The sequence below is a fragment of the Salidesulfovibrio brasiliensis JCM 12178 genome, assembly GCF_001311825.1.
Classification (GTDB): domain Bacteria; phylum Desulfobacterota; class Desulfovibrionia; order Desulfovibrionales; family Desulfovibrionaceae; genus Pseudodesulfovibrio; species Pseudodesulfovibrio brasiliensis.
Map to the genome: position 1 here is coordinate 1 of NZ_BBCB01000017.1, position 43,878 is coordinate 43,878.

40 protein-coding genes and 3 pseudogenes are annotated in these 43,878 nt (G+C 51.6%); 32 read left to right on the forward strand and 11 right to left on the reverse strand.

Features of this window, described 5'->3' with window-relative positions:
• From JCM12178_RS06625 to JCM12178_RS06635, 3 genes are all read left to right on the forward strand, one after another.
• A partial coding sequence (locus JCM12178_RS06625) for a permease (protein WP_054649862.1) occupies nucleotides 1–728 on the forward strand: 728 nt, incomplete at its 5' end.
• A 97-nt stretch (nucleotides 729–825) separates the two neighbouring features.
• Complete coding sequence (locus JCM12178_RS18640) at nucleotides 826–1,767, forward strand: hypothetical protein (RefSeq protein WP_054649864.1); 942 nt, start codon at nucleotides 826–828, stop codon at nucleotides 1,765–1,767.
• Nucleotides 1,698–2,195 (forward strand): sensor histidine kinase, encoded by a 498-nt coding sequence (locus tag JCM12178_RS06635; RefSeq protein ID WP_054649866.1) that lies wholly within the window; start codon nucleotides 1,698–1,700, stop codon nucleotides 2,193–2,195. Before JCM12178_RS18640 ends, JCM12178_RS06635 begins: the two co-directional genes overlap by 70 nt.
• A 12-nt stretch (nucleotides 2,196–2,207) precedes the next feature.
• Here the strand turns inward: JCM12178_RS06635 and JCM12178_RS06640 are convergent, their stop codons facing one another.
• The gene (locus JCM12178_RS06640; protein ID WP_054649868.1) at nucleotides 2,208–3,302 is read right to left on the reverse strand and encodes an AI-2E family transporter; all 1,095 of its coding nucleotides are present in this window, start codon (nucleotides 3,300–3,302) and stop codon (nucleotides 2,208–2,210) included.
• Between the two features lie 110 nt (nucleotides 3,303–3,412).
• Here JCM12178_RS06640 and chrA point away from each other — a divergent pair, with 110 nt between their 5' ends.
• Together chrA and JCM12178_RS06650 are read left to right on the forward strand one after the other, a co-directional pair.
• Nucleotides 3,413–4,564, forward strand: a complete 1,152-nt coding sequence (chrA, locus tag JCM12178_RS06645) for a chromate efflux transporter (RefSeq protein WP_054649870.1) — start codon at nucleotides 3,413–3,415, stop codon at nucleotides 4,562–4,564.
• A 279-nt stretch (nucleotides 4,565–4,843) separates the two neighbouring features.
• Nucleotides 4,844–6,898: pseudogene (locus JCM12178_RS06650) on the forward strand (methyl-accepting chemotaxis protein); the annotation flags it as partial.
• 734 nt (nucleotides 6,899–7,632) lie between these two features.
• Here the strand turns inward: JCM12178_RS06650 and JCM12178_RS06660 are convergent.
• The gene (locus JCM12178_RS06660) at nucleotides 7,633–8,604 is read right to left on the reverse strand and encodes a D-2-hydroxyacid dehydrogenase (protein ID WP_054649874.1); all 972 of its coding nucleotides are present in this window, start codon (nucleotides 8,602–8,604) and stop codon (nucleotides 7,633–7,635) included.
• 92 nt (nucleotides 8,605–8,696) lie between these two features.
• On the opposite strand from JCM12178_RS06660, the gene JCM12178_RS06665 reads away from it, so the two are divergent.
• The 18 genes from JCM12178_RS06665 to JCM12178_RS17680 all read left to right on the forward strand — a co-directional run bounded on the left by JCM12178_RS06665 (nucleotide 8,697) and on the right by JCM12178_RS17680 (nucleotide 24,436).
• Nucleotides 8,697–9,341, forward strand: coding sequence for a cysteine hydrolase family protein (locus JCM12178_RS06665; protein WP_083465778.1), 645 nt, complete (start codon nucleotides 8,697–8,699; stop codon nucleotides 9,339–9,341).
• Between the two features lie 81 nt (nucleotides 9,342–9,422).
• Nucleotides 9,423–9,947, forward strand: coding sequence for a winged helix-turn-helix domain-containing protein (locus JCM12178_RS06670; protein ID WP_054649878.1), 525 nt, complete (start codon nucleotides 9,423–9,425; stop codon nucleotides 9,945–9,947).
• A 3-nt stretch (nucleotides 9,948–9,950) separates the two neighbouring features.
• Nucleotides 9,951–11,021 (forward strand): acyltransferase, encoded by a 1,071-nt coding sequence (locus JCM12178_RS20470; protein ID WP_083465779.1) that lies wholly within the window; start codon nucleotides 9,951–9,953, stop codon nucleotides 11,019–11,021.
• Complete coding sequence (locus tag JCM12178_RS06675; protein ID WP_054649880.1) at nucleotides 11,018–12,001, forward strand: NAD-dependent epimerase/dehydratase family protein; 984 nt, start codon at nucleotides 11,018–11,020, stop codon at nucleotides 11,999–12,001. Before JCM12178_RS20470 ends, JCM12178_RS06675 begins: the two co-directional genes overlap by 4 nt.
• A complete protein-coding gene (locus JCM12178_RS06680; protein ID WP_054649882.1) occupies nucleotides 12,001–13,116 on the forward strand; it encodes a DegT/DnrJ/EryC1/StrS family aminotransferase in 1,116 nt (371 codons plus the stop codon). Before JCM12178_RS06675 ends, JCM12178_RS06680 begins: the two co-directional genes overlap by 1 nt.
• A 324-nt stretch (nucleotides 13,117–13,440) precedes the next feature.
• Nucleotides 13,441–13,602: a formyltransferase family protein gene (locus tag JCM12178_RS20740; RefSeq protein ID WP_083465780.1), complete on the forward strand. Its 162-nt coding sequence runs from the start codon at nucleotides 13,441–13,443 to the stop codon at nucleotides 13,600–13,602.
• A gap of 22 nt (nucleotides 13,603–13,624) precedes the next feature.
• A complete protein-coding gene (locus tag JCM12178_RS17650) occupies nucleotides 13,625–14,014 on the forward strand; it encodes a DNA-3-methyladenine glycosylase (RefSeq protein ID WP_157054809.1) in 390 nt (129 codons plus the stop codon).
• Complete coding sequence (locus JCM12178_RS18220) at nucleotides 14,001–14,729, forward strand: polysaccharide deacetylase WbmS family protein (RefSeq protein WP_157054810.1); 729 nt, start codon at nucleotides 14,001–14,003, stop codon at nucleotides 14,727–14,729. The genes JCM12178_RS17650 and JCM12178_RS18220 overlap by 14 nt, the downstream gene beginning before the upstream one ends.
• Before the next feature lie 49 nt (nucleotides 14,730–14,778).
• Nucleotides 14,779–15,537, forward strand: coding sequence for a class I SAM-dependent methyltransferase (locus tag JCM12178_RS06690; RefSeq protein WP_083465782.1), 759 nt, complete (start codon nucleotides 14,779–14,781; stop codon nucleotides 15,535–15,537).
• A gap of 14 nt (nucleotides 15,538–15,551) precedes the next feature.
• The gene (locus tag JCM12178_RS17655) at nucleotides 15,552–16,649 is read left to right on the forward strand and encodes a radical SAM/SPASM domain-containing protein (protein ID WP_083465783.1); all 1,098 of its coding nucleotides are present in this window, start codon (nucleotides 15,552–15,554) and stop codon (nucleotides 16,647–16,649) included.
• Nucleotides 16,642–18,141: a glycosyltransferase family protein gene (locus tag JCM12178_RS18225; protein WP_157054811.1), complete on the forward strand. Its 1,500-nt coding sequence runs from the start codon at nucleotides 16,642–16,644 to the stop codon at nucleotides 18,139–18,141. The genes JCM12178_RS17655 and JCM12178_RS18225 overlap by 8 nt, the downstream gene beginning before the upstream one ends.
• A 12-nt stretch (nucleotides 18,142–18,153) precedes the next feature.
• A complete protein-coding gene (locus JCM12178_RS20270; protein WP_054649890.1) occupies nucleotides 18,154–19,542 on the forward strand; it encodes an ATP-binding cassette domain-containing protein in 1,389 nt (462 codons plus the stop codon).
• The gene (locus tag JCM12178_RS20275) at nucleotides 19,475–19,975 is read left to right on the forward strand and encodes an ATP-binding cassette domain-containing protein (protein ID WP_172677081.1); all 501 of its coding nucleotides are present in this window, start codon (nucleotides 19,475–19,477) and stop codon (nucleotides 19,973–19,975) included. The genes JCM12178_RS20270 and JCM12178_RS20275 overlap by 68 nt, the downstream gene beginning before the upstream one ends.
• 1 nt (nucleotide 19,976) lies before the next feature.
• Complete coding sequence (locus tag JCM12178_RS17665) at nucleotides 19,977–20,861, forward strand: sulfotransferase domain-containing protein (protein WP_218185635.1); 885 nt, start codon at nucleotides 19,977–19,979, stop codon at nucleotides 20,859–20,861.
• Between the two features lie 23 nt (nucleotides 20,862–20,884).
• On the forward strand, nucleotides 20,885–21,862 hold the full coding sequence (locus JCM12178_RS17670; protein WP_083465786.1) for a radical SAM/SPASM domain-containing protein: 978 nt from the start codon (nucleotides 20,885–20,887) through the stop codon (nucleotides 21,860–21,862).
• A gap of 27 nt (nucleotides 21,863–21,889) precedes the next feature.
• Nucleotides 21,890–22,594, forward strand: a complete 705-nt coding sequence (locus tag JCM12178_RS17675) for a CatB-related O-acetyltransferase (RefSeq protein ID WP_083465787.1) — start codon at nucleotides 21,890–21,892, stop codon at nucleotides 22,592–22,594.
• Between the two features lie 25 nt (nucleotides 22,595–22,619).
• Entirely contained in the window at nucleotides 22,620–23,366 is a 747-nt protein-coding gene (locus JCM12178_RS06710; protein WP_172677082.1) for a class I SAM-dependent methyltransferase, read from the forward strand.
• Entirely contained in the window at nucleotides 23,363–24,436 is a 1,074-nt protein-coding gene (locus JCM12178_RS17680) for a glycosyltransferase family 4 protein (protein ID WP_083465788.1), read from the forward strand. Before JCM12178_RS06710 ends, JCM12178_RS17680 begins: the two co-directional genes overlap by 4 nt.
• Nucleotides 24,437–24,514: 78 nt before the next feature.
• Here the strand turns inward: JCM12178_RS17680 and JCM12178_RS17685 are convergent, their stop codons facing one another.
• The 7 genes and pseudogenes from JCM12178_RS17685 to JCM12178_RS06745 form a co-directional block, all read right to left on the reverse strand.
• Entirely contained in the window at nucleotides 24,515–26,164 is a 1,650-nt protein-coding gene (locus JCM12178_RS17685; protein WP_083465789.1) for a glycosyltransferase, read from the reverse strand.
• Nucleotides 26,165–26,531: 367 nt separating this feature from the next.
• Nucleotides 26,532–28,422, reverse strand: a pseudogene (gene asnB, locus JCM12178_RS06725) (asparagine synthase (glutamine-hydrolyzing)).
• Between the two features lie 3 nt (nucleotides 28,423–28,425).
• Nucleotides 28,426–28,917 (reverse strand): glycosyltransferase, encoded by a 492-nt coding sequence (locus JCM12178_RS06730; protein ID WP_172677083.1) that lies wholly within the window; start codon nucleotides 28,915–28,917, stop codon nucleotides 28,426–28,428.
• A 4-nt stretch (nucleotides 28,918–28,921) separates the two neighbouring features.
• Nucleotides 28,922–29,530 carry a glycosyltransferase gene (locus JCM12178_RS17690; RefSeq protein WP_083465791.1) on the reverse strand — a complete coding sequence of 203 codons (609 nt, stop codon included), beginning with the start codon at nucleotides 29,528–29,530 and terminating at the stop codon, nucleotides 28,922–28,924.
• 206 nt (nucleotides 29,531–29,736) lie between these two features.
• Nucleotides 29,737–30,801, reverse strand: a complete 1,065-nt coding sequence (locus tag JCM12178_RS06735) for an SGNH/GDSL hydrolase family protein (RefSeq protein ID WP_054649902.1) — start codon at nucleotides 30,799–30,801, stop codon at nucleotides 29,737–29,739.
• A 6-nt stretch (nucleotides 30,802–30,807) separates the two neighbouring features.
• Nucleotides 30,808–31,068, reverse strand: a complete 261-nt coding sequence (locus tag JCM12178_RS06740; protein WP_054649904.1) for a hypothetical protein — start codon at nucleotides 31,066–31,068, stop codon at nucleotides 30,808–30,810.
• 12 nt (nucleotides 31,069–31,080) lie between these two features.
• Entirely contained in the window at nucleotides 31,081–31,749 is a 669-nt protein-coding gene (locus tag JCM12178_RS06745) for a YkgJ family cysteine cluster protein (RefSeq protein ID WP_054649906.1), read from the reverse strand.
• A 471-nt stretch (nucleotides 31,750–32,220) separates the two neighbouring features.
• Here JCM12178_RS06745 and dsrA point away from each other — a divergent pair, with 471 nt between their 5' ends.
• The 4 genes and pseudogenes from dsrA (at nucleotide 32,221) to JCM12178_RS06765 (ending at nucleotide 36,494) form a co-directional block, all read left to right on the forward strand.
• Complete coding sequence (gene dsrA / locus JCM12178_RS06750) at nucleotides 32,221–33,540, forward strand: dissimilatory-type sulfite reductase subunit alpha (RefSeq protein ID WP_054649908.1); 1,320 nt, start codon at nucleotides 32,221–32,223, stop codon at nucleotides 33,538–33,540.
• Between the two features lie 18 nt (nucleotides 33,541–33,558).
• Nucleotides 33,559–34,704, forward strand: coding sequence for a dissimilatory-type sulfite reductase subunit beta (gene dsrB, locus JCM12178_RS06755; protein WP_054649910.1), 1,146 nt, complete (start codon nucleotides 33,559–33,561; stop codon nucleotides 34,702–34,704).
• A gap of 71 nt (nucleotides 34,705–34,775) precedes the next feature.
• Complete coding sequence (locus JCM12178_RS06760; protein WP_054649912.1) at nucleotides 34,776–35,024, forward strand: dissimilatory sulfite reductase D family protein; 249 nt, start codon at nucleotides 34,776–34,778, stop codon at nucleotides 35,022–35,024.
• Nucleotides 35,025–35,103: 79 nt separating this feature from the next.
• Nucleotides 35,104–36,494: pseudogene (locus JCM12178_RS06765) on the forward strand (cobyrinic acid a,c-diamide synthase CobB).
• Between the two features lie 3 nt (nucleotides 36,495–36,497).
• Here JCM12178_RS06765 and ilvN read toward each other — a convergent pair.
• Together ilvN and ilvB are read right to left on the reverse strand one after the other, a co-directional pair.
• Nucleotides 36,498–36,788, reverse strand: coding sequence for an acetolactate synthase small subunit (gene ilvN / locus JCM12178_RS06770; protein WP_054649914.1), 291 nt, complete (start codon nucleotides 36,786–36,788; stop codon nucleotides 36,498–36,500).
• Nucleotides 36,781–38,460: an acetolactate synthase large subunit gene (ilvB, locus tag JCM12178_RS06775; protein WP_054649924.1), complete on the reverse strand. Its 1,680-nt coding sequence runs from the start codon at nucleotides 38,458–38,460 to the stop codon at nucleotides 36,781–36,783. Before ilvB ends, ilvN begins: the two co-directional genes overlap by 8 nt.
• Nucleotides 38,461–38,831: 371 nt before the next feature.
• Here ilvB and JCM12178_RS06780 point away from each other — a divergent pair, with 371 nt between their 5' ends.
• The 5 genes from JCM12178_RS06780 (at nucleotide 38,832) to JCM12178_RS06800 (ending at nucleotide 43,833) form a co-directional block, all read left to right on the forward strand.
• On the forward strand, nucleotides 38,832–39,329 hold the full coding sequence (locus JCM12178_RS06780; RefSeq protein WP_054649926.1) for a peptidylprolyl isomerase: 498 nt from the start codon (nucleotides 38,832–38,834) through the stop codon (nucleotides 39,327–39,329).
• Between the two features lie 620 nt (nucleotides 39,330–39,949).
• Nucleotides 39,950–41,152 carry a quaternary amine ABC transporter ATP-binding protein gene (locus JCM12178_RS06785; RefSeq protein WP_054649916.1) on the forward strand — a complete coding sequence of 401 codons (1,203 nt, stop codon included), beginning with the start codon at nucleotides 39,950–39,952 and terminating at the stop codon, nucleotides 41,150–41,152.
• Nucleotides 41,139–41,975: an ABC transporter permease gene (locus JCM12178_RS06790; RefSeq protein WP_157054812.1), complete on the forward strand. Its 837-nt coding sequence runs from the start codon at nucleotides 41,139–41,141 to the stop codon at nucleotides 41,973–41,975. Before JCM12178_RS06785 ends, JCM12178_RS06790 begins: the two co-directional genes overlap by 14 nt.
• A gap of 21 nt (nucleotides 41,976–41,996) precedes the next feature.
• Nucleotides 41,997–42,848, forward strand: coding sequence for a glycine betaine ABC transporter substrate-binding protein (locus tag JCM12178_RS06795; protein WP_054649920.1), 852 nt, complete (start codon nucleotides 41,997–41,999; stop codon nucleotides 42,846–42,848).
• Nucleotides 42,849–43,005: 157 nt separating this feature from the next.
• The gene (locus JCM12178_RS06800; RefSeq protein WP_054649922.1) at nucleotides 43,006–43,833 is read left to right on the forward strand and encodes a glycine betaine ABC transporter substrate-binding protein; all 828 of its coding nucleotides are present in this window, start codon (nucleotides 43,006–43,008) and stop codon (nucleotides 43,831–43,833) included.
• The last annotated feature ends 45 nt before the right edge of the window (nucleotides 43,834–43,878 follow it).

The following is a 43,878-nucleotide window of genomic DNA, read 5'->3' on the forward strand; positions in this document are numbered from 1 at the left end:
CCCTGCTCGGCGTGGCCACGCCGTTCTGCTCCTGTTCGGCTGTACCGCTCTTTGTTGGCTTCGTCACTGCGGGCGTGCCGCTTGGCGTGACCTTTTCCTTCATCATCTCAGCACCCATGGTCAACGAGGTCGCGCTGGTGCTGCTGTACGGCCTGTTCGGGTGGAAGGTGGCGGCCATCTATCTCGTAACCGGGCTTGCGGTGGCCATCGTCGCCGGTTGGATCATCGGGCGGCTGAAGATGGAATCGCATCTGCAGGACTGGGTGCGCGGTCAACTCTCCATGGGCGGTGCCCCGTCCTCCGGCACCATGACCCTGACCGGGCGTGTGCGCGCCGGGCTGGAAGCGGTCCGCGAGATCGTGGGCAAGGTCTGGTTGTACGTGGTCATCGGCATCGCCGTTGGCGCGGGCATTCACGGCTACGTGCCCGAGGACTTCCTCGCCGGGATCATGGGCGAGCAGGTCTGGTGGGGTGTGCCCGCCGCGGTGCTTATGGGCATTCCCATGTATACCAACGCCGCCGGCATGGTTCCCATTGTCCATGCGCTCATCGGCAAGGGGGCGGCGCTCGGAACCGCGCTGGCCTTCATGATGTCGGTCATCGCGCTCTCCCTTCCCGAACTGCTCATCCTCCGCCGGGTGCTTAAATTCCGGCTGCTGGCGGTGTTCACCGCCATTGTCGGAGCGGGCATCCTGCTGGTCGGGTACCTCTTCAACGTGATCATGTAGCCAACTATAATATGATTTCTTGCGCGGTGGGTTGTCACGACCCGCCGCGCAAGGTATACGGGTACCATGAGCGTGAACTGACGTCCGGAGGCACGAAATGGGCCCGAAGAAGCGGGAAATCCCGGCCAGATGCGCTGCCAACAGTGCGATGGTTGAAAAACGAATCCGCGACAAGCTGCTCGATTACGAGCGGTATGCGTTCGATGTGCGCAAGAGCCGGGCTCTGACCATTTTCTTCGACCTCAGTCAGGAGTTCCAGAGCCGGGACAACTTCTATGCCGCCCTCATCCAGATTCTGCGCATGATGTTCGATCTCGACGCCGCCCTTTATGTCCTGGAGGACGAGGAGACGTTCGTGCTGGCGTCCTGCTCGCAGGATTACGCCCTTAAGCCGGAAATTACCCGGACGTGGGAGGAAGGCAAGAGTACGCGGCGCACCTTCTCCGAGGGCAGGGTGTACCTGCCCATCCGCTGCAATCCCGAGTTCAACGACATGCTGCCCTTCATGCCGCCGGACAACGTCATCGGCATGCTGGTGGTGCGCCTTGAGGACATGGAGGACGAGGACCTGCTTCTCTTCCTTGAAAAGTACGCCAACCGCATCGGGTTTCAGCTCCATAACCGCATCCTGCGAGACCGCAGCCGCGAACACCTCGACTTCATCCGTAACCTTGTCGAGGACATCGGGCACAACGTCATCGTCCCCAACATTTACTTCAAACTGTACTTCAACCGTCTCCGGCGGCTGATCGAGTCCCTTGGCGACCTCAAAAAGAAGGCCGAACGCAGTGAGACGATAACTGCACCGCACTGGCGGGCAACATGGGCAAGCTGCACGAGGCCATGCATGAGCAGTATGAAGAGATATACCGCCACTACGTGCAGACCAGCATGTTTCTGGAGACGCTTTTGCGGCGCAGGCATTTCGAGGAAGGCCGCTACGTTCTGGAGAAGCGCCCCTGCAACCTCATGCGCCAAATCATCGAGCCGCAGTTGGAGCGGTATCGCAACCGGCTGGAGGAGCGCGGCATTCAGCTAGATTTCTCCCTCGGGGGCGTGCCCGATCAGGCCATCCGCATGATCGTGGATGTGGGTCTTCTCTCACAGGTGTATGCCAATCTCTTCTCCAACGCCGTGAAATACACCGGAAAGACCACCCTGCCCGACGGTAGGGAAGGCCGGTTTCTCAGCTACGGCTGGAAGGTCATCAAGGACCACTTCGGCAAGGGGAAAAGCGGGATTCACATGTGGGTCTTCACGTCCGGCGATCCGCTTGAGCTGGATGACCCCATGACCCTGTTCGATCCCGGCTACCGGGCGGACAATACCAATCACGAGCACGGCACGGGGCACGGCCTGTATTTCGTGCGGCAGGTGGTGGAACTGCACCGCGGCGATGTAGGGGTGAAGACGTGCCCTTACGGTAACGAGATAAACTTTACGCTCCCGTTCCAGGTGCAAGCCTGACCATAGCGGCGGTTATCCGGCGGCGAGCACTTTTCTTCGATAGTATGCCAGCGCCAGACAGGTGAGCGGCAGGGCGAGCACCAGCCCGAGAAATCCCAGAAGTTTTCCCCACACCGAGAGGGACAGCAGAATCATCCACGGCGAGAGGCCGAGGCTGTCGCCCTGCAGCTTGGGCACGAGGAACCCGTCCTGCAGCGACTGGACGATGATGAATATCAGCGCGACCCCGCCGATGGATCCCCAGAAGTGACCGCCCGTGGCGATGGCGTCCAGCCCTGCCAGCAGGAAGGCCGGGATGAGCCCGATGGTCTGCAGGTAGGGCACCATGTTCAGCAGCCCGATGAACAGACCCAGCAGCACGGCCAGCGGGACGTCGATAATCAGGAAGCCGGTGGAGAAGAGGATGCCCACTGTCAGGGCGATGAACGCCTGCGTGCGGAAGTAGCGGTCCACCGCGCCGGTGAACTCTTCGGAGAACTCTTCGGCGGGTTGCCGCCACGACTTGGGCAGCTTGCTGTTCCAGTTTTTGAGCTTCTCGAAATCGGCCAGCAGAAAGATGAGGTAGAGCAGAATAATGGCCAGTCCGGCCAGCGCCAGCATGGTGTCCGCCGTGCCGCTGACCACGTTCCAGAGGCCGGGAAGAATCTTCTTTGCGGCCCCCTGCACGGTATTCAGGAAACCGGCTTCGGTGAGCATGTCGCGGATATCGGGCTGCTTGGCGAGGTCCACGATGGCCTTCCAGAGGTCCGGGGGCAGGTATTCCATGGCCCGCTTGGCAATGGTGGAGTCGTTGACCACGGCGGTGAGCAGCTTGCCGGTTCGCGTCACCTCGCGGATGAGCATGGGCACGGTCAGCCACAGGGCCGTGCTGATGAGGGCGATCAGGGTGGTGATGGTCAGGCCCACGGCCGCGCTGCGGTTTTTGACCAGCCGGGCCACGTATTCCACCAGCGGATTGATGAAATAGGCCAGCGCCAGGGCGGCGGCAAAGGGAAGCAGCACGTCGCTGAGCGCGTCGAGCAGCAGCACGGCTCCCCAGAGCAGACCGGCTGCAATGGCGAGACGGACGACGCTGTCGAGGGTATATGGCTTGTCATTCTGGAACACGGCCGGACCTCCCTTTTCCGCATGGATAGCAGGTGCGGGGGGAATTCTCAACCGCAACGGAGGGTTGCAAGGCCTCTTTCCGCGTGGCATTGCCGGTACAGGAGATGAAGATGCAGCAACCGTCATTGGCAACACTTTTCGGCACGTTTCTGCGCCTCGGCATGACCGCGTTCGGCGGCCCGGCCATGATTCCCTACATCCGAAAGGCCGTGGTGGATCGCCACGGCTGGCTGGACGAGGATACGTTCCGGCTGGGCATGGGGACCTGTCAGGTGGTGCCCGGAGCCACCGCCATGCAGGTGGCGGCATGGGCTGGCCTGCAGGCGCGGGGGACGCTCGGAGCGCTGGCAGCGTACCTCGGGTTCGCAATCCCCGCCTTCGTGCTCATGCTGGCGCTTACAATCCTTTACATGAAGGGCTCTGACGTGCCCGCGCTGCAAGGGCTGTTCGCCGGGTTGCAGGTGGTGGTCGTGGCGCTGGTGCTCAATGCGGCCATCGACTTCGCCCGGCAGTATTGCGACACCATTCGCGCCTCGCTGCTGGCCGTGATCGCCGGAGTCTGGTTCGTCTTCAAGGGCAACCCCATCCTGATCCTCGTCCTCGTCTGCATCGCGTCCATCTTCGTGTTCCGCGATCTCTCATCGGGCAGGGCCGCTTCGGGCGGCGGACGGTTCAAGTCCGGCTGGGGCGTTCCCGCCGCCCTTGTGCTGATCGTTCTTGCCGCATGGGGAGCCCTTTATGCCGTTTCGCCGCAGCAGGCGGACCTCGCCGCGCTCATGGCCCGCATCGATCTGTTCGCCTTTGGCGGCGGCTATGTTTCTCTGCCGCTGATGCTGCACGAGGTGGTGGAGGTTCGAGGCTGGTTTACCGAGGCCCGTTTCATGGACGCCGTGGCGCTCGGCCAGCTCACCCCCGGCCCCATCGTCATGACAGCCACCTTTGTCGGCTACGGCGTGGCCGGGTTCCTCGGTTCGGTGGTTGCCACTGTGGCGGTGTTCACCCCGTCCTTTCTCATCCTTCGCGCACTCGCCCCGATCGCCTCTGCGCTGGTGGCCTCCCCCGTGGCCGCCCGCGTGCTCAAGGGCAGTCTCGTCTCGCTCGTGGGTCTCATGGCCGCCGTGTCATGGCGTTTTATGGTTTCCATCCAGTGGTCCGCGGCGGCCATCACCGTGGTTATCTCAGCGTTCGTGGCCCTGCGCCTCAGGGTCGATATCCTCTATGTCGTCATCGGCGGCGTCATTCTCTCATGGTTGCTCATGTGAACATGCCTAATGAGGATGGTAAAAAGTGCCGATTGACATTTTTAGAGGAGGGAGTGATACGTAAGAATAGGCCGTAAGAAGCATCAATGGCTTCTTTTTTCAGCAGACAGGCTGAGTCACTCGAACATGCGGGGGGTCGAATTGTTCATTCACAAGCTGCCATTCCAGACCAAGCTCCAACTGGGAATCCTGTCGGTCGTGGCCGCGGCCATCGTCGTGATGTCGGTTATCACTTTTGTCAAGGTTCAGGAATCGCTGACAGTTCTTGGTGAAACGTCCATGGAGGCGTTCAGCGAGAGCATCTACAACACCATGCAGATGCAGCACGATTTGCTGGATGACAAGGTCAAGGGCGACCTCGCCATCATGGAGGAAGCCATCGACGAGGCCGGAACGCCCTATCTCGATCGCAACGACAGGGAGACGGTCACCATCGTGAATCAGGTGACCGGCAAGAAGAGCGAAGTCACCATTCCAACAATGAAGTTCGGTTTGCGACGGGTCAACGGGAACTTTGATCTCGTGGACGCCGTCCAGAAGCGTGTCGGGGGTACTGCAACCATTTTTCAGCTCCTTCCCGGCAAGCTGCTCAGGATTTCGACCAACGTGCTTAAGACGGACGGCAAGCGGGCCGTGGGAACCTTTATTCCTGACTCGAGCCCGGTCTACAAGACCATCATGAAGGGCGAGACCTATTACGGAATCGCCTATGTCGTGAACGCCTGGTACCAGACCGCGTACAAGCCGCTCAAGAATATATCCGGTGACACCATCGGGGTGATTTACGTCGGTCGAAAGATTCTGACGCCTTCGTTCCGTGAGGCTGTCGCAGCCGCTACCATCGGTGGCGAAGGGTACGGTTTCATCTTCGACCAGAAAGGTCTTTTGATCCTGCACCCGAGCATTCCCGGGAAGAAGCTGACAGAATACCCCTTCTGGCCGCAGTTCAGAGACGCCACCGGCGGTATAGTTAAGTATAGATACAAGGGTGACGACAAGCAGGTCTTCATCAAGTATTTCGAGCCTTGGGGCTGGAGTTACGGCTTCTCGCTCACCCACGACGAGATGATGCACGGTGTGGACAAGAACGTGCTCTACTGGAACATCGGCATTGCCGTGGCGTCCATCGTTGTGCTCTCGCTGCTCATGACGCTGATCATCCGTATCGTCATCAGGCCCCTCAGGCGGCTCTCGGCGTTTACGGGCGAGGTGTCCAAGGGCAATTACAACGCCACCATCGAGTATCCGGCCAAGGACGCCATCGGCGACACCATCGACGCGGTGCGCGACATGACCGTGGAACTCAAGAACAAGCTCGGCTTCTCCGAAGGGCTTCTCAACGGGCTAACCATTCCCTGCGTCGTTACCGACCTCAACGAAACGATTACCTTCGTGAACCAGCAGGAACTGGACCTCTTCGAGAAGTCCGGCAAGCCTGAGGACTACATCGGCATGCCCTTCGGCGAGTTCGTCTACGGCGATGCCACCAAGGAGACCATCCTGCACAAGTGCATGCACGAAGACACCTGCATTCTCGGTCAGGAGACAACGGGTGAGACTCCCTCGGGCAGGCAGTACGACATCATCGTGGATTCTGCGCCGCTCAGGGACTTCGATGGCAAGATCATCGGCGGGTTCACGCTCATCAAGGACATGACCGCCATCAAGCAGGGTGAGCGCGAAGCCAAGGAACGTCACGAACGCCTTGTGGCCGTGGCCAATGACGCCGACGGAATCGCCGAGCAACTCTCCTCGGCTGCGGAACAGCTTTCCGCGCAGGTGGAACAGTCCACCCGCGGCACCGAAGTCCAGCGGGAGCGCGTGGCAGAGACCTCCACCGCAATGGAGGAGATGAACGCCACGGTTCTGGAAGTGGCGAGAAACGCCTCGGACGCGGCGGAGAACGCGGACAACGCGAGGGAAAAGGCGCAGGAAGGCGCAACCCTCGTCGGTCAGGTCGTGACGTCCATTACCCAGATCGAACAGCGCTCCGAAGAACTCAAGCGCAGCATGACCGAGCTTGGTGAGCAGGCCGACGGCATCGGGGCCATCATGCAGGTTATTGAGGACATCGCCGACCAGACCAACCTGCTTGCGCTCAACGCGGCCATCGAGGCCGCCCGGGCCGGTGAGGCCGGGCGCGGTTTTGCGGTCGTGGCCGACGAGGTTCGGAAGCTGGCGGAAAAGACCATGGATGCCACCAAGCAGGTCGGCAAGGCCGTGACCGACATTCAGGAGGGTGCGCGCCGCAACGTGACCGCCACGGAAGAGGCTGTCGGCGCGGTGGTGGAAAGCACCGAGCTTGCCAACCGTTCCGGCACCGCCATGGAAGAGATTCAGGCACTCGTCGAGCAGTCTGCGGATCAGGTCCGTAACATTGCCACGCAGCGGAAGAACAGTCCGCCACCAGCGAAGAGGTCAACCGGGCCACGGACGAGATCAACGTCATCTCCACGGAGACGTCGAGGGCCATGGAGGAATCCCGCGAGGCCATCGATGCTCTCGCATCCCTCGCCTCGCGCCTCAAGGAGCTTATCGAGCGCATGCAGTAATCAATCAGTGAAAGAAAAGGCCGTCCCGGATCGGGGCGGCCTTTTTTTGTCGCTATGTGGTCTTCTGTTCCGGCAGGTCTTCCTCCAGCCACCGCCACGCCTCTTCCAGTTCGCTCAGGTCAAAATACCTTTCTTCCCAGCTCGTGAGCAGGTTTTCCAGCATGGTGGCCGGTTTCCACCACTCCCGGTCGCTGACGATGGCCACCTTGCGGATGCTTTTCCAGTGGGTCACGGCGAACTTGATGTCTGCGGCAAACTCCTTGAGACCGTAGCCCCGTATGGTCTTGATGAGAAAGAGCATGTTTATCTGGCCGTGAAGGTCGACTGCCCGGTCGATGGCAGGGAGCACTTCCTCGAATTTCTCGACGGTCACCGTGCCGTCGCATTCGATGCCGATGACGTTTTCGCTGCTTCTGCCAAGTATGCGGATCATGTTTCCTCCGAAGTCACTGGTGACGGGCCTACACTCATCCTTTCACATGTCTGCGGCCGGAGGCAAGGCGATGCGGAATGTAATCACGCAAAAGTGACGCCGTTGACCACGTTTACCGGAGCGCGGTTCATGAACGCGTCGATGTTTCTGGCGGTCTGCTCCATGAGGCGTTTGCGAGACTCAAGCGTGGCCCACGCGACGTGGGGAGTTATCAGGCAGTTTTTCGCGGTCATGAGCGGGTTGTTCTCGCTGATGGGTTCCGCCGCCACCACATCAAGCCCGGCCCCGGCAATAACGTCATTGTTGAGCGCGTCGGCGAGGTCTGGTTCGTTGATGAGCGTTCCGCGTGCCGTGTTGATGAGCATGGCCGAGGGTCTCATGCGCGCGATGAGGGAGCGATCGATAAAGCCCTTGTTTTCTTCGGTCTGCGGGCAGTGCAGCGAGACCGCGTCGGCCTGTTCGAAAAGTTCGTCGAGGTCCGTGAAGGTGACCTTGCCCCAAGACGGCTGCGGCTTGGGGCGAGGAGCGTGGGCCAGAATCTCCATGCCGAAGGCGTGTCCGATGCGGGCAACAGCCTGTCCGATGCTGCCAAATCCGACGATGCCGAGGCGCTTGCCCTGCAGTTCCGCCTGAGGGAATTTGATGTGGCAGAAGTCCGGCTGTGCGCCCCATTCTCCCGCCTTCACTGCCCGGTCGTATCCGGCGGTTTTCGAGGACAGCTCAAGGAGCAGGGCGAAAACGTGCTGGGCCACGGCGGGCGTGGAGTAGCCGGGAACGTTGGATACCGGGATGCCGCGTTTTTCTGCCGCGCGGATATCCACCACATCGTATCCAGTGGCGAGCACGGAGATGTATTCCAGTTCCGGGAGTGCGTTGATGACGTCCGCCGGAAGCGGTGTCTTGTTCGTCAAAAGCACCTGTGCGCCTTGTGCGCGCTCAAGGGTGTCCTCTGGCAAGGTACGGTCGAAAACAGTGACTGTGCCGAGTTTCTCCACCGGGGTCCACGGGTTGTCTCCGGGGTTCAGCGTATATCCGTCGAGAATGGTGATGTTCATGTGGCCTCCAATGAGTTTTGCGCACCCTAGCACCGTGTTTGCTGGAGTTCCAGAGCGTTGCGGCGTGGCACGGTTAATGGTATCCACTTCTGATGTACTTGCAGGATGAACATGTGCGGCCCGATTTCAACTCGTGTGCCCTTGTGATTGTTGACATGCAGAACGATTTCGTCCTGCCGGAAGGAACCGCAGCCAGCGCCGAGGCGCTCGCCATTCTCCCGAAAACCCTTGTCCTTGCCGAGGGTTTTCGTTCGCTCGGTTGTCCTATTGCGCATGTGATCCGGCTGTACCGTCAGGACGGCAGCAACGCCGAGGGGTGCCGCAAGACCATGCTTCAGTCTGGCACTGAGCTGGTCGTTCCCAAGACATGGGGCGCGCAGGTGGTTGAAGGGCTCTTGCCGGATGGCACGAAGGTCAACCATTCCGAGCTTCTATACGGTGAACCGCTTACCATTAGCGACAAGGAAAGCATCCTGTACAAGCCAAGCTGGAGCGCCTTTTTCAAGAGCCAACTTGAATGGCGGCTTTTGGAGAATCTCAGCGATACGGTCGTCATCGCCGGGACATGGTTTCCCAACTGCATCCGCCAGACCATCTATGACGCCATAAGCCTCGGCTACCGCCCGGTGGCAGTCCGCGACTGCATCGCCGGAATCACGGACAAGGACTGCGACGACCTCGAGAAGGTCGGCTGCTCGGTGATGACCGCTGCGGAAGTGCTTGCCGAGATCGGGTGAGTCAAAATTTTTCTCATTTTTGATACATAAAGCGTTACGAACAGGGTTGCTGTTTGTTCAGTTTTTTTGTACGAAGTTTTCATGTTGACCGAGTTGTTTACATCGAAAACACGGATTAAATTGCTTCTTAAGCTTTTTCTGAATCCTGATGTCTCATGTTATCTTAGGGGTTTAGCTAAGGAGTTTGACGTTTCGCCAAATGCTATCAAAGGTGAACTCGATAGTCTGAGCGAAGCAGGATATCTTGAGCGTGAGCAGAGCGGACGTTCCATCTTGTTCAGGGCGAATCGCAAGCATCCTTTTTTCCCAGAAATAAGTTCCATCGTGCGAAAGAGTCTTGGCATTGACAGGCTGGTAGAAGAAGTGGTGGCAAGCCTTGGTGAGGTCGAGGCAGTCTATATCTTAGATGATTACGCGGAAGGTGTAGATTCGGGGATCATAGACGTGCTTGTCGTTGGCGATGTTGATAGAACAAAACTCGATAGCCTCAGAAAGGTTACCGAAAGCAAGGTTGGTCGTGTGGTGCGTGTTGTTGATATGATGCCTGAAGAATATAAAAAACGTGTTGATGTCTTTATGAAGAGACCTCATTGGAAAGTGGTTTAGTCGATGCAGCATAACCTGAAAAAAAGAGAAATTAATCCGAGTGCAGTAGTAGAGAAAGGCGCTTTGCTTTCTCCTGACGTTTCCGTAGGGCCATTTTCATGGGTGAAAGACGGAGCAAAGATTGGAAAGAGAGTTGAGTTGGGCCAAAATGTCCAAGTAGAAAAAGAATGCTTCATAGGTGATGGCTGTATCGTTCAGAATAATGTATCAATATGTCGCGGGGCAATTCTTGATAAGGACGTATTTTGTGGCGATTCTGTAGTGTTCGTAGGTGCATTTGCTTTTCGTTATGGGGATAATGAAGGTATTTCGAATGCTACTCATGTAAAACAGGGGGCGAAAATCGGCGCCAACAGCACTATCGCGCATGGGTTGAGTGTCGGCTCATTCTCATTTGTGAGTGCAGGCTCGGTGGTAATAAAAAATGTTGAAGACTATGCAATAGTAGCCGGTAACCCGGCTCGTCAAATTGGTTGGTCTTGCATTTGTGGCAATCAGTTAAATGATATTTATGAATGTGACTCCTGTGGGAAATCTTTAGGACAGCTAAGGAGAGGAAGCGCTGAGCCCGGCGTGTATGTTCATGAAAGTGCACTGGTGGACAGTAGGGCGATAATTGCTTCTGGAACATACATTTGGATGAATGCACAGGTTCGGGAAGAAGCCAAAGTGGGTAAGAACTGCATTATATCAAAAGATGTTTATGTAGACACTATGGTCGTGATCGGAGACAGGTGTAAAATCCAGAACAGTTCGTCGATTTATTACGGCGTTAAAATTGAAAACGATGTATTTATAGGACCCCATGTAGCCTTTACAAATGATCGGATCCCCAGGGCGTTTAATAAAGACTGGATTGCCTCTCCAACATACGTTCTGCAAGGCGCTAGTATCGGTGCAAACTCTACAATACGTTGCGGTATTACAATTGGTGAGTATGCGATGGTTGCTGCTGGTAGTGTTGTGACACGTGACGTGGAGCCGTATTCTTTGGTTATGGGGAATCCGGCTCGTCATGTTTGCTATGTGGATAAAGACGGCAACCGCAAAGATCATGGGGAGCGTGCTGTATGAGTATTCGAGGCGAGTTGGCTGGGTCCGGTGTTTTGGTTACAGGGGGGGCTGGTTTCATTGGAAGTCATATTGTTGATCGTCTACTGGCGGATGGTGCAAGAGAGGTCGTCATTATAGACAATTTTTTTCTTGGAAATGAGCAAAACCTCGAGAATGCGCTAAAAAATGGCGCTGTATTGTATCGTGATGACTGCGAGTTCTCCTCTTCTCTTGATTACGTGTTTGAGAACCACAATATTGATGTGGTTTACAATTGCGCTACCAAAGCTTTGAATTATTCCTTCATGAATCCTTCTAATGCCTTTGACACTAACATAGTGGTTGCACTCAACCTGTTGGAGCTTCAGCGTAAGGGACTCTTTAGCACCTTATGTCACTTCTCGACTTCAGAGGTGTATGGTTCTGCATTGTATGAGCCTATGGATGAAATGCATCCCAAAAATCCAACTACAACGTATGCTGCGGGTAAAGCCGCAGCCGACTTAGCCGTCGAAAGCTATGTTCGTATGTTTGGTATAGACGCTTATATCGTCCGTCCGTTCAACAACTATGGCCCCAGGCAGAATGATGCCGGCCCTCTAGCCGGTGTCATCCCCATTACGGCACGAAGAATTCTGGAAGGTAGGAAGCCAGAGATTCATGGCAACGGTCTGCAGAGTCGAGACTTCATTTATGTTCATGACACGATCGACGCTGTACTAAAATGTCATGATGTGCTTCCAGCTGGTGAAACGGTTAACATATCAGCGGAAAATTGTATTGCAATTGGCCATCTTATTGAGATGGTGGCTGATTTAATAGGGTATGACGGTGAAATAATAAGAAAGCCCGGTCGGGCATCTGATGTAGCGTGTCATAATGCGACCAGTGATAAATTGCGTGACATGATAGAGTTTTATCTAACTCCGTTCTCGGACGGGCTGCAGCAGACTTTGGATTGGTATAAAGCACGCTTTAAAAGGATTCAGAGGCTAGCTTGATGCGTATCCCCTTGATTCGTCCCTATCTTCCGCCTCGCACCAAGGAGTTGGTTTGTGGTGTGCTGGATTCAGGATTTTATGTGGAAGGCCCTATGACTGCGCGATTTGAGCAACTTGTAGCCGATTATTTGGGGGTTGCTCATGTTATCGCTGTAGATTCCTGCACTGACGCTCTTGAGATCAGTTTACGCTGCCTCGGCATTGGTCCGGGGAACGAAGTTATTACAAGTGACTACACATTTCCGGCAACCTTGCAGTCCATCATTCTCACAGGGGCCACAGCTGTTGTGGTGGATGTTGATGCTCGCTCTATGAATATTGATCTAGAGGCGGTGGAGGCGGCGATCACTCCGGCGACAAAGGCAGTCATGCCTGTAGCAACGTTTGGTAATCCTCTGGAGTACAGGCGTTTAGAACGATTGAAGCAAAAGTATGGACTCTACGTTGTCGAAGACGCTGCCTGTGCATTTGGTGCAGAATACAGAGGGGAAAAGGTCGGAATCCAGTCGGATCTAACATCTTTTAGTCTACATCCCCGCAAGTTTATAACTACTGCTCGTGGAGGTATGATAACCACAGAAAAGGCAAAATGGGCTGAATGGATCAGGTCTTACAAGTGTTTTGGCAAAGGGATGCAGGCAACTCGGGCGGATACTGCTTTCGAACAGATGGGAGCAAATGCTATGTTGCCTGATGTCCTGTCGGCTATGGGGGTCGCCCAAATGGAGTTTGTTGACGAGATGCTTGCGAGGCGAATGAAACTGGCTCGCCGGTATTTGAATCTCCTTCAAGACGTGGACGGGGTGTGTCTTCCGGAGACTGTGGAGGGTGGTAATCACTCAATGCAGTCGTTCTGCGTCTTTGTCGATGATCGGGACAGAGTTATGAGTGCCATGCGGAACAATGGAATAGAAGCGCAAATCGGGACATATGCCATGCATATGCACAAGGCATTTTTGGACAATGAGCATGTTCGGTTTGAGTCCTCAATGAGTAATAGTCGTTGGGCGTTCGATCATTGTCTGAGCTTACCATTGTATCATGAGATGACTGATGCAGAACAGGATGATGTCGTTGACTGTTTAGAATCTGCTGTAGCCAGTAAGAACACCTAAGATGAAAATTGGTTTGCTTTCTTCAACCTCATTTGGAATGCACTGACTAAAAGAAGCATTGAGTCACGTCTCTGGAATAGAGGTTGGCGGAATCCTGACAAATCCATCTGAAATATTGTACACCCATACGCAAAAACAACTTAGCTTTTTTCGATATGCGGATTATAAGGCCTAGGCCATGACGCGCAGCATTCCTTTTCCTTATATACAGGAGACGCCTTCTGCGTCGGATAGTATGGATTTTGCTCGCGACTATGGAATTGACTGTTTTCTTGCTTTATGGAGGTATTTCATTATTCTGAAGCAAGTACTGAATAGTGTACTGTGTCTTGGTATTCATGCTGCCTACTTCCTCGATATCGAGGTGGCGCGCATTTGGTGTGGGCAATCATTAATGGCGAACAAGAATCAGGGGTTTCCTTGTTTCAGCTAACAGAGAAAATGGATGCTGGAGTGTTGTACATAGAATATTTTTTTTTGTATTAGTAAATCTGAAAAAAAGCCAAATGTGTATGAAAAATCTGAAGATGCTTCTAATGCTTTAATTAAAGGTGCGCTGCCGGAAATAATAGAAAGGCAGAAGTGTTACACACCGCAAGATAAATCTATGACTAGTCTCTATCTTATGGTTTTTTTTAGAGATGGAATAATAGATTGGATTCTGTCTTCGGAAAGGAGATACGATTTTATTTGTGCCCAAACTCATCCTTACTCTAGCACTTATACAGAATATGAAAAAGTAAAAAAAATCATTTGGAAAGCTGTTCCATGTGATGTTTCAGTTAATGGGAATCCTCCTGGAACGTGGTTTGAAGACAATGCTATTAATGCATGTGTTGCTTGTGGTGATGGTTCGGCCCTTCGTATCCTGAACTGGAGATCGGATGATGGTAGTTGATTCAATTGCTATCACCTTAGACGTTGACTGGGCAGAAGATGCAACAATACTAGATGTTGCCGATTTGCTGATAGAGAACCGAGTGAGGGCCACTTGGTTTGTGACTCACGACACCCCTGTTTTGTCTTATTTGCGCGATAATGCAGATATATTTGAGCTTGGAATTCACCCCAATTTTCTTCCCGGGTCAACTCAAGGAAATAATCCACGGGAAATATTGAAAACATGTATGGATATTGTCCCTGAGGCTGTATCAATGCGTACACATGGCCTTGTTCAGGCAACTTGGTTGTACGACCTTGTCTTGGAAGAAACACCCATTCAGTATGACGTGTCAACGTATCTTTTCCGTCAAATGTGTCGGCCTGTGCTTTATGAGCGCTCCAGTGGTGCTCTGTGGAAGTTGAGCCACTGTTGGGAAGATGATTTAGAGATTGAAAAGAAACAACCAGTATTGTCTCTGGACAGATTGGAAATGCATTCCGGTCATGGAGCTGCTATATTTGCTTTCCATCCGATTCACATCGCCTTGAATTCTCCATCAATGAAATACTATAAGGCTCACATGGAAAAAAAGAACTCGGATCCTCCCCGCATCCAAACACTAGATAAGCTAGATTCTCGTCAAGGAATAACCTCTTTTTTTTATGAGTTGGTCTATAATTCAGCAGCAAGTGGCGGTGGTAGCCACATTTCCACCCTAAAGGGCTGTTAGGTTTTGCACATGTATTACAATGATAATTGAATAGATTGGAGATGTCAGGATGAGATTGAGAGATATTATAGCCGACAATTGCCAAGGCCTAAGTGTTAGTGATGAAGACTTTATGCTTCGTATGTATTCATCTGGATTGGAAGTTTATAAAAAGCGTTTGGAGGCATTGGCGTTCGATTCAGGCTCGATTCTTGATGCCGGGTGCGGATTTGGGCAATGGAGCCTGTCAATGGCCGAAAGGGGTGCAAATGTAACTTCTGTCGATGTCTCACCGATTCGGGCGGAATTTCTACAAAAGGTAGCAGAGCAATGGGTTCCGGGGAAGGTCTCAGCCACCGCACAACAATTGGATAAATTGTGCTTTGCTGACAACGTGTTTGATAAGGTTTTCTGTTACGGCGTTGTCTTTTTGACCCCTTGGAGAGACTCGCTAAAAGAAATGGCACGTGTGTTGAAAACCGGTGGGGTATTGTATGTCAATGCCAACGGATTCGGGTGGTACAAGAATCTTTGGTATAATCAACCGAATAAGGTCAAAGGGTATGATCCTTCTGAGACAGCCGCAAAGGTTCTCATGAACACTTGGAATTACAGGAAGGGATTTCCATTAGAGCCTGGCCTCGATATCCTTATAGAGCCTGACGAGTTGCTTCGAGAACTGGACAACCTTGGTTTTTCGGATGTGTTGCAAGGTGGAGAAGGAGAGTTGCGGGCTCACGGACGCGAAGATGTCAAGGCGAAATCGTTTTTTGAATCAGAATACTATAATGACCTTGGCGTCTACGAAGTGTTGGCTGTCAAGAATTAGCAACGGAGAAAATCATGTCATTTATGAATAATTCATTGTCTATTTCTGCCTTGTTAAGGATTAGATCTATAAAGAGCTTTGCACAGACTTTTCTACTCGATACACGAGCCGGTCAAAAGCTGTTTCTTTATAATGACGAGATTCCAAGGGTTATCAATATTTCATTCAATGAAAAGACATGCATGTTCTCTTGTAGAATGTGCCCTTTTGCTGAAGATGAAGTCAGGAGTCACTACAAAAATAAATCTGAAATGAATTTTGAAACTTTAAAAAAACTAATTGATTCTGTTCCTAATGACCCTTTTTTTAGTTTTGACATGTCTTCGATAGGTGAAACTCTAGAGTTTGAGCCGCTATCAGAGTTTATCAAATACATGAAAAAAACAAAGCCACTTGTTAATACGATTATTTCCACAAATGGTGTATTGATTAATCCCGATAAGTTTAATGCATTAGCAGATAGTGGGCTTGATAACATTCAGTTCAGTCTTTATGCGGAGAATGCTTCTGACCATGCGCACATAACACAAACGAAAAATTTTGATCGTGTAAAAGAAAACGTACTTTCTGTATGCAATGAAAGAAAAAGAAGAAATCTCACAAAGCCATTCCTTCAAGCGTTTATGATTGAGTGCAAAGAGAATTCCCATACTTCACAACGTTTTCTAGATTTTTGGGGAGATCATGTAGATAAGGCATTCCTTCGACCGATATATAATTTGGGCCGTGAAATAGAAGGGATGACGCCGAACTTTCCCAAAGTAGATAAAGGAGAACGATATCCCTGCATAATGCCATGGTATTCAACAGCAGTAAGGTCTAATGGTGATGTGCTTCCGTGCTATATGTTCCATTGGAGTTCAGAGGGGTGGGACCATGCTGTTGGAAACATAAACGATGCGTCGTTGAAAGAGATATGGGCCTCAGATGAATACCAGAAGTTCCGTAGTTGCCATCGTCGATTAGAATTGGATGGTTATCCAATTTGTCAGCGTTGTGACTTGTGGAGCGCCTATACGAATGTGTGGAAGAGACAGGGCGCAGAATATGTCTATGATCCTGTTCAGGTTATTGATTTTCTAACTCCTGCTGGAGAGTACCGAGGTGGGTGATGTTGATCATGTTTGCAATACAGGACGATTGAGTCAGTGGGTTGCCAGATTTTTATGTAAAAACGCAGCGCGGTTAGCCGACTCATCGCTAACAGCGCAGGCTATTGCCACGTCTGCAAAAGCCATGCGTCCTATACTTGGAAACCGTCTGACTCATCGGTTTTGTGATAAGGCCATCAATTGCATTTGTTTGCCCTTTCATAGAGAGGGAATATTTAATTGTTATCACGCAATTGGACTTGAGCAGCGTACTTATATCCGGTTTTCTCCATTACAATCAGTCACAAAAAGAAAGGTGGAGAGAAGTGGTGAAAAAATAAAGATCGGTATTGTTGGAGAGTTGTCTTTTGGAGGCTCTCGGCCTCTCGCATTGGTGGAGTGTGCGCCTGTTGAGCATGAGGTCCATGTCTTTGACGTAGACCGTTTCGGTGTCTGGGGCAATATCGCTGAGAGAGAGAATCTGTCAGTAAACCGTTATATGCTTCATGGTGAGCAGTCAAACAGTTGCCACGAATTTGAGGTTTCTTCTATCAATATAACCAAGCTAGCCCACGATATTAACGACACAAATTTGGATATCTTGATTGTGGCCAATGCCAGTCTTAAAGAACAGACTGATCTAATAACTCTTGTGAATTGCCCCTGCATTGTGAGCTATCTAGTGGGTCCAGCTCCTGTGACATTTCATGAAAAGACTGATTTTACTATTTATCAACAGATTCGGGTGGGATTTCCGATTGTTGATGATGTGGTCTATTCAAAAATTACCGATAATACAATAGGGGGTGAACCCTGCGTGATACGTGAAGGTACTGCTCTTTACGACAATTGGGATGTCGATTTCTCCAATAACCGATCATGGGAAGAGCGTGAACCGAGAATTCTATTCCACGGCCGTCTTTTGCAAATGATGGAAAACTCATACTTGGAGGTGCTGGCTCGAATTCTGGACTCCAGTAGTGAGTTGAGATTTTCCTTCATGGGTATAGGACCCGAACATAGTTCTATTGAGTCTTTTTTTAAAAAGCGAGGCTTGGGTGATCGCGTTCAATATTGTGGGTATGTAGATAAATCTGCTTATGTTGAAAATGATTTTCATTCAAAAATTTTCGACTTTCTTAACACCGGTAGAGTGGAAGCTGACCCTTGGCCTGTTTGTGGAGGGCTCTCACGAACGGAATGCTACAGTTCTGGAACGCCTGTAGTGCACTTAAAATTGAATCAAAACAGTTTACGTTTGAGTGATACTTCACAGACGCTTGTCGATGTTCCTGATTTGCAAGTGTCTTCTGTTACAGCTGATTCCATTTCTCGTTATATGCAGCTATGTTTGAAAAGTGTATTTGATCAATCTTACTTCGATCAAGTCGTTCAAGATCAATATGCCGTATTGCAAAAAGTTGTAGATGGTCGTCGTTGGTGGAGCGCCATTTTGAATTATTACGCACAGTGGCTTTCTGCAAAAGTGGACAACAATGGCTTTCCAGAATAATAGGTGCTCACAATGCTGGATCTCTTCCTTTTTTTTCTGAAGGGAACACCTTCTCGTCGACGGAAGCAATTTTGGGCTCTCATAATCTTGATTGTTTTTTCGGGAGTTGTGGAACTCTTTGCGTTACTCTCTTTGGCTACATTTATCGCCTCTCTGACTTCCCCTGTAGAAGTGTTAGAGTCAAGGTACGTTGTTATGGCTACAAATGTTTTCGGGTATGACCCGAAGCAAAATATCAAAGATTTCTATGTATACTTTGGATTATGGACACTATTGTTGATTGTTCTAAAGAATATTCTTATCGCCACCCATAGTTATGCCACAGCTCGTTTTGACGGAGTGCTTAATGTGGATAGCGGTGTAAGAGTGCTTGGTGGCTTTTTGAGCATGCCTTTTGCGCGAAGCTCAGAAATGAAACCATCTGAAGTTCACCAAATCCTAGGTTGGAAAACTCATGTTGGAGGGCTTGCCAGCAGTCTCATGTTGATCATGAGCGACACGGTTGTTTCTTTGTTGATGTTGCTTTCTCTCTTTGTTTTGGCACCTGTGATTTCAATATGTGTAGCTTTTGGAATTCTTCTATTCGGGAGTATCTTGTTTCGATTCTTTCGTAATAAAATTAATCAACTCGCTGAGATTGCATCAGATTTGTATGTTGCTATCAATGGGATCACCTTAAAAAGCATACATGGTATCCGTGATATCAAACATTTCAATGCTGAGGACGAAAGTCTCTTCGAGTTTCGCAAGGCACAAAGTCAAATGTCGATCTGTCTTGCTAAGCAGCGTCTTTTCGAGCGTGCTCCTGCATGGGTTTTGGAGACCGTCGGAATGGGCGCAATCATCATCAGTTCGGTGTTTGTGTTTGTTTTTTTTAAGGTCAGTACTGCTACACTTATGCAAGCTCTGTCAATGGTTGCAGTTGCTGCTTGGCGCATCCTTCCCGCTGTCAATCGAAGTATAGGCGCTTTGGGTAACATTAGAGGTATCATGCCGCCTTTAAAGAGAGTAAGGCACTTCATAGAAGAATGTGAAAGGTATTCACGTATTCGAAGTAAAACCCAGCTTAAACAGATTTCTCCTTTGTCTCACTCTATTGAAGCTCAAGGCGTTTCCTTTCGCTACAACAAAGAATCGGATTATGTTCTTTCAAAGATTGATCTATCTGTCAGCAAGGGCGAGTTCCTTGGGATCATAGGCCATTCTGGAGGTGGTAAAAGTACTCTTGTCGATATTTTGACTGGCTTGCTGTTTGCTTCCGAAGGAAACGTCTACATCGATGGAGTAAAGCTAGACCTTTCTACAGATCAGAGCTGGAACTTACAGGTCGGTTTTGTTCCGCAAAAGCCTTTTTTTGTTCGATGGTTCTATTGCGGCAAATGTTGCTTTTACAATCGATGAAAAGAGGGTCGACTATGACTTTTTAGCCAGATGCTGCCGAAGTGCTGGAGTAACGGAATTTGCATCATCACTTCCTAATGGTTTGAAAACAGAGATACGTGAACAGGGGGCTCGCCTTTCCGGCGGTCAAGCTCAGCGCATTGCCGTCGCTCGGGCGCTTTATCGTAATCCGGAAGTATTGATTTTTGACGAAGCGACAAGCTCTTTGGATTACAAAAATCAAGAGTTATTGACTAATACCATGATTAAGTTGCGTGGGATAAAAACCATGATAGTGGTTGCACATCGTTTAGATACGGTGAAATATTGTGACAGGGTTGTCGTCATTGAAAATGGGCGACTTGTTGATTCCGGGTCTCCCGAAGTTGTTCTTGCTAGATATGCCAATGATGCTAAACTAATTTCAGATATATCTAATGGAGATATTGCTTGATATGATTACAGATAGTAGTTGTCCAGATTTCTTGATTATAGGCGCTGCGAAGTCTGGTACAACTTCCCTATACGCATACTTAAGACAGCATCCAGAGGTTTTTCTTCCTGATATGAAGGAACTCAATTATTTTGCGCCTTCTCATCCCTTTGGGATTCACGATTTTCACGAATATTGTCTCCTTTTTAAAGATACTGGTCAAGCTGTCGTTGCAGGTGAAGCATCTCCTGCATACCTTTCTTCTCCTGAAAGCCCTCAATTGATACATGATGCTTTCGGTGAGAGCATCAAAATGATAGTGCTGTTGAGAAATCCGGTTGATATGATGTATTCACACTGGGCTCACACCGTACGTGATGCTTTAGAAATACGAGATGCCCAAGAGGCTTTATTGGACTCTTTTGATTCTGAGTGGGAACCTGAGAAATGGTATCTTCATCATGCCTATCGTGCTCGATTCCCCGAGCAGTTGAAACGTTATTATGACCTTTTCCCAAAAAAGAATATTAAAGTATACATTTATGAAGAGTTTTTTGACACAGGTTTGCCTTTCTTTCATGATCTGTGCGATTATCTAGGCGTTACTCACTTTGTTCCGGACAGCACTCAGAAGCATAATGCGGGATTCATGCCAAAAAGCCTTGCTCTACATCGGTTTATTAATATTTATTACGGAAAGTATTTTCTGTCTATCGCAAGACAATTTGTTCCTTCCAATATTCGTAATATTGTGAGGGCAAAACTGGACTTGTGGAATGGTGTAGGTACAGCTCGTGTTCCAAATATGACCCTTGAACTCAGAAAATCTTTGGAAGGCCGGCTTGCTCCTCAGGTCAGAGAATTGGAGGCTTTGCTGGGGCGTGATCTTTCCGAGGTGTGGTTCTGATAAATCTTGTGGAGAATGACTAGATGAGTCTTTCAAGTAAAACTAAGTCGGCGTTTAATGCTCTTGCGTTGACCAGTGCCGTTGTTCTTAATACAGGTCGTATCCCATCGCGTCATAAGGGAGTCGTGCTCATCGAGCCCACTTCGGTCTGCAATTTAAAATGCCCCCTCTGCCCGACGGGGACAGGCACCTTAGAGCGCAAGAATAAATACATTGATTTAGATGTTTTGGAAAGAATAATCGAAATCACCAAACCTTTTGCTATCGCTTATGTTCTCAATCTGTTTGGTGAGCCCATGTTTCATCCAGAGATAGGAAAAATACTGGCTAAGACGGCGCACGCTCCGGGTTGGTTGTCCACAAACCTGAGTTACGATGACAAGTATGCTCATGAATTGGCAAGATGGGAGCATCTGCATGTCATTTGCTCTATCGATACAGTGAAACCAGAGAGCTACTCAGAATACAGGAGGGGAGGCTCCTGGGAAAAGGTTATGCACAACCTTGACATTTTGGCCAAAGGTAAATGCACCGTACATCCACAGTTCCTTGTCGAAAAAGGCCATTATGAATCTCAGGTTTACGAGCAATTTGCCGAGGAGCATGGCATTCCCAAAAAAGATGTCATTATTAAAAGGAAAATGGAAAACTTTCGACTTGACGTAGCCAAGGAGCCGCGGCTTGGTCGATGTCACTCTGCCTATGCAGATTTGTATTTCAACTGTGACGGATATCTTGTGCCATGTTGCAATAACGTTCGTAAGGATGTTTACATGCAGCATATCAATGATTTAAATACTCTTGAAGACATCTTTTCCGCACCCAAGTGTGTCGCTATTCGACGTAGGCTTGCCAATAATAAAAATGTATTTCCCAGCTGCACGGATTGTGATGGCCTCGATTTTTTCAAAGTACAATTTCCGCAGTATGTGCATGCTGCTAAATCCTTGATACCCTGGGTGACTTTAGACAGTGATGAGCCAATGAAAATGAAGCTTTAGTGTGCGTATTGGTTCGAGGTGAATTCAATGTTTGTGACAGAGTATACTAAGATGTGGCGTCTAAATGAACGCAATACTATTTTGAAAGGATTTCTTCCGTCAGGATTCTGGCGTCTTCTTCAATACATAGGGTACAGAAGGAGATATCCAGAAGCCTATGTATCCGGTGATAGCGATATTCACAAGAATGCTGTGATTGGTTCAGGGTGCTATATCTGGAGCGCATTTTTAGGTGAAACTGTTACACTTGGGCGTTGTTGTACGGTTGGAGTCCAGGCTCGGCTGGGAGGTACTGCCACTGTCAATATTGGAAGTTTTTGCTCCATTGCACAGAACAGTTTTATTTTTTCTCGCAATCATAATTATTCAATACGTACGACTTCGGCACTGCATACTTTTAGTAATGCAGAAATAATGAATCCTGATACACCTGATTTTATCCGTCAGCCGATTGAAATTGGAAATGATGTCTGGATAGGACGTGATACTAAGATTCTCGCTGGAGCAACCATACCAGATGGTTGCGTGATAGGCGCAGGAAGTGTTGTAACAAGGAATACTTTTGAGCCGTACTCCATCCTTGCTGGTGTTCCTGCACGCCCAGTGGGTAAGCGTTTTTCCGATAAAGTGGTAGACGAATTGTTGTCGTTACAGTGGTGGAATGAGGATATGAATACCATTTTCTCTGATGAGATGATCAGATTCCTTATGTCAGCCCCTGATGAAGATTGAACCGTATAATGCGAATGTGTGCCTCATGATAGATTTGATCAAAAAAAAGATCCATTACATCAGTACAGTGTATGCTAGGGCCTATTCTTTGTTGGCCGGCTCTCCTCCCAAGCTTTTTCCTTGGCACTACCAGTGGCACGCAACCAGAGAGCTTGACAGAGACCTTAGTTCTATTCTTTCGGAAATGGAGGGGGCGGTTCTCGATTTCGGTTGCGGGCAGCAACCGTATCGATCATTCTTTAAAGCTAATATTAGCTATACTGGGGCAGATATAGTTGCTTCATCTGATGAAATCGTGAGTATTGCTCCAGACGCTCCGCTTCCGTTTTCTGATGAAAGCTTTGATGCGATAGTATGTACACAGGTTCTGGAGCATGTGGCGGCTCCCGAAACCAGAATAGCAGAGCTTTCTCGTGTATTAAAACCGGGCGGGGTTATGTGTCTGTCGGTCCCTTTCATTTTTCATGTGCATGGGAAGCCTCATGACTATCGTAGGTTAAGCGAGTATGGAGCAAGGGAATTAGTTAAGGGTTTTAATGTGGAAAAGGTGTACCGCCAGGGGGGAGTCGGAAGCTCTTTGGCTGTATTGTCATTGGGATGGATTGACCATCAGGCCGAAATGCATGCTGTGACATATTTGTTGAAAATACTGTTGACGCCGCTGTGGATACCCTTTTGTTTTATTATTAATTGTATGGGTATGCTTTTTGATTATATGGATACAACTGAAGCTTTTTATAGTAATGTGCTGATGGTAGTCCGCAAAAAATGAAGATTGCTCTTATAACATCATTGCTTTCAGGTGGTGGTGCAGCCCGCGTGCTAGTCAATATGGCAAATTATTGGGATGCTCAAGGTCATGATATAGTTATCGTTACCTTTGAATCTGAAGGCGCAGATCCTTTTTACGATATCTCTACAGGAGTAAGTCTTGTTCATTTGGGTCTCAACAGGAGCTCACAAGGCTTCATATGCGCCCTCTCTAACAACTGGAAGCGCCTTCGCAAGATTCGCGAAACGGTAGTTGCGCTTGCTCCGAATGCAGTCATCAGTTTTGTGGACACTGCCAATGTTCTATCTTTGCTGGCCTTGGCTGGAACGTCGATTCCCGTTGTAGTATCTGAGCGAGTTGATCCGGCGCATGAGGATATCGGAAAGATGTGGGAAATGCTTCGATTTTTGAGTTATCCGCTCGCATCAAACGTCGTGGTACAAACAAGAGAAGCAGCTCGTTATTTTTCTAAATATTTTATCAAGGACTTAAGGGTAATACCTAATCCAGTAGTGCCTCCAGCAGAGTTTGATAGTACTCTTATTTCTGCTCCATTCATCATGGGTGCGGGGCGTCTCTGTCGTCAGAAACGTTTTGATGTACTTATTGATGCTTTTTCTTTGATAGCGAATACTCATCCAGACTGGAATTTGTGCATTGCAGGTGAAGGGCCCTTAAAGAGGGAACTACAAAGCCAGACTTACTCTTTGGGGTTGGAGAATCGTATCTTTTTCCCTGGACATATAAAGGAGATCGGTGGTCTTTTTCGTCAGGCGGATGTTTTTGTATTGTCCTCAGACTATGAAGGGTTTCCCAACGTGCTATGTGAAGCAATGTGTGCGGGACTGCCATGTGTGAGTAGTGATTGTCCGAGTGGACCAAGTGATATTATCGAAGACGGGAAGAGCGGTTTCCTAGTTCCGCCTGGAGATAAAGACGCACTGGCTCATTCTCTTGCAACCCTAGTGAAGAGCAAGACCCTTAGAAAGACAATTGGACGTGAAGCAGCTGAAGCTGTTAAAAAATGGAAAACGCCAATAATTATGGGAAAGTGGGAAGAGTTGCTTTGAGCGGTCTTACAAATCTGATTTCTAGATTTGTCCCCTAATGGGTTGGGTGACATTGTATACTAACGGGACTAGACACCATTATTGGTTAATGCCATTTTGAATAACCTGTTTGAGCCTTTGTACGGTTTGACGCACCATGGCATCGGTTGAAAACCTATCAACGATCGTTGGACGCAGGTTAAATCGTTGCTTGCTATCTATTTTATCAATAATCTTTAGTATTGAATTGCACAATGCCTTGTGATTACCTGCCTCAACTATCCTATGATGATTGTTAATGATAAGTGATGCATCTCCGACATCTGTCGATACACAGGGGATGTCACAAGCCATTGCTTCCCCGAGCACATTGGGGAAGCCCTCTCCAAACAGGGAAGAAAGACAACAAATATCGATTGCATTGTATACCCAATGCATGTTTTTTTGTTCGCCTGCCCATGTCAAGATATCAGTCAGGCCGAGTTCCTCAGAAAACTCTCGTAATTCGAACTCAAGTGGGCCTGTGCCAACACATACAAAGCGTGCACGAGAGTTTACCTTGGCTACCATGCTGGCTGCGCGGAGAAATGTCTTGTGGTCCTTCATCGGGTCAAGACGAGCCACAATGCCAACCATGACTATATTGTCTTCATTGCACCATTTATTTCTTAATTTATGGCCAGCTTTTCTGTCTGGGAAAAAGTATGAAACATCTATACCGTTATGCACAACAGCAATATCGCGGTAGTTAAAGCCGTTAGTTATGGCGTAGTCTTTTCCTGCTTGAGAGTTGGATATAGTTAAGTCTGGTACGTGTGAAAGTCTTCGCTCAATTATTTCACAAACCCGTGACTTGAGACGGTATTTAGAATAGTCCATATTTGATGCGCGTATGCTGCATGCTACCCGCGGAGCAACGCCGATTATTTTCATAATACATGATAAAATGTTAGGAACTCCAAGAAAGGAGTACAAAATGTCAACACGTTCCTTAATTACTAGATTCCTAAGCCTCCATACCAAGAATACAAAGTCAAAATAACCCTTCTTGTTTAAATCGTGGATATGAATGCTTGGATGTAGACGACTTGAAAGAGCGCCTTTGTTATTAAATAACACCAAAGCTACTTCAATGTTATATTTAGAAATACCGTTAGCCAGTTCGACGAGTTGACGTTCTGCTCCCCCAGTTTCGAGTGATGGAGCTAATAGCATTACTTTAAGCTCTTTTGGAGAAGACTTTTTGTCATCAGTGAACAAATGTTCTATGTCATGGTGATTCGATGAGAATTCTACATGTAATCCAGCGGTGCTTTTTTTAAGTACAAAAAAGGCTTCACCGTCTTTGTATGATTCATTATTTTGAGATATTAAAAGGTAGCCACCGCTATTAAGCATTTTCGATAAATTGTTTACCGCGTCAATGATAAGATCATCAGAAAAATAGCTTCTGTTTAAAACATTAGAGCATTTGATAAGATCAAACTTCTCTTCGCACTTTGTGTCAAATATATTGAGGTGTTCTATGCTGTGGATGCTTTTGTGTGATTCTAGTAATGGGTTTAGTGTTTGAATTAAAGAATATTTTTTTGTGTTAAAACGAAAGTTCAAAGCAAGATTGAAATAAAGAAAAAGAAATTTGACACCAAGAAAAGCGCCGTGTGCATTTAAAAAAAAACTTCCCCAAAAGGAAATCCTTTTCATAAAAATAATTACATTGGTCAGTGAGTCTGATTTTGTGGAACGCATCAGATTCAATCAAAGATATTGAGGAACTTCCATCAGAGCTTCCAACGTCAAGTAGTGATGGATTTTCAAATTTTTTCGCGAGTTTTACCAACAAATCATCGGCAGCATTTGTTCTTTTCTTGCCTGTGGTTTTATAGGTGTCACCGACATTAAGATACGAAATAGCCAAAGAGAATAAACGTCCTCGTTCTTTGTCTGTTTCGTTTTGTGAGCGAGCGTTTTTGAGAATGCCTGGTGAAAACCGTAATCTCAAAAAACGAAAAAAAAATGGTTTTCAAGAGGGGCCTTTTTACAATCCAGTCAAGCAACCTGACTCTGTCAATGCATAGGCCGCTTTCCATTAAAAAATGCTTAAACTGTGAACGGTTCAGCATTTCCACTCCTCCAGCCAGGCTTGAAACATCAAGATGTCCCAAAGATGGTGGCACCACATAGTTTCGCCTTGGTCGAAGCCTTTGAGAATTCGCTGTACTTCTCCTGCGTCGATATATGCTTGTTCTTTAATCCGTTGTGAACTGAGCAAATCATGGCACCATTCACGAAGGTCTCCTCTAAGCCATTCCGCAACGGGTACCCCGAATCCCATTTTGGGCCTATCAACTAATTCGGAAGGGACATATTTATACAGGATATTTCTAAGTACCTGTTTGCCAATGCCGCTATTGACCTTGTACTCACGTGGAAGTGTTGCTGCGAATTCTACAACTCTGTGATCGAGAAGCGGAACACGCAATTCCAGTCCGTGTGCCATGCTTGCTCTATCTGTTTTAGTGAGAATGTCATCAGGCAAGTACATCTTTGCATCCCAGAGGGTCATTTGACTCAAAAGGTCATCAAACATCATATTGTGTCTAGCAGTGATGGAGCAAGGGGGCTCAGAGGCACCCAAGACCAATTGGTGAGCATGCTGGTTGTGGCTAAGGAAATACCGGTAGAATCCATTGAACTCCGTAAGACTCAGCATGTCTAACCTCCATCGAATCTTAAATCCGATTGAGCCTGCAATTCCGAATGCTCTACGGGGTATTCTCTTGATTAGGCGAGTTAATGCTTTCCGGAATTGTAATGGAATTTTCTTCAGTCGTTTCCAATTCTCCATCCAATGATAGCGTTGATATCCACCAAATAATTCGTCTCCCCCGTCACCGGAAAGTGCCACGGTAACATGGTCTCTTGTTAACTGTGAAACACAATATGTTGGGATTTGTGAGGAGTCGGCAAAAGGTTCATCAATAGTGTGGGATTTTAGGGATAACGTTTAACATCTCTCTTGGAGTGAGGAAAAGTTCTGTATGCTTGGTGCCGATATACTCGGCAACAGCACGAGCATGCTGTGATTCATTATATATACTTTCGTTGTATCCTATAGAGAATGTTTTGACTGGCGTAGATCGTCTTTTTTGCATCAAAGCCACTACTATTGAAGAGTCTATTCCTCCAGAAAGAAGAGCCCCTAAGGGCACATCTGAGATCATGCGACTTTCCACCGCTTCTTCTAGCAGTCGCTCCAAATGTTCTTCTGCATCTTCAAGTGACCCTTGAAATGGTTCACATGCCCCTTTATTCCAAACATCAAGCACAGACCAATACCGTTCGACGTGAGTCGTCATGCGATCCGTCGAAATCGTTAGAATTGTGCCCGGTTCGAGTTTGCGAGCGTTTTTGTATACTGATCTAGGAGCGGGTATATATCCGTATCGGAAGTACTGCCTTAATGATTCGCGATCGATCGTTTTATTAAAGTTTTGGCAGTTGCAGAGAGACTTGAGCTCGGAGCCAAAGACGAATCGATTATCGGCCCATCCGTAATACATAGGCTTGATACCAAGCCGGTCTCGAACAAGTGATAGAGCGTGTCGCTTTCTATCCCATATCGCTATTGCAAACATTCCAACAAATCGTGATAATGCAACATTAAGCCCCCATTGAACTATGGCAGCCAATATGACCTCAGTGTCAGAGTCCCCACGGAAAGTGTGACCCAATACGGAAAGTTCATCACGTAACTGTTTGAAATTGTATACTTCGCCATTGTAAGCGATGACGTAGCGTCCACAAGAGGACTGCATTGGCTGTCTCCCCAAGGGAGACAAATCAATGATCGACAGCCGTCGATGTCCTAGCCCTATACCATGTATTATATCAAGCCAAATATCAGAGTCGTCAGGACCTCGGTGAGCTAATGAATTTGTCATCCTTCGGATAGTGGTTTCATCCACACTGTGTTGAGGTGAAAGCATTCCACAGACACCACACATATATCACCTATTCCTTTCGATGGCCCTTTGAAGGCATTCCTGCCACCTTATCAGGGCTGATTCTTGGCTAAACAATTCTGTTACAAATGTCGCTTCCTTCCCAATGCGCATGCGCAATTCTGATGAAGACATTAGTTTGTCCATGGCGCTCTTCAGCGCATGCACGTCTTCGACAGGAACAAGTAAGCCGTTATGCCCATCTATGATGAGTTCGGATGGGCCGCTAGGGCAATTCGTTGAAATGCATGGGAGGCCAATACTCATCGCATCAGAGAGTGCCATTGGCATTCCTTCAAAGCGTGAAGGAAGAACGAAAATGTGAGAGTTGGCCAGCTGCTCAGATAGAGAGGTTGTCCATCCAGGCAATGTGGCACGCCCGGTCAGTCCTTCTTTTTCAATCATCTTCTCAAGCATTGGCCGGTCTTCTCCTTCTCCGTAAATGACCAAATCCCAATGGGGATGGGTGTCGGAGAGTGAGGCATAAGCTTCGAGCAAGCTGTCAAGATTTTTTTTGAAAACAAAGTCGAGCTGCAGTAATTATTCTCTTGCGAGTAGAAGAAGGCTCGTGCACTCGACGTACTGGTGGTTGAGGCACAGAGTTTGGTATAACAGAGAGCCTGCAGGGGACGTTCTGTAGGAACCAATCCCTTATGTCTTTTGTCTGTACAATGACCTCGTCTGCAAAACGGTAAGTCAGCTTACGAAGCAGGGGCCATATATTGCCGATCCTATCATATTCAGGATGGCATAATTCAGTGACAACAATGGGTATATGGGTTCCTAAGCATGCAAGCACAGAGAGGACATTGGTTTGTGGCAAGAAAGAAACCACAGCATCAGGCGACTGCTTGATAAGTCTGTTCCGTAGTTTTTGTGCATCTTTTATAATCCGTATAGCAGCTTGAAATTTGTTGCACACAGGTAAGTCAAGGGGCAACCTTTCAATCTTGAGGTTGGTGTGCTGGTCAAAAGGAAAGCGGTCAGCAAGGCGATCATAGTGGAAGACCGTGACATTATGTCCCGCTTGGACCCAGGCATTGGCAAGAAGGCATACAACGCGTTGTGCACCTCCGCCGTGAATAGCACCAATAATTAGAGAAATCTTCATTCGAACTCCTCAAGGGCCTGAAATGTAAGTACTGACGAATTTGGGCTATTTTTGTGAGAAAAGCTTATACAATGGATTTAGTGATCCTACTATAGCTGGGCTTCAGGTGCTGAATCGTTTTATAAAGTTAGTGAAGGCGCATTGACGATATTTGTCAAGATGGATCATACATCCTAAGCGTTGTTATATGAGCCTTGAGCCTGCGATCATTGTAACTTTTTTTGTACGGCTTCAGCAGCTAAGGAGTGGCCACGAGCATTCCAGTGCCCATCCTTGGGGTATTCAAATTTAAGGTGATTACCCTTGTAGTCATTAATAAAGAGAGGAGTCATATCAATTGTGTTATATCCTCGCTCGTGTGCTTTATCTATGAAGAAATCCCTCATAATTTCAAAATAACTGTTCTTGACCTGTAGGGTCCAGTCATCTTCGTAGAGGTGCGGTCTGGGGCCGTCGACTACAAATATGATGCTTTCAGGCCGAAGCCCGGATTTCTCAGGCAACATCTCCAGAAAGGCCATAACAGCCTTTTGAGAGGCGGATACTCTTTGCTCTTCCGAATTCGCAATGGTCTGGCCTACATAATTGCCATCTCGATTTGGGGTAATAATATGTTTGAAAACATCTTGTACCCTTACATTGATCACAAGATATCTGACGAGATGAGAGGCTGCCAGAATCTCCTTTCCTGCGGAAGGCTCATAGTCCTTGAGCACCAGATTCAACTTGCCGTCAGGGTTGGGTGCGAAGTAATGAAAGCCTGGAGATTGCTTGAAATTAACAAGGCTCTCGTCGAAGTCGTTTCCCACTACTATAAATACCATTTTTTGGGGCTTGAATTCGTCGCGGGCGAACTCGGCGAATGCAAGATACTGACTCAGAGGTGCCCCTGATACGCCAAAGCTGTACACTCTATATTCGTTTTTGAAGTCGTCGGCCAGCCTGCCATGCAGGGTGTCCTTATAGGGGACCATTGCCGCCTCAACATAAGAGTCGCCAATGACCGCAAGCACAGGTAATTCTCCATCCGGAGTGTAATCCTGATCGTTGAGGAAGCCGTAGTTGTTCGTGCGAACTTCGTTCCTCATCGAAAAATCTGGAAAACGAGACCAAGTAGAAACCCTGTTTGGTTCAAAGTGATAGATCGGAGCGGATTCGTTGACAGGTTGTGTGCGAAGTCCCTCGTCTACTGGCAGAAAGTGTAATGTGAGTTCCAGCACCAACAGGCAAAACAGGATGGATACCAGTGTGAGGAGGATGTTCTTGAGCATGGAGTGTTACTTCCCGCTGAGCACCAGCCGTGCGGTTTCTTCGTCGTAGAGGGCCATGGGGTTTCGGTCGGTGCCGCGTTCCCGATACATCTCAGCAGCTTGCTGGACGACCTCAAGGGGAAGCCAGGGGTGACGGTCCCAGATTTCGGGCTGGAATTCGTTGTAGAGGCGAAATTCCAGTTGACCATCTTCACTTTCACGCACGTACATGCGCACGGCCTTGTCCTGAAGGGAAGGGTGGTAGTAGTAGCCGCGTTCGTCTTTCATCGTCGATTCTCCCTATTTTCCGCGAAAAACCAGCTTGAGTCCCTGTGCGCCGCTACGCACGCGAATGCCGACAGTGGCCAGAAGCGCTTCCATGCTCCGACCAAGGAAGAAGTCGAGGCTTTCTTCAGGCAGGTTGCCGCGTTCCGTGGCCAGACGGCGTATTTCGCGGTCATACGTGACCATTTCGATCAGCGCGCGGTATGCGTCGACGTCGTCGGCCTTGGCTGCCGAGCCAAGCCGGGTCAGTTCGCGCGGAGGACATTTTTCTTCATGCTCGGCGGCAAGCTCGAGCAGCGGATGCCCCTCGGGCAGCAGGTCGGCGCGGTTTATGCGGTCAACGTCATACATCTCGGCCAGCGGGGCCGTGTCGTTGCAGTCGAGCACCCGGCATTCGGCCGGCCGGTTGTCGTATATGGTGCAGGCGCGGCTTTCCGGCTCGTAAAAGGTGCAGGTCCAGGACCTGTCCCGGCCGCGCAGCTTGATAATCTCCTCTTCGAGGGGCACAAGGATGCCCTGAACCGGATCGTGGGCCATCTCGCCCTTGCGGAGCGTAACAAGGTCTGTGAGGTCGAAGACGCCCTCGCGAATCAGGGGCAGATCTTCGCTGTGCAGGGTGGCGCCGCCTTTTATGCAGCAGGTGCCGCACATGGTGCAGCCTTTGGTGTCACCCGTATTGGTCATTTGCGTGGTCCTCCGAAAGGTTTTCGGCCGCTTCGGGCGGCTGATTCGGGGTACTGATACGCTGACTGGGGCCGGAGTGCAAGAGGTCACAAGGGCTTTCGTCCGGCCGGGGATTCTGCTTGCCGCAGTGATCTTTTTGAGTTAACCAAACATAGGTTCACAATTGCAGACAGGCTCGTTTGTGAATAAATGAGCAAATATGCATCAGACAACGTGTCGGCCCAGAAAAAAACGTCCATTATACCTCTAATACCTAAGAGGTTCCGGGGCGTTGAGGGGTTGACAAGAAACTGGAGGGTCCAGTAGGTTGGGCTTCCCCAGTATCCAGCGAATTCCACCTATTCCCAGGGGTATTCGTTGGCTTGCCATGTTGAGAAGGCGTCCGGGCTTTGATTTTTTTAGTAAGCTCAGTTGTCCCGGACGGACTGCGTTTGATGGCAACGTACTAACCAAACCATGGAGGTTAAGGGAATGGCGAAACACAAAACTCCGCTGTTGGACCAGCTGGAAAGCGGCCCGTGGCCCAGCTTCGTGTCCGACATCAAGCAGGAGGCCGAGGCTCGCGCCAAGAACGAAAAGGGTCTCGACTACCAGATTCCTGTTGACTGTCCCGAGGACCTGCTCGGCGTTCTCGAACTGTCCTTCACCGATGGTGAAACTCACTGGAAGCACGGCGGTATCGTCGGTGTCTTCGGTTACGGCGGCGGCGTTATCGGCCGTTACTGCGACCAGCCGGAAATGTTCCCCGGTGTTGCACACTTCCACACCGTCCGCGTGGCTCAGCCCGCCGGTAAATTCTACACCACCAAGTTCCTGCGCGAACTCTGCGACCTGTGGGATCTCCGTGGCTCCGGTCTGACCAACATGCACGGCTCCACCGGTGACATCGTGCTTCTCGGTACCCAGACCCCGCAGCTCGAAGAAATCTTCTTCGAACTGACCCACAACATGAACAACGACCTCGGTGGTTCCGGTTCCAACCTGCGTACCCCGGCCGCTTGCATGGGCATGTCCCGTTGCGAATACGCCTGTTACGACTCTCAGGAACTGTGCTACAACCTGACTATGGAATACCAGGATGAACTGCACCGTCCGGCATTCCCCTACAAGTTCAAGTTCAAGTTCGACGCCTGTGCCAACGGCTGCGTTGCAGCACTGGCCCGCTCCGACATGGCGTTCGTCGGCACCTGGAAGGGCGACATCCGCATCGACCAGGGAGCCGTGGCTGCCTACGTCGGCGGCGAATTCGCTCCCAACGCCGGTGCTCACTCCGGTCGTGACTGGGGCAAGTTCGACATCGTCAAGGAAGTGGTCGAGCTCTGCCCGTCCAAGTGCATCTCCTACGAAGGTGGCAAGCTCGCCATCAACAACAAGGAATGCGTCCGTTGCATGCACTGCATCAACACCATGCCGCGCGCTCTGAGAATCGGCGAAGAAACCGGTACCTCCATCCTCTGCGGTGCGAAGGCTCCGATCCTCGACGGTCCTCAGATGGGTTCCCTGCTCGTCCCGTTCGTCGAAGTGAACAAGGACGACGACTACCAGGCCATCAAGGACATCATTGAAGGTGTCTGGGACTGGTGGATGGAAGAAGGCAAGAACCGCGAGCGTCTCGGTGAAACCATGAAGCGTCTGGGCTTTGCCGCTCTGGCCGAAGCCGCCGGCGTCCCGGTGGATGTCCGCATGGTTCAGGAACCCCGCCACAATCCCTACATCTTCTGGAAGGCTGATGAAGTGGAAGGCGGCTGGGACCGCGACATCAACGAATACCGCGAACGCCACCTGCGCTAAGCTTAGGAGGAAACAGATATGGCTTTCATTTCTTCCGGATACAATCCCGAAAAACCGATGGAAAACCGGATCACGGACATCGGTCCCCAGCACTTCACCGAGTTCCTGCCGCCGGTTATCGAGAAGAACTTCGGCAAGTGGGTCTACCATGAAATCCTGGAGCCGGGCGTGCTCATGCATGCTGCCGAATCCGGTGATGAAGTGTACACTGTCCGTGCGGGTACCGCCCGCCTGATGTCCGTCACCATGATCCGCGAGATCTGCGACATCGCTGACAAATACTGCGGCGGCTACCTCCGCTTCACCACTCGTAACAACATCGAGTTCATGGTGGAGACCAAGGACGAAGCCCTTGCTCTGAAGAAGTTCCTGAACGAACAGAAGTTCGGCCAGGGCTCCTACAAGTTCCCCGTCGGCGGCACCGGTGCCGGTGTTTCCAACATCGTTCACACCCAGGGTTGGGTTCACTGCCACACCCCGGCTACTGACGCTTCCGGTACCGTCAAGGCTACCATGGACGCCGTGTTCGATCAGTTCACCGACATGAAGCTGCCCGCTCCGGTCCGCATCGCCATGGCTTGCTGCCTGAACATGTGCGGCGCCGTGCACTGCTCCGACATCGCTATCCTCGGCGTGCACCGCAAGCCGCCGATGATCGACCACAAGTACCTGGACAACCTCTGCGAAATCCCGCTGGCCGTGGCTTCCTGCCCCACCGGCGCGATCCGCCCGTCCAAGGTCGAGATCGAAGGTACTCAGTACAAGACGGTCGCGATCAAGGAAGAGCGCTGCATGTTCTGCGGTAACTGCTACACCATGTGCCCGTCCCTGCCGCTGTCCGACAGCCAGGGCGACGGTGTTGCCATCATGGTCGGCGGCAAGATCTCCAACCGTATCACCAAGCCGGCTTTCTCCAAGGTCGTGGTGCCGTTCCTCCCGAACAACACCCCGCGTTGGCCTGAAATGACCGATGTGATCAAGCGGATCCTGACCGCCTACTCCGAAGGCGCCAACAAGTACGAGCGCCTCGGTGACTGGGCCAACCGTATTGGCTGGGAACGCTTCTTTGAAGTCTGTGATCTCGAGTTCTCCGAACACCTGATCGACGACTTCCGCGACCCCGCTTACTACACCTGGCGCCAGACCACGCAGTTCAAGTGGTAAACCGCTAGACTCTGAAGGGGTGCGGCATTTTGCCGCACCCCATTTTTACCATAACGAGAAGGAGCACGGATATGCCTCTCGATGTAGAAGCCGCAAAAGCTGAAATCCTTCAGTTCTGCGAATCCAAGTCCAAGTCCAAGTCCAAGTTCTACTTTAACGATTTCACCAAGCTTTTCCCGGATGCAAAGAGCCGCGAGGTCAAGAAAGTCCTCACCGCTCTGGTGAACGAAGAAAAGCTGGTCTTCTGGTCCTCCGGCAGCACCACCATGTATGGTATGGCTGGCGCAGGCAAGCAGGCCGCCGCTGAGGGCGAAGGCTAGACTTCACCCCACAACGGTAATCAAGCCTTGCCCTTTCGTTTGGGCAAGGCTTTTTCAATTCACAGGTACCTAGGCAATCGTGACGACTCCTCGGCTCGTAATCACCGGGCTCTCCGGCGGCTCCGGAAAGACCATCGTCTCTCTCGGCCTGTGTCGGGAGCTTTTGCGTCAGGGCCGCGATGTCCGCCCTTTTAAAAAGGGTCCGGACTACATTGACGCCACCTGGCTGGGTCTTGCCAGCGGGCACACCTGTTCCAATCTCGACCCCTTCTTTCTTCCGCAGGATCGGCTGCGTTCCCAGTTTCAGCACTATGCAAGTGGTGGCGATATTGCCGTCATTGAAGGCAATCGCGGCCTCTTTGACGGCAAGGACGAGCATGGATCATGCTCGACAGCCGAGCTTGCACGTTGTCTTGACGCGCCAGTTGTCATGGTGCTTGACGCCACAAAAATGACCCGCACGGCCGCGGCTGTGGTGGCCGGATGCGCTGCGTTCGAAAAGGGGTTGAATCTGGCTGGCGTGATCCTGAACAGGACGGCGGGCGAGCGGCACCGCTCTGTGCTCGAGCGGAGCATCCGGGAGCACACGGATATTCCCGTGCTCGGTATGCTCCCTAAAATACGCAATAACCCCATCCCCGAGCGGCACATGGGGCTGGTCTCACATGCCGAATACGCAGCAGACGGGTATTGCGGCGAGGAGCGTGCGCTTGACGCAGTGGCCGATCTGTTCAGCGAGTGGGTCGATGTGCCAGCGCTGACAACGATCGCCGAGGCTTCGCCGGAACTGGCCGAGGCTGCCCCGCTTTGGCCGGAGACGGAAAAGGCCAAGTCCGTGCGTATCGGCTATGTTCACGATGCCGCCTTCTGGTTCTATTACCGAGAAAACCTCGAAGCACTGGAACGCGCCGGTGCGGAACTGGTCCGACTGTCCCTCCTTGATGATGGTGGCTGGCCGGAACTCGACGGCCTCTACATCGGCGGAGGATTTCCCGAGACATTTGCCGAACCGCTGGCTGCAAACAGGGTTGTCCGCGAACGGGTAAAGAATCTTTCGGACAACGATCTGCCGATTTACGCCGAGTGTGGCGGGTTCATGTATCTGTGCAGTGCGCTGGAGTTCGACGGCCATTCCTATCCCATGGCGGGCGTCTTCCCGGTTCGAACCACTTTCTGTCAGCGTCCGCAAGGCTCGGGTATACGCGTGCCGAAGCGGTGGCCGAGAATCCGTTTTACGCTTCCGGAGAGGTTGTGCCGGGGCATGAGTTTCACTACTCGCGCTGTGTGACGGACGCACCTGAGAGTCTTCAGTTCGCCCTCGCCATGCACCGGGGCGGCGGGATGCTCGACAGCCGCGACGGGCTGGTCGCCAACCGAACCTTCGCCGCATACAACCACATTCACGCACTGGCCGTCCCCGGCTGGGCAACGCGATTCGTTGCCGCAGCCGAGGCCTACCGGGCCAGCTGATTCCTACGCGGCAAACTCCCTGCCCAGTTCTTCAAACGGCGATGATTCAGCATCGCACAGCGAAACTTCGTGCACGTCACGAAGCTTTTCCGCCTGCTTGACCATCTGGTCGAGCCGCTGGTCAGCGTCCACCAGAAGCTGGATGCGGCTGGTTTCGCCTCCGCCGAGGGGCAGGACGAGGATGGCTTCGACATTGAATGCCCGGCGCGCGAAGAGGCCGCAGACATGCGACATGACGCCGGGGTGGTTGTTGACGATCAGGTCCAGAACGACGCGATTGGCAGTATTAGGCATTGGATGCTCCTTCGATCATGGTGCTGTTGGCAGCGCCCGGGGGCACCATGGGATAGACGTTGTCAGCCGCCTGAACGGGGATGCGGATGAGGGCAGGGCCGGTTGAGCGCATTGCTTTGGTCATGACCGCCATGGGCGAGTCGCAGTCGGCAAGGTCGACGGCTTCAATGCCGAAGCCTTTGGCTATGGTCGTGAAATCGATGCGATTTGCGTAGCTGGAGGCGAACTTGCGGTCTTCGTAGAACAGTTCCTGCTGTTGCTGAACAAGACCGAGCGCGCCGTTGTCCGCAAGAATGATCTTGATGTTGAGTTGCTGCTCGGCGGCGGTTGCCAGCTCTTGAATGTTCATGAGCATGCTGCCGTCGCCGGTGAAACAGACCACTGTTCTGTCCGGATGCGCCAGCGCCGCGCCGATGGCAGCAGGGATGCCGAACCCCATGGTTCCGAGTCCTCCGGAGGTGAGGAACTGGCGGGGGCGCGTAACAGGGTAGGCCTGTGCCGCGCGCATCTGATGCTGGCCCACGTCGGTGGTCACGATGGCGTCCGGCCCCAGCAGGGCGGCGGTTGCGCTCACAAGGCCGTAGGGCGAGGTCGGGTCATCCGTGCCGGGCAGCAGGGCGGGGTATTGCTTTTTGAGTTCCCCGATACGAGAAAGCCAGCCGCTACGGTCCTGCGTGCTGATGGAGTCGAGCAGGGCACCCAGCGCGGACGTGACGTCGGCGGTGATGCCCACGCAGTCGGTCTTCAGCTTGCCCAGTTCGCCGGGGTCGATGTCGATGTGGATGATGTCGGCGTCCGGGCAGAACCCTTCAAGCCTGCCGGTGGCGCGGTCGTCGAAGCGAACGCCTGCGGCGATGAGCAGGTCGCATTCCTCAAGGGCCATGTTGGTGTGCTTGGCCGCGTGCATGCCGAGCATGCCGAGGGAGAGCGGGTGGTCATGTGGCAGCGCGCCGAGTCCCATGAGGGTCATGGTGGAGGGGAGCGAGCCTTTTTCCGCAAGCCTTGTGGCGATGCCCGCACAGTCGGACTGGGTCACGCCCCCGCCAAGATACAGAATCGGCCGTTTGGCGTGGTCGATCATGCGTGCTGCTTTGTCAATGGCCTCCCTGTCCATGTCCGGGGCGGCTTCGGGTTCGCCGGGAGCGGGCAGGCGTGGCACGTCGATGGTCTGGCACTGGACGTCCTTGGGGATGTCGATGAGGACCGGGCCGGGCCTGCCCGATGCGGCGATGCGGAACGCCTCCGGGACAACGTGAAGCAGTTCCTGCGCGGAGCGGACAAGGTAGTTGTGCTTGGTGACGGGGATGCTCATGCCGTAAATGTCCATCTCCTGAAAGGCGTCCGTGCCGATGAGGCTGAGAGGAACCTGACCGGTAATGCAAATGATGGGGATGGAGTCGAGCTTGGCGTCGGCCACGGCGGTAAGCAGGTTGGTGGCGCCGGGACCGGAGGTCGCCATGCACACGGCAGGCCTTCCGGTGGAGCGGGCCATGCCTTGCGCCATGAAAGCGGCTCCCTGTTCGTGCCGGGCGAGCACATGGCGGATGCGCTCGCTGCGGCCAAGGGCATCGTAGATGGGAAGGTTGGTGCCGCCGGGAATCCCGGCGATGGTTTTGATCTTTTGGCGTTCAAGCAGCCTGATGAGCAGCTCCGCTCCTGTCATGGACGGCATGGCAATCCTCCTCGGTTTGCCCGGGCCGGTCCGGCGGTGTTCGGCTGCCTGAAAAAGCATCGCCCCCGCCGGTTGCACCGGCGGGGGCGTTTTCATGCGAGTGAAGGCCCCGTTATGGTGCAACGGTTTCGACTACGCATACTACTACCAGAACGTCGGCGACGTTCAGTGTGTGATGTATGGCATAATCGTGGCGATGCATGAGGCTTCCTAGTTTTTGTTCGAAAAACGATAGACGTGATGGGGAATTGCTGTCAACCCCCTCACGGCATTATTCTTCAGACTGGAGGTTGACGCCGTGATTGCCAGACCGCTCCCGCTCTGGTACAGCCAAGGCCTGACAACACCATGCCAACAAGGAGAATATGATCATGATAAAGTTTGAAACCACCATGGGCGAGTTCACCATGGAACTGTATGCCGACAAGGCACCCAAGACCGTCGAGAACTTTTTGGAATACGTCCGCGAGGGATTTTACGACGGCACCATCTTTCACCGCGTGATCGACGGGTTCATGGTTCAGGGTGGCGGCTTCACCCCGGATATGGCCCAGAAGCCCACCAAGGACCCGGTGGAGAACGAGGCCGACAACGGCGTGAAGAACGAAATGTACACCGTGTCCATGGCCCGGACCATGGAACCGCACTCCGCCACGGCCCAGTTCTTCGTGAACGTGGCCGACAACAGCTTTTTGGATTTCCGCGCCAAGAACCCTCAGGGCTGGGGCTACTGTGTGTTCGGCAAGGTTGTTGAGGGCACTGACGTCATCGACAAGATGCGCAAGGCCGAAACCGGCAACTTCGGATTCCATGAAAATGTGCCATCTGAGTCCATTGTCATCGAGAAGGCGTACGAAATCGAAGATTAATCGAGTTTTTGAACGAAAAGCGAAAGGCCGGGGTTTGTTTCCCGGCCTTTTTTTTGTGTGAACGCTGTCTGAGGATGTAGGCAGTAAGGGGCACAATGATACCGACATATACTATCGATTTTGGGGTGCTAATCGGGCGAGAATCGGCATAATCGGTTGTAATTGCGTCTATGAAGGAGAAATCTGGAAATTTACCTGCATTTGACAGTGGTTCGGGTATTGTGTAATACAATATGGCTGCAGTCATTCACTGTATGGCTGCGCTGCCGAAAGGCGAAAAACTGCAATGTAGTAGGTGGTAGTCAGGAGTTGCATTTGTAATAAACTAAGCTGAAACGACGTTGCATTGAATGATGTTTCTTTTCTACAATAGACATTTATTAATGTATCGTCTCTTACTGCTTTAGCCCGTTATTGTTGCAATCGACAAAAACCCAATGATTACATCCTGCGAAAACCCTTTTTTAGGCTTGGCGGGCCAATGTCCGGCCTGCCGTTCGGCTCACATTCCGAGAGGCCTGCGCGAGAGGTATCCTCTTCTCTAACCCCTTTTTCCTTATTGGATGATGTGACGGCTTTCATCAATGAAAGCCGTGTCTTCACGTGTTCCAGGAGTATGTATGGCTAAAATAGAAGTTGAGAATCTTTACAAAATCTTTGGGCCCAATCCGTCCAAGGTCCTTCCAATGCTTGAGAAGGGCGCCACGAAGGACGAGATCATGGAAAAGACCAAGCACGGGGTCGGCGTCAACAACGCCAGCTTTACCGTGGAAGAAGGCGAAATCGTCGTGGTCATGGGCCTTTCCGGTAGCGGTAAATCCACACTGGTTCGCTGCGTCAATCGTCTCATTGAGCCCACTGCGGGCACCATTCGCATCGACGGACAGAACATCACTGAACTGAATCGTGAAGAGTTGCGTATGGTTCGTCTGACCAAGCTCGGTATGGTCTTCCAGAATTTTGCGCTGTATCCGCACCGCACCGTTGCGCAGAACGCCGAATACGGTCTGGAGATTCAGGGCGTGTCTGCGTCCGAACGCCGCAAGAAGGCCAACGAGGCGCTTTCCATCGTCGGCCTCGGCGGCTGGGAGGATTCCTATCCGGAGCAACTCTCCGGTGGCATGCAGCAGCGCGTTGGCCTCGCCCGCGCCCTTGCACTCGATCCGGACATCCTGCTCATGGACGAGGCGTTTTCCGCGCTCGACCCGCTGATCCGTAGCGATATGCAGGACGAGTTGATCAACCTGCAGGACGAGATGCACAAGACCATCCTCTTCATTTCGCACGACCTTGACGAAGCCCTGAAGCTGGGCGACCGCATCGTGCTGATGAAGGACGGCCGCATCGTGCAGATCGGCACCCCCGAGGACATCCTCACCAGCCCGGCCAACGACTACGTGGAGCGTTTCGTCGAGAACGCCGACATTACGCAGGTGCTCACCGCCGAATCCGTGATGAAGAAGTGCGAAGCCGTGGCCTACCTCAAGAGCGACGGCCCCCGCTCCGCGCTGCGCAAGATGCGCAAGCACGCCATCTCTGGCCTCTTTGTCATCGACAACGACCACAAGGTCGCCGGTGTTATCTCGGTTGAGGATTGCAAGGAACTCATTGAAAAAGACAGCCGGGACCTGACGTCCGTCATGACCAAGGATCCCGTTACCGTGACCCTGGACACCCCGGCTAGCGAACTGATTCAGATTATCTACGACCTGCCGTACCCGCTGGCGGTCGTGAATGAAAAGGGCAGGCTCAAGGGCGTGATCGTCCGCGGTACCCTGCTCGGTGCACTGGCGGAAAGGGGGAATGTTGATGACAATTCCTAGAATACCCATCGGAGACTGGATTGAAGCCTTCATCGACTTTCTTGTCGAGAACCTTTCGTTCCTGACCAAGGCGTTCTCCGAAGTCACGGAGAACGGTCTCGACTGGATCGAGGCAGGCATGAAAGCCGTGCCGCCGTGGATTTTCATCCCGCTTTTCGCCCTGCTGGCCTGGCGTCTTTCCAAGAGCAAGGGCATCGGTGTGTTCTGCCTGATCGGCTTCACGCTGATCCTGAGCATGGGCCTTTGGAAAGCAACCATGAGCACCATCGCGCTCGTGCTGGTTTCCACTCTGGTGTCCATCGCCATCGGCGTTCCCGTGGGCATTTTCGCCGCCATGAGCCGTCCGGTGTACCGTGTGGTCATGCCGGTGCTCGACGTCATGCAGACCATGCCCGCGTTCGTCTACCTCATCCCTGCCATCCCGTTCTTCGGCCTCGGCAAGGTTGCGGCGATCTTCTCGACCGTCGTCTTCGCCATGCCTCCGGCGATCCGCCTGACCTGCCTGGGCATCAAGCAGGTCCCGAGCGAGCTCGTGGAGTGTGCCGAAGCGTTCGGTTCCAACCGCTGGCAGCGCCTCGTGAAACTGGAGCTGCCCATGGCGACTCCGACCATCATGGCCGGTGTCAACCAGACCGTCATGCTGGCGCTCTCCATGGTCGTCATCGCGGCCATGATCGGCGCGCGTGGTCTTGGCGGAGAAGTTTGGAAGGCAATTCAGCGTATGCAAATGGGTGATGGCTTTGAGGCCGGTATCGGCATCGTCATCGTGGCCATCGCTCTCGACCGAATCCTGCAGAAGCTTGGCTCTCGCAGCAAAGCGTAACGACTCAAACGGAGACAGAAAATGAAGAAACTTATCGTATCCCTCGTGGCCATCGCCCTGTGCGCGGCCATGGCAATCCCCGCCTTGGCCTCCAAGGGCAAGGTCGAACTGGCCTATGTGGAGTGGTCCTCCGAAGTGGCCTCCACCAACGTTGTCAAGGCTGTTCTTGAAGACCGCCTCGGCTACGAATGCGAAATCATCCCGGTTTCCGTCGGCCCGATGTACGCGGCCGTCGCTGCCGGCGACGTGGACGGCATGGTTTCCTCCTGGCAGCCCATCCAGTCCGCCAACCTTGAGCGCACCAAGAACGAACTGGTCAACCTCGGCCCGAACATGGTCGGCGTACAGTCCGGTCTCGTGGTGCCCGAATACGTCACCATCGACTCCATTGCCGAACTCAAGGACGCCGCCGACAAGTTCGACGGTGAAATCATCGGCATCGACCCCGGCGCAGGTGTCATGCAGCAGGCTGAAAATGCCATCGAGCAGTACGGCCTTGAAGACAAGATGGAACTGATTGACTCCACCGGCGCCATGATGACCGCTGCCCTGAAGGACAGCATCCGTCGCAACGAATGGGTCGTGGTCACCGGCTGGACCCCGCACTGGAAGTGGGGAACCTGGAAGCTCAAGTACCTCAAGGACCCCAAGGGTGTCTTCGGCGATCCTGAAGACGGCTCCATCCTGACCCTCGTCCGCAAGGGCCTGGATAAGGATATGCCCGAAGTGTACAACTTCCTGAACAACTTCAAGTGGTCCCCGGACGAAATGGCCGAAGTCATGGTCTCCATCCGTGAAGGCATGGAGCCTGCTGACGCCGCCAAGGAATACATCAAAAAGCACAAGGATCAGGTGGACGGCTGGCTGAAGTAGCCGCTTCCTGATTAACGAAACGCCGCCCGTTTCGCGGGTGGCGTTTCCATAATGACCCGGACCCGCGCCCTCAGGTGGGTGAAACGATCGGGCCGGGGTTGTTCAACTCCAATCTGGAGGTTCTCTTGCGTAACAGGTTTACTCTTTTGTTTTGGCTATGGCCATCGTTCTTTTCTCCTTCCCCGCTATTGCCACCGCTGGCAAAGGGAAAGTGAAACTCGCCTACGTTGAATGGGACTGCGCGGCCGCTTCCACCAATCTGGTGAAAGCCGTGCTGCAGGAGCGCATGGGCTACGACGTCGAGCTGTACCCCGTTGCCGCCGCAGCCATGTGGCAGGCCGTGGGAACCGGCGATGTCGACGGCATGGTGACTGCCTGGTTGCCCGTGACGCACGGCGACTACCTCAAGAAGGTTGAAGGCAAGGTCGAAAAACTCGGCCCCATCGCTGGCGGCGCCCGCCTTGGCTGGGCTGTTCCGACCTACGTCAAGGGCGTGGATTCCATTGACCAGCTCAACGCCAATGCCGACATGTTCGACGGCAAGATCTACGGCATCGATCCGGGCTCCGGTCTGATGCGTCTTTCCGACGAAGTCATGAAAGAGTATAACCTCGACAAGATGGAACTGGTGGAAGGCACCGGCGCGACCATGGTCGGCATGCTCGCCTCCTCCTACAAGAACAAGGAACCCATTGTCATCACCACGTGGTCGCCCCACTGGATGTTCGGCAAGTGGGACCTGCGCTACCTCAAGGACCCCAAGGGCGTCCTCGGTGGCGAAGAAGAGATCTACACCATCGTTCGCAAGGACCTGAAGTCCGATATGCCGGAAGTGTACAACTTCCTGAAGAACTTCAAGTACAAGTCTGCCAACCAGCTCCAGATGCTCATGGCCTGGAACCAGGAAGACGGTGCTGACCGCTACGAAAACGCGGTGAAGTTCATCAAGGAAAACAAGGAACAGGTCGACGGCTGGCTGAAGTAGTCGCCCATCCTTGAATAGGTAATAAAAGCCCCGCCTGACGGCGGG

Coding starts and splice junctions, on each gene's coding strand:
- JCM12178_RS20470 (WP_083465779.1), top strand. CDS start 9,951: ATGCAGCATAACCTGAAAAAAAGAGAAATTAATCCGAGTGCAGTAGTA.
- JCM12178_RS06710 (WP_172677082.1), top strand. CDS start 22,620: ATGATAGATTTGATCAAAAAAAAGATCCATTACATCAGTACAGTGTAT.
- JCM12178_RS06635 (WP_054649866.1), top strand. CDS start 1,698: ATGCGCCAAATCATCGAGCCGCAGTTGGAGCGGTATCGCAACCGGCTG.
- JCM12178_RS06780 (WP_054649926.1), top strand. CDS start 38,832: ATGATAAAGTTTGAAACCACCATGGGCGAGTTCACCATGGAACTGTAT.
- JCM12178_RS06745 (WP_054649906.1), bottom strand. CDS start 31,749: ATGACCAATACGGGTGACACCAAAGGCTGCACCATGTGCGGCACCTGC.
- JCM12178_RS06660 (WP_054649874.1), bottom strand. CDS start 8,604: ATGAACATCACCATTCTCGACGGATATACGCTGAACCCCGGAGACAAC.
- JCM12178_RS17685 (WP_083465789.1), bottom strand. CDS start 26,164: ATGCGTTCCACAAAATCAGACTCACTGACCAATGTAATTATTTTTATG.
- JCM12178_RS17690 (WP_083465791.1), bottom strand. CDS start 29,530: ATGAAGATTTCTCTAATTATTGGTGCTATTCACGGCGGAGGTGCACAA.
- JCM12178_RS17665 (WP_218185635.1), top strand. CDS start 19,977: ATGATTACAGATAGTAGTTGTCCAGATTTCTTGATTATAGGCGCTGCG.
- JCM12178_RS06800 (WP_054649922.1), top strand. CDS start 43,006: ATGGCCATCGTTCTTTTCTCCTTCCCCGCTATTGCCACCGCTGGCAAA.
- JCM12178_RS06670 (WP_054649878.1), top strand. CDS start 9,423: ATGTTGACCGAGTTGTTTACATCGAAAACACGGATTAAATTGCTTCTT.
- JCM12178_RS06675 (WP_054649880.1), top strand. CDS start 11,018: ATGAGTATTCGAGGCGAGTTGGCTGGGTCCGGTGTTTTGGTTACAGGG.
- JCM12178_RS06665 (WP_083465778.1), top strand. CDS start 8,697: ATGTACTTGCAGGATGAACATGTGCGGCCCGATTTCAACTCGTGTGCC.
- JCM12178_RS06680 (WP_054649882.1), top strand. CDS start 12,001: ATGCGTATCCCCTTGATTCGTCCCTATCTTCCGCCTCGCACCAAGGAG.
- ilvB (WP_054649924.1), bottom strand. CDS start 38,460: ATGCCGTCCATGACAGGAGCGGAGCTGCTCATCAGGCTGCTTGAACGC.
- JCM12178_RS17670 (WP_083465786.1), top strand. CDS start 20,885: ATGAGTCTTTCAAGTAAAACTAAGTCGGCGTTTAATGCTCTTGCGTTG.
- JCM12178_RS06795 (WP_054649920.1), top strand. CDS start 41,997: ATGAAGAAACTTATCGTATCCCTCGTGGCCATCGCCCTGTGCGCGGCC.
- JCM12178_RS17675 (WP_083465787.1), top strand. CDS start 21,890: ATGTTTGTGACAGAGTATACTAAGATGTGGCGTCTAAATGAACGCAAT.
- JCM12178_RS06690 (WP_083465782.1), top strand. CDS start 14,779: ATGAGATTGAGAGATATTATAGCCGACAATTGCCAAGGCCTAAGTGTT.
- JCM12178_RS17680 (WP_083465788.1), top strand. CDS start 23,363: ATGAAGATTGCTCTTATAACATCATTGCTTTCAGGTGGTGGTGCAGCC.
- dsrA (WP_054649908.1), top strand. CDS start 32,221: ATGGCGAAACACAAAACTCCGCTGTTGGACCAGCTGGAAAGCGGCCCG.
- JCM12178_RS18220 (WP_157054810.1), top strand. CDS start 14,001: ATGATGGTAGTTGATTCAATTGCTATCACCTTAGACGTTGACTGGGCA.
- JCM12178_RS17655 (WP_083465783.1), top strand. CDS start 15,552: ATGTCATTTATGAATAATTCATTGTCTATTTCTGCCTTGTTAAGGATT.
- JCM12178_RS20270 (WP_054649890.1), top strand. CDS start 18,154: ATGCTGGATCTCTTCCTTTTTTTTCTGAAGGGAACACCTTCTCGTCGA.
- JCM12178_RS06790 (WP_157054812.1), top strand. CDS start 41,139: ATGACAATTCCTAGAATACCCATCGGAGACTGGATTGAAGCCTTCATC.
- ilvN (WP_054649914.1), bottom strand. CDS start 36,788: ATGCCTAATACTGCCAATCGCGTCGTTCTGGACCTGATCGTCAACAAC.
- JCM12178_RS06785 (WP_054649916.1), top strand. CDS start 39,950: ATGGCTAAAATAGAAGTTGAGAATCTTTACAAAATCTTTGGGCCCAAT.
- dsrB (WP_054649910.1), top strand. CDS start 33,559: ATGGCTTTCATTTCTTCCGGATACAATCCCGAAAAACCGATGGAAAAC.
- JCM12178_RS18640 (WP_054649864.1), top strand. CDS start 826: ATGGGCCCGAAGAAGCGGGAAATCCCGGCCAGATGCGCTGCCAACAGT.
- chrA (WP_054649870.1), top strand. CDS start 3,413: ATGCAGCAACCGTCATTGGCAACACTTTTCGGCACGTTTCTGCGCCTC.
- JCM12178_RS06735 (WP_054649902.1), bottom strand. CDS start 30,801: ATGCTCAAGAACATCCTCCTCACACTGGTATCCATCCTGTTTTGCCTG.
- JCM12178_RS06740 (WP_054649904.1), bottom strand. CDS start 31,068: ATGAAAGACGAACGCGGCTACTACTACCACCCTTCCCTTCAGGACAAG.
- JCM12178_RS06760 (WP_054649912.1), top strand. CDS start 34,776: ATGCCTCTCGATGTAGAAGCCGCAAAAGCTGAAATCCTTCAGTTCTGC.